General features: G+C 72.7%; 56 protein-coding genes and 1 tRNA gene (2 of these 57 running past the window's edge). 28 read left to right on the forward strand and 29 right to left on the reverse strand.

The window, feature by feature from the left end; all coding sequences use genetic code 11:
- On the reverse strand, positions 1–1365 hold the start of the coding sequence (gene metH, locus RY076_RS16245; RefSeq protein ID WP_413785790.1) for a methionine synthase. Its footprint begins 2433 nt before the window's first position; the window shows 1365 of its 3798 coding nt (coding positions 1–1365); it begins with the start codon at positions 1363–1365; its stop codon lies beyond the left edge, outside the window.
- 181 nt (positions 1366–1546) lie between these two features.
- On the opposite strand from metH, the gene RY076_RS16250 reads away from it, so the two are divergent.
- Positions 1547–2401: a PAC2 family protein gene (locus RY076_RS16250; protein WP_323099932.1), complete on the forward strand. Its 855-nt coding sequence runs from the start codon at positions 1547–1549 to the stop codon at positions 2399–2401.
- Between the two features lie 12 nt (positions 2402–2413).
- Here the strand turns inward: RY076_RS16250 and mshC are convergent, their stop codons facing one another.
- Genes mshC through RY076_RS16270 form a run of 4 tightly spaced genes read right to left on the reverse strand, consistent with a single transcriptional unit; the run spans position 2414 to position 5803 of the window.
- Positions 2414–3670: a cysteine--1-D-myo-inosityl 2-amino-2-deoxy-alpha-D-glucopyranoside ligase gene (gene mshC, locus RY076_RS16255; RefSeq protein WP_323099934.1), complete on the reverse strand. Its 1257-nt coding sequence runs from the start codon at positions 3668–3670 to the stop codon at positions 2414–2416.
- A gap of 52 nt (positions 3671–3722) precedes the next feature.
- The gene (locus tag RY076_RS16260; RefSeq protein ID WP_323099936.1) at positions 3723–4532 is read right to left on the reverse strand and encodes an SCO1664 family protein; all 810 of its coding nucleotides are present in this window, start codon (positions 4530–4532) and stop codon (positions 3723–3725) included.
- Positions 4516–5061 carry a DUF3090 domain-containing protein gene (locus RY076_RS16265; protein ID WP_323099938.1) on the reverse strand — a complete coding sequence of 182 codons (546 nt, stop codon included), beginning with the start codon at positions 5059–5061 and terminating at the stop codon, positions 4516–4518. The genes RY076_RS16260 and RY076_RS16265 overlap by 17 nt, the downstream gene beginning before the upstream one ends.
- A gap of 10 nt (positions 5062–5071) precedes the next feature.
- A complete protein-coding gene (locus RY076_RS16270; RefSeq protein ID WP_323099940.1) occupies positions 5072–5803 on the reverse strand; it encodes an MSMEG_4193 family putative phosphomutase in 732 nt (243 codons plus the stop codon).
- 73 nt (positions 5804–5876) lie between these two features.
- On the opposite strand from RY076_RS16270, the gene RY076_RS16275 reads away from it, so the two are divergent.
- Positions 5877–6878, forward strand: a complete 1002-nt coding sequence (locus RY076_RS16275) for a magnesium and cobalt transport protein CorA (RefSeq protein WP_323099942.1) — start codon at positions 5877–5879, stop codon at positions 6876–6878.
- A 58-nt stretch (positions 6879–6936) separates the two neighbouring features.
- Here RY076_RS16275 and RY076_RS16280 read toward each other — a convergent pair whose 3' ends face one another.
- A complete protein-coding gene (locus RY076_RS16280; RefSeq protein WP_323099944.1) occupies positions 6937–7797 on the reverse strand; it encodes an undecaprenyl-diphosphate phosphatase in 861 nt (286 codons plus the stop codon).
- Positions 7798–7961: 164 nt separating this feature from the next.
- Positions 7962–9032 (reverse strand): LLM class F420-dependent oxidoreductase, encoded by a 1071-nt coding sequence (locus RY076_RS16285; protein WP_323099946.1) that lies wholly within the window; start codon positions 9030–9032, stop codon positions 7962–7964.
- A 111-nt stretch (positions 9033–9143) separates the two neighbouring features.
- Between RY076_RS16285 and RY076_RS16290 the strand changes: the two genes are divergently transcribed.
- The gene (locus RY076_RS16290; protein ID WP_323099947.1) at positions 9144–10079 is read left to right on the forward strand and encodes an aldo/keto reductase; all 936 of its coding nucleotides are present in this window, start codon (positions 9144–9146) and stop codon (positions 10077–10079) included.
- A gap of 64 nt (positions 10080–10143) precedes the next feature.
- Here the strand turns inward: RY076_RS16290 and RY076_RS16295 are convergent, their stop codons facing one another.
- Both RY076_RS16295 and RY076_RS16300 read right to left on the reverse strand, forming a co-directional pair.
- A complete protein-coding gene (locus RY076_RS16295) occupies positions 10144–10659 on the reverse strand; it encodes a hypothetical protein (protein ID WP_323099949.1) in 516 nt (171 codons plus the stop codon).
- Positions 10660–10817: 158 nt separating this feature from the next.
- Complete coding sequence (locus tag RY076_RS16300; RefSeq protein WP_323099951.1) at positions 10818–11621, reverse strand: SCO4651 family lipoprotein; 804 nt, start codon at positions 11619–11621, stop codon at positions 10818–10820.
- A gap of 167 nt (positions 11622–11788) precedes the next feature.
- On the opposite strand from RY076_RS16300, the gene RY076_RS16305 reads away from it, so the two are divergent.
- Positions 11789–11974: a DUF5703 family protein gene (locus tag RY076_RS16305; RefSeq protein WP_323099953.1), complete on the forward strand. Its 186-nt coding sequence runs from the start codon at positions 11789–11791 to the stop codon at positions 11972–11974.
- Positions 11975–11983: 9 nt separating this feature from the next.
- On the opposite strand, the gene RY076_RS16310 is transcribed toward RY076_RS16305, so the two are convergent.
- Positions 11984–13342 (reverse strand): M20/M25/M40 family metallo-hydrolase, encoded by a 1359-nt coding sequence (locus tag RY076_RS16310; protein WP_323099955.1) that lies wholly within the window; start codon positions 13340–13342, stop codon positions 11984–11986.
- Positions 13343–13481: 139 nt separating this feature from the next.
- Between RY076_RS16310 and RY076_RS16315 the strand changes: the two genes are divergently transcribed.
- The 7 genes from RY076_RS16315 to RY076_RS16345 all read left to right on the forward strand — a co-directional run bounded on the left by RY076_RS16315 (position 13482) and on the right by RY076_RS16345 (position 18441).
- Positions 13482–13568: transfer RNA gene (locus tag RY076_RS16315), tRNA-Leu, on the forward strand.
- A gap of 151 nt (positions 13569–13719) precedes the next feature.
- On the forward strand, positions 13720–14322 hold the full coding sequence (locus tag RY076_RS16320) for a MarR family winged helix-turn-helix transcriptional regulator (RefSeq protein ID WP_323099957.1): 603 nt from the start codon (positions 13720–13722) through the stop codon (positions 14320–14322).
- Between the two features lie 4 nt (positions 14323–14326).
- Positions 14327–15136, forward strand: coding sequence for an ABC transporter ATP-binding protein (locus RY076_RS16325; protein ID WP_323099959.1), 810 nt, complete (start codon positions 14327–14329; stop codon positions 15134–15136).
- Positions 15096–15917, forward strand: coding sequence for an ABC transporter permease (locus RY076_RS16330; RefSeq protein ID WP_323099960.1), 822 nt, complete (start codon positions 15096–15098; stop codon positions 15915–15917). Before RY076_RS16325 ends, RY076_RS16330 begins: the two co-directional genes overlap by 41 nt.
- Positions 15918–16022: 105 nt before the next feature.
- A complete protein-coding gene (locus tag RY076_RS16335; protein ID WP_323099961.1) occupies positions 16023–17291 on the forward strand; it encodes an MFS transporter in 1269 nt (422 codons plus the stop codon).
- A 5-nt stretch (positions 17292–17296) separates the two neighbouring features.
- Positions 17297–18067: a HipA family kinase gene (locus RY076_RS16340; RefSeq protein WP_323099962.1), complete on the forward strand. Its 771-nt coding sequence runs from the start codon at positions 17297–17299 to the stop codon at positions 18065–18067.
- The gene (locus tag RY076_RS16345; RefSeq protein ID WP_323099964.1) at positions 18064–18441 is read left to right on the forward strand and encodes a DUF3037 domain-containing protein; all 378 of its coding nucleotides are present in this window, start codon (positions 18064–18066) and stop codon (positions 18439–18441) included. The genes RY076_RS16340 and RY076_RS16345 overlap by 4 nt, the downstream gene beginning before the upstream one ends.
- 18 nt (positions 18442–18459) lie before the next feature.
- Here the strand turns inward: RY076_RS16345 and RY076_RS16350 are convergent, their stop codons facing one another.
- From RY076_RS16350 to RY076_RS16370, 5 genes are all read right to left on the reverse strand, one after another.
- The gene (locus RY076_RS16350) at positions 18460–19278 is read right to left on the reverse strand and encodes a TrmH family RNA methyltransferase (protein ID WP_323099966.1); all 819 of its coding nucleotides are present in this window, start codon (positions 19276–19278) and stop codon (positions 18460–18462) included.
- 14 nt (positions 19279–19292) lie between these two features.
- Entirely contained in the window at positions 19293–20072 is a 780-nt protein-coding gene (locus RY076_RS16355; protein WP_323099968.1) for a sulfite exporter TauE/SafE family protein, read from the reverse strand.
- Positions 20073–20154: 82 nt separating this feature from the next.
- Positions 20155–21393 (reverse strand): SPFH domain-containing protein, encoded by a 1239-nt coding sequence (locus RY076_RS16360; RefSeq protein ID WP_323099969.1) that lies wholly within the window; start codon positions 21391–21393, stop codon positions 20155–20157.
- Positions 21394–21472: 79 nt separating this feature from the next.
- A complete protein-coding gene (locus RY076_RS16365; protein WP_323099971.1) occupies positions 21473–21931 on the reverse strand; it encodes an NfeD family protein in 459 nt (152 codons plus the stop codon).
- Positions 21932–22078: 147 nt separating this feature from the next.
- Positions 22079–22864, reverse strand: coding sequence for an ABC transporter ATP-binding protein (locus tag RY076_RS16370; protein WP_323099972.1), 786 nt, complete (start codon positions 22862–22864; stop codon positions 22079–22081).
- Positions 22865–22952: 88 nt separating this feature from the next.
- On the opposite strand from RY076_RS16370, the gene RY076_RS16375 reads away from it, so the two are divergent.
- On the forward strand, positions 22953–23717 hold the full coding sequence (locus tag RY076_RS16375; protein ID WP_323099973.1) for a hypothetical protein: 765 nt from the start codon (positions 22953–22955) through the stop codon (positions 23715–23717).
- Between the two features lie 11 nt (positions 23718–23728).
- Here RY076_RS16375 and RY076_RS16380 read toward each other — a convergent pair whose 3' ends face one another.
- Positions 23729–24130, reverse strand: a complete 402-nt coding sequence (locus RY076_RS16380; RefSeq protein ID WP_323099974.1) for a pilus assembly protein CpaE — start codon at positions 24128–24130, stop codon at positions 23729–23731.
- Positions 24131–24182: 52 nt separating this feature from the next.
- Here RY076_RS16380 and RY076_RS16385 point away from each other — a divergent pair, with 52 nt between their 5' ends.
- Entirely contained in the window at positions 24183–24914 is a 732-nt protein-coding gene (locus RY076_RS16385; protein WP_323099976.1) for a PIG-L deacetylase family protein, read from the forward strand.
- Positions 24915–24926: 12 nt separating this feature from the next.
- Here RY076_RS16385 and RY076_RS16390 read toward each other — a convergent pair whose 3' ends face one another.
- Positions 24927–25844: a hypothetical protein gene (locus RY076_RS16390; RefSeq protein WP_323099977.1), complete on the reverse strand. Its 918-nt coding sequence runs from the start codon at positions 25842–25844 to the stop codon at positions 24927–24929.
- Entirely contained in the window at positions 25844–27046 is a 1203-nt protein-coding gene (gene glgA / locus RY076_RS16395) for a glycogen synthase (RefSeq protein ID WP_323099979.1), read from the reverse strand. Before glgA ends, RY076_RS16390 begins: the two co-directional genes overlap by 1 nt.
- A gap of 90 nt (positions 27047–27136) precedes the next feature.
- On the opposite strand from glgA, the gene glgC reads away from it, so the two are divergent.
- From glgC to cphA, 6 genes are all read left to right on the forward strand, one after another.
- Positions 27137–28396 carry a glucose-1-phosphate adenylyltransferase gene (gene glgC / locus RY076_RS16400; protein WP_323099980.1) on the forward strand — a complete coding sequence of 420 codons (1260 nt, stop codon included), beginning with the start codon at positions 27137–27139 and terminating at the stop codon, positions 28394–28396.
- A gap of 11 nt (positions 28397–28407) precedes the next feature.
- A complete protein-coding gene (locus RY076_RS16405) occupies positions 28408–28854 on the forward strand; it encodes a GNAT family N-acetyltransferase (protein ID WP_323099981.1) in 447 nt (148 codons plus the stop codon).
- Between the two features lie 110 nt (positions 28855–28964).
- Entirely contained in the window at positions 28965–29819 is an 855-nt protein-coding gene (locus RY076_RS16410) for an LLM class F420-dependent oxidoreductase (RefSeq protein ID WP_323099983.1), read from the forward strand.
- 69 nt (positions 29820–29888) lie between these two features.
- Positions 29889–31142, forward strand: a complete 1254-nt coding sequence (serB, locus tag RY076_RS16415) for a phosphoserine phosphatase SerB (protein WP_323099984.1) — start codon at positions 29889–29891, stop codon at positions 31140–31142.
- Between the two features lie 9 nt (positions 31143–31151).
- Positions 31152–32078: a cyanophycinase gene (locus RY076_RS16420; protein WP_323099985.1), complete on the forward strand. Its 927-nt coding sequence runs from the start codon at positions 31152–31154 to the stop codon at positions 32076–32078.
- A gap of 37 nt (positions 32079–32115) precedes the next feature.
- The gene (gene cphA, locus RY076_RS16425) at positions 32116–35031 is read left to right on the forward strand and encodes a cyanophycin synthetase (RefSeq protein ID WP_323099986.1); all 2916 of its coding nucleotides are present in this window, start codon (positions 32116–32118) and stop codon (positions 35029–35031) included.
- A 140-nt stretch (positions 35032–35171) separates the two neighbouring features.
- Here cphA and RY076_RS16430 read toward each other — a convergent pair whose 3' ends face one another.
- The 3 genes from RY076_RS16430 to fabG form a co-directional block, all read right to left on the reverse strand.
- Positions 35172–37430: a tetratricopeptide repeat protein gene (locus RY076_RS16430; protein ID WP_323099987.1), complete on the reverse strand. Its 2259-nt coding sequence runs from the start codon at positions 37428–37430 to the stop codon at positions 35172–35174.
- Between the two features lie 59 nt (positions 37431–37489).
- Positions 37490–38251 carry an enoyl-ACP reductase FabI gene (gene fabI, locus RY076_RS16435; protein WP_323099988.1) on the reverse strand — a complete coding sequence of 254 codons (762 nt, stop codon included), beginning with the start codon at positions 38249–38251 and terminating at the stop codon, positions 37490–37492.
- A 67-nt stretch (positions 38252–38318) separates the two neighbouring features.
- Positions 38319–39062 (reverse strand): beta-ketoacyl-ACP reductase, encoded by a 744-nt coding sequence (gene fabG / locus RY076_RS16440; protein ID WP_323099990.1) that lies wholly within the window; start codon positions 39060–39062, stop codon positions 38319–38321.
- A gap of 176 nt (positions 39063–39238) precedes the next feature.
- Here fabG and RY076_RS16445 point away from each other — a divergent pair, with 176 nt between their 5' ends.
- The 3 genes from RY076_RS16445 to RY076_RS16455 are packed head-to-tail and all read left to right on the forward strand — an operon-like array spanning position 39239 to position 40403.
- The gene (locus RY076_RS16445) at positions 39239–39532 is read left to right on the forward strand and encodes a DUF3099 domain-containing protein (RefSeq protein WP_323099992.1); all 294 of its coding nucleotides are present in this window, start codon (positions 39239–39241) and stop codon (positions 39530–39532) included.
- A 7-nt stretch (positions 39533–39539) separates the two neighbouring features.
- Positions 39540–39791 (forward strand): hypothetical protein, encoded by a 252-nt coding sequence (locus RY076_RS16450; RefSeq protein ID WP_323099994.1) that lies wholly within the window; start codon positions 39540–39542, stop codon positions 39789–39791.
- Positions 39792–39839: 48 nt separating this feature from the next.
- Complete coding sequence (locus tag RY076_RS16455; RefSeq protein WP_323099996.1) at positions 39840–40403, forward strand: cysteine hydrolase family protein; 564 nt, start codon at positions 39840–39842, stop codon at positions 40401–40403.
- A 57-nt stretch (positions 40404–40460) separates the two neighbouring features.
- Here RY076_RS16455 and moaA read toward each other — a convergent pair whose 3' ends face one another.
- On the reverse strand, positions 40461–41483 hold the full coding sequence (gene moaA / locus RY076_RS16460) for a GTP 3',8-cyclase MoaA (protein ID WP_323099998.1): 1023 nt from the start codon (positions 41481–41483) through the stop codon (positions 40461–40463).
- Positions 41484–41669: 186 nt separating this feature from the next.
- On the opposite strand from moaA, the gene RY076_RS16465 reads away from it, so the two are divergent.
- Both RY076_RS16465 and RY076_RS16470 read left to right on the forward strand, forming a co-directional pair.
- Positions 41670–42752: an ANTAR domain-containing protein gene (locus RY076_RS16465; protein WP_323100000.1), complete on the forward strand. Its 1083-nt coding sequence runs from the start codon at positions 41670–41672 to the stop codon at positions 42750–42752.
- Positions 42753–42804: 52 nt separating this feature from the next.
- On the forward strand, positions 42805–43641 hold the full coding sequence (locus tag RY076_RS16470; protein ID WP_323100001.1) for an SURF1 family cytochrome oxidase biogenesis protein: 837 nt from the start codon (positions 42805–42807) through the stop codon (positions 43639–43641).
- A gap of 46 nt (positions 43642–43687) precedes the next feature.
- Here the strand turns inward: RY076_RS16470 and RY076_RS16475 are convergent, their stop codons facing one another.
- The 7 genes from RY076_RS16475 to RY076_RS16505 form a co-directional block, all read right to left on the reverse strand.
- Positions 43688–45559 (reverse strand): ABC transporter ATP-binding protein, encoded by a 1872-nt coding sequence (locus RY076_RS16475; RefSeq protein WP_323100197.1) that lies wholly within the window; start codon positions 45557–45559, stop codon positions 43688–43690.
- 141 nt (positions 45560–45700) lie between these two features.
- Positions 45701–46504 carry an enoyl-CoA hydratase/isomerase family protein gene (locus RY076_RS16480; protein ID WP_323100003.1) on the reverse strand — a complete coding sequence of 268 codons (804 nt, stop codon included), beginning with the start codon at positions 46502–46504 and terminating at the stop codon, positions 45701–45703.
- Positions 46505–46530: 26 nt separating this feature from the next.
- Positions 46531–46752: a hypothetical protein gene (locus RY076_RS16485; protein WP_323100004.1), complete on the reverse strand. Its 222-nt coding sequence runs from the start codon at positions 46750–46752 to the stop codon at positions 46531–46533.
- A 74-nt stretch (positions 46753–46826) separates the two neighbouring features.
- Positions 46827–47546 (reverse strand): hypothetical protein, encoded by a 720-nt coding sequence (locus RY076_RS16490; RefSeq protein WP_323100006.1) that lies wholly within the window; start codon positions 47544–47546, stop codon positions 46827–46829.
- 35 nt (positions 47547–47581) lie between these two features.
- Complete coding sequence (locus tag RY076_RS16495) at positions 47582–49180, reverse strand: ABC-F family ATP-binding cassette domain-containing protein (RefSeq protein ID WP_323100008.1); 1599 nt, start codon at positions 49178–49180, stop codon at positions 47582–47584.
- Between the two features lie 387 nt (positions 49181–49567).
- On the reverse strand, positions 49568–50686 hold the full coding sequence (locus RY076_RS16500; RefSeq protein WP_323100010.1) for a DNA polymerase III subunit beta family protein: 1119 nt from the start codon (positions 50684–50686) through the stop codon (positions 49568–49570).
- Between the two features lie 34 nt (positions 50687–50720).
- Complete coding sequence (locus RY076_RS16505; RefSeq protein WP_323100012.1) at positions 50721–52208, reverse strand: MFS transporter; 1488 nt, start codon at positions 52206–52208, stop codon at positions 50721–50723.
- Positions 52209–52267: 59 nt separating this feature from the next.
- Between RY076_RS16505 and RY076_RS16510 the strand changes: the two genes are divergently transcribed.
- The 4 genes in view from RY076_RS16510 to RY076_RS16525 are tightly spaced (at most 52 nt apart) and all read left to right on the forward strand, a layout consistent with a single transcriptional unit that may run on beyond the window.
- On the forward strand, positions 52268–52783 hold the full coding sequence (locus RY076_RS16510; protein ID WP_323100014.1) for a winged helix-turn-helix transcriptional regulator: 516 nt from the start codon (positions 52268–52270) through the stop codon (positions 52781–52783).
- Between the two features lie 44 nt (positions 52784–52827).
- Positions 52828–55521 carry an MGH1-like glycoside hydrolase domain-containing protein gene (locus RY076_RS16515; RefSeq protein ID WP_323100016.1) on the forward strand — a complete coding sequence of 898 codons (2694 nt, stop codon included), beginning with the start codon at positions 52828–52830 and terminating at the stop codon, positions 55519–55521.
- A gap of 52 nt (positions 55522–55573) precedes the next feature.
- Positions 55574–56692, forward strand: coding sequence for a lipid II:glycine glycyltransferase FemX (locus RY076_RS16520; RefSeq protein ID WP_323100018.1), 1119 nt, complete (start codon positions 55574–55576; stop codon positions 56690–56692).
- A 6-nt stretch (positions 56693–56698) separates the two neighbouring features.
- Positions 56699–57281: the 5' portion of an alanine racemase gene (locus RY076_RS16525; protein WP_323100019.1), read on the forward strand. 434 nt of this gene lie beyond the right edge of the window; only the first 583 of its 1017 coding nucleotides appear in the window; it begins with the start codon at positions 56699–56701; the stop codon falls past the right edge of the window.

Raw genomic sequence — 57281 nt, forward strand, 5'->3', positions numbered from 1 at the left:
GCCGGCCTCGATGACCTCCCACTTGCTCGAGTCGACCATGACGGGCACCCGGCTGATGTCGGGCTCGCTCGCGACGAGGCGCAGGAAGCGCTCCATCGCCGCGACGCCGTCGATCATGCCCTCGTCCATGTTGACGTCGATGACCTGGGCGCCGTTCTCGACCTGCTGGGCCGCGACCGACAGCGCCGTGTCGTAGTCGCCGTCCTTGATGAGGGTGCGGAAGCGGGCCGACCCGGTGATGTTCGTGCGCTCGCCGACGTTGACGAAGAGGCTGTCGGCGTCGATGGTGAACGGCTCGAGGCCGCTGAGGCGCATGGCCGCCCCGGGGGCGGCGACCTCGCGGCGCGTCTTGCCGTCGACGGCCTTCGCGATCGAGGCGATGTGCTCGGGCGTCGTGCCGCAGCAGCCACCGACGAGGTTGACGAAACCGGCCTCGGCGAACTCCGCGAGGATCCCGGCCGTCTCCTCGGGGGCCTCGTCGTACTCGCCGAAGGCGTTGGGCAGCCCGGCGTTCGGGTAGCAGGACACGAACGTGTCGGCGACCCGCGCAATCTCGGCGATGTACGGACGCATCTCCTTGGCGCCCAGCGCGCAGTTGAGCCCCACTGCGAGCGGGCGCACGTGGCGGACGGAGTTCCAGAACGCCTCGGTCACCTGCCCCGACAGGGTGCGCCCCGACGCGTCGGTGATGGTGCCGGAGACGACGACGGGCCAGCGCCGGCCGCGCTCCTCGAAGAGCTGCTCGACGGCGAAGATCGCCGCCTTCGCGTTGAGGGTGTCGAAGATCGTCTCGACGAAGAGCAGGTCGCTGCCACCGTCGACGAGCCCACGAGCGGCGTCGAGGTAGGCGGTGACGAGGTCGTCGAAGGTGACGTTGCGCGCGCCGGGGTCGTTGACGTCCGGCGAGATCGACGCGGTGCGCGACGTCGGACCGAGCGCGCCGGCCACCCAGCGCGGACGCCCCGGCGTGCGGGCGCTCATGGCGTCGGCCTCGCGTCGGGCGAGCTCGGCCGACGCGTGGTTGATCTCGTAGGCGAGCTCCTCCATGCCGTAGTCGGACAGCGAGATCGCGGTGGCGTTGAAGGTGTTCGTCTCGATGATGTCGGCGCCGGCCTCGAGGTACTCGCGGTGGATGGACGCGATGATCTCGGGGGCCGTGAGCGACAGGAGGTCGTTGTTGCCCTGGACGTCGGTGTGCCAGTCCTTGAACCGCTCGCCCCGGTAGCCCGCCTCGTCGGGGCGGTCGCGCTGGATCGCCGTGCCCATGGCGCCGTCGAGGACCATGATCCGCTCACGGAGCGTCTCGGTGAGGGTCTCGGTGGCGTCGGGCCGCACCTGCGGCGGCTGGGTCGACGGCTGGGTCAATGGGTTTCCTCTCGGCGGCGGCCCGACCTCGGTGCCGGTCGGGTCGCGTGACGTCGGACCGACCGAATTCTACGGACCGCGGCCGACGGGCGCGTCGGCGCCCGGAGTACGGGCACGGCGTCCGCACCACGGCATAGGCTGGCGGTGTGGTCGCAGGTGCGGCCGCGACGAAGGAGGCAAGGTGCTGGAGTTCGAGGACGTGCCGGAGCTCAACGACCCGGTGCTCATCGCGGCCTTCGAGGGCTGGAACGACGCCGGCGAGGCGGCGTCGAGCGCCGTGCGTCACCTCTCGGAGGTGTGGGACGCCGAGCTCGTCGCCGCCTTCGACCCCGAGGACTACTACGACTTCCAGGTCAACCGCCCGCGGGTGGCCCTCGAGGACGGCCGCCGGATCCTCACCTGGCCCACGACCCGCATCCTCATCGCCACCGACACCGGCTTCGACCGTGACGTCGTGCTCGTCCAGGGCATCGAGCCCTCGATGCGCTGGCGGGCCTTCACCATCGAGCTGCTGGAGCTGGCACAGCAGCTCGGCGTCACGACGATCGTCACGCTCGGTGCCCTGCTCGCCGACGTGCCGCACACGCGCCCGATCCCCGTCACCGCCACCGCCGAGGACGAGGCGGCCATGCACCGGTTCGACGTCGAGGCCAGCCGCTACGAGGGCCCGACGGGCATCGTCGGCGTCGTCAGCGCCACGGCCAGCGACACCGGCATCCCGACGGTGTCGGCCTGGGCCGCCGTCCCGCACTACGCGGGGGGTCCGCCCTCCCCCAAGGCGACGCTGAGCCTCGTGCACCGCGTCGAGTCGCTGCTCGGCGTCACGGTGCCGCACGACGAGCTCGAGGAGAGCGCCCGCGCGTGGGAGCGGGGCGTCGACGAGCTCGCGCAGTCCGACGAGGAGGTCGCCGAGTACGTGCAGTCGCTCGAGGAGGCCCAGGACACCGCCGAGCTTCCGGAGGCGAGCGGCGACGCGATCGCCCGCGAGTTCGAGCGCTACCTGCGCGGCCGCGACGACGACCAGCGCGGCCGCTGAGCGGCGTCCGTCCTAGAGACGGACGCCCAGCAACGCGTCGAGCGCGCGCCCGAGCACGCCGGGGGCGCCCGGGTCGTCGCCGCCGCGGGTCAGCGCCTGCGCCGCCCACCGGTCGACGGCCTCGAGGGCCCGCGGGCTGTCGAGGTCGTCGGCGAGAGCCGCCCGGATGTCCTCGACGGTCTGGTCGGCCACCGGACCGCCGTTGCCGGACAACGCCTTGCGCCACGTCTCGAGGCGCTGCTGCGCGTCGACGAGCATCGCGTCGTCGTACATCCAGTCCTCGCGGTGGTGGCGCGACAGCAGCGCCAGCCGGATCGCCATCGGGTCGACGCCCTCGCGGCGCAGCTGCGAGACGAGCACGAGGTTGCCGCGGCTCTTGCTCATCTTCTCGCCGTCGAGGCCGACCATGCCCTGGTGGACGAAGGCGCCGGCGAAGGCCGGGGCGCCGCTCAGCGCGCGAGCGTGCGCGGCGCTCATCTCGTGGTGCGGGAAGATGAGGTCGGTGCCTCCGCCCTGCACGTCGACCGGGACGCCGAGGTGGTCGATGGCGATGCACGCGCACTCGATGTGCCAGCCGGGCCGACCCCACCCGAGGCTGCCGCCGTCCCACTCGGGCTCGCCCTCACGGTGGGCCCGCCACAGCAGGGCGTCGAGCCGGTTGCGCTTGCCGGCGCGGTCGGGGTCGCCGCCGCGCTCCTCGAAGACCTCGAGCATGCCGGCCTCGTCGAGGTGGCTGACCGAGCCGAACCGGGCGTCGCGGGCGACGTCGAAGTAGACGTCCGTGGCGCCCTCGCGGGACGCGTCGGGCGCCGGCACCGTGTAGGCGGCACCGCTCGCGACGAGCCGCTCGACCGGGGCGACGAAGGTCGGGATGCTCTCGACCGCGCCGAGGTACTCGTCGGGCGGGATGACGCCCAGGGTGGTCATGTCCTCACGGAAGAGGGCGATCTCCCGGGTCGCGAGGTCGCGCCAGTCGATGCCGTCGCGCTCGGCGCGCTCCAGCAGCGGGTCGTCGACGTCGGTGATGTTCTGGACGTAGCGCACCGTGTGGCCGCTGTCGCGCAGGACGCGGCCGAGCAGGTCGAAGGTGACGTACGTGGCGGCGTGGCCCAGGTGCGTCGCGTCGTAGGGCGTGATGCCGCAGACGTAGATCGTCGCCTCGGGCCCCGCGGCGGCGGGCACGAGCTGGCCGGTGGCCGTGTCGCGGACCCTCACCTCGGGGGCGTTGCCGGGGACCTGCGGGATGAACGGCGGGGGCCAGCTTCTCACAGCGGAGACTCTATCCGGATCCCCGGACGGGGGTGCGCCCGGCTCGGGTCGCTCAGAGCGGCGGCCAGGGCACCGCGGGCCAGTCGCGGCTCGGGAACGGGTGCGTGCCGCGCGCCAGCAGCCGCTCGACGCGGGTCACGAGGGCCTCGACGTCGACCTCGGGCAGCAGCGCGAGCAGCCGGGCCCGCTCGGCCGGCTCCTCGAGCGCGGCGGACAGGCGTGCCAGCCGCTCCCGGTCACCCGCGGTGAGCGGCTCGCCCGCCCAGCCCCAGAGCACGGTCCGCAGCTTGGGCACCGGCGAGAAGGTGACCCCGTGGTCGATGGCCCACAGGCGCCCCGACGCGTCACGCAGGCAGTGCGACCCCTTGCGGTCGGAGTTGTTGATGACGGCGTCGAGCACGGCCAGGGAGCGCACGTCGTCCGCCCCGGAGTGCACGACGGTCACCGAGGACCCCCCGGGCGTCTCGCCGTCGAACACCGCGTGCCAGCCCGCCGGAGCCCGCCCCTCGGGCACGAGGTCGACGACGGCGTCGTCGGCGACCGGGTCGAAGGGGTCGCCGATCCACAGCTGCACCGAGCCGGGGCCGAGCGGGCCGTCGCGCAGCACCGTCGGCGGCACGACGTGCCAGCCGCCGAGCTCGGACACGACGCTCGCCGCCACCTCCCGGCCGGCCAGCGTGCCGTCGGGGAAGTCCCAGAGCGGTCGCTCGCCGCGCACCGGCTTGTAGACCACGTGCCCGCCGGGAAGCGTCGACACCCGCGCGACGACGGCGACGTTGGAGGACTCGGCCACCCGGCCCAGCACCTCGAGCTCGCCGGTCAGGTCGACCCGGTCGGGGTGCGTGTCAGCGGCGGTAGCCATTGGCCCGCGGGCAGATGTGGCCCGTGGGGTCGAGGGGGCCGCCGCAGAACGGGCACGGCGGCCGGCCCGCGGACACGAGCGCGGTGCTGCGGCGGGCGAAGGCGCGCGCGTCGGCCGGCCCGAGGGTGACCCGCAGCGAGTTGCGACCGAGCGGCACGACCGGCTCGTCGTCCTCGTCGTCGACCTCGTCGGGGTCGTGGTCGTGGCACTCGATGACGATGCGCTGGCGGTCCTCGTCCCACGCGAGGGAGAGGGTCTGCACGTGCCAGTCCTCGTCGAACGGCGTCCGGAGCGGCTCGGTGTCCTCGGAGGCGCCCCCCGGCTGGCCCGGCTCGACCGCAGCCGCGGGGGCCAGCTGGTCGAGGACGTCGTTGATGCGGTCGGCGAGGATCGCGACCTGCTGCTTCTCGAGACCGACGGTGACGACGCGCGGACCGTCGGTCGCCTGGAGGTAGAAGGCCCGCTGTCCCGCCGGTCCGACGGTGCCGGCGACGAACCGGTCGGCGGGGTCGAAGTCCTGGACCGTCATGCGAACGACCCTATCCGACCACGTCCGGCGTTCCCGCGCCCCCGCCGACGACGGCGTCGCCCTCGTCGGCGGCCGGACGCTGCGGCGGGCGAAGGCCGGTGAGGTCGCCGCCGATGTCGTTGACGCGCAGGACGAACGGCTTGCGGCTCGTGTACCGCACCGCGCTGACGGAGGCCGGGTCGACGTTGATGCGCTGGAAGTCGTCGAGGTGGGCGCCGGCGGCGTGCGAGAGGACGGCCTTGATGACGTCGCCGTGCGACACGGCGACCCACACCGCGTCGGCGCCGTGGGTCTCGAGGATCCGGGCGTCGGTCTCACGGACCGCCTGCAGCGCCCGGTCCTGCATCTCGGCCATCGACTCGCCGGCATACTGGGCGGAGTCGGGGAAGCGCGCCTCGCTGGGGCGGTCCTGCACGACCTTCCACAGCTCCTCGCGGGCCAGCTCGGACAAGGGCCGCCCGGTCCACGCCCCGTACCGGCACTCCCCCAGTCCCTCGTGCACGCTGCGCCGGACCCGATCCGGCAGCGGGGCGCACAGCAGGTCGGCCGTCTGGACACAGCGGTCCAGGGGCGAGGACACCACCTCGGCGACGGGCAGGGCCGCCGCGGCGAGCCGGGCCCCGACCGAGGCGGCCTGCGCCTCGCCGGTCTCGTCGAGGAAGACGCCGGGCATCCAGCCGGCGAGCGTGCCGGAGACGTTGGCGCTCGAGCGGCCGTGGCGCACGAAGATCACGGTGGGCACGATCGCCAGCCTAGACGCGGCGACGGGGCCGAGCCTCCAGTCACCTCGCAGCGCGGCGTGGTGACATAGGGGTGTGATCGTGGACAAGGCCATCTACCGCAACGGCCGGCGGCAGGGCTGCGGCGACCTCAGCGACGAGCTCGACGTGCTGCGCCTCACCCAGGACGGGTTCCTCTGGATCGGCCTGAAGGACCCCACCGACGCCGAGTTCGACTTCGTCAACGAGGAGCTGCACCTGCACCCCCTGGCCGTCGAGGACGCCGTCAACGGCCGCCAGCGCGCGAAGATCGAGCAGTACGAGACCTCGACGTTCGTCGTGCTCAAGACGCTGCGGTACATCGAGGCGACGAGCGACATCGAGACGGGCGAGGTCATGCTCTTCATCGGCGACTACTTCGTCGTCACGGTCCGCCACGGCGAGGGCAACCCGCTCGCCGGCGTCCGACAGCGACTCGAGGCCGACGCGGAGCGTCTGGAGTACGGTCCGCTCGCCGTGCTGCACGCCGTCATGGACTCCGTCGTCGACAACTACGTGCTCGTCGACGGCGAGATCAAGAAGGACCTCGACCAGATCGAGGAGGAGGTGCTCGGTTCGGACCAGCAGGGCGACGCCAACACCATCTACCGCCTCAAGCGCGAGGTCCTCGAGTTCCGCCGGGCGAGCAAGCCCCTGGCCGACACCCTCGCCGCCTTCATGGAGCGCGGCCGCGGCCGCTTCCTGAAGACCGAGATCCTGGTGTTCTTCCGCGACGTCGCCGACCACCTGCGCCTCGTCAACGACCATGTCGAGTCCTACGACCGCCTCCTGACGGACGTGCTGTCCGCGCACCTCGCGTCGGTGGGGATCCAGCAGAACGAGGACATGCGCAAGATCTCGGCGTGGGTCGCCATCGCGGCCGTTCCGACGATGATCGCCGGGATCTACGGCATGAACTTCGACAACATCCCCGAGCTGAACGCGAGCATCCACACGAGCACCGGTGAGTTCTACTACGGCTACTTCATCGCGCTCGGCGTCATGGCCGCGTCGTGCCTCGGGCTCTACCGCGCCTTCAAGCGCTCGGGCTGGCTCTAGGGGGGGTCAACCCCCGGAGCCAGCCCGTGGCCGTCGTCAGGTCGTCAGGTGGCGCCGGTCAGGTGGCGCTGATGACGCCCGCGCCGAGCAGCCCGGCCAGCAGGAGGCCGAGCGCCACGCGGTACCAGACGAACGCCATGAGGGTGTTCGTAGCGACGAACCGCAGCAGCCACGCGATCGAGGCCAGCGCGACGACGAAGGCGACGACGAGGCCGACGGCGACCGGTCCGAGACCGAGGGCGGTGAGCCCCTCCTTCTCCTGGACGGCCTGGAAGAGGCCCGCGGCGGTCAGGGCCGGGATGGCGAGGAAGAAGGACAGGCGCGTGGCCGTGACCCGGTTGATGCCGCGCATGATGCCGGCCGAGATCGTCGCACCGGACCGGGAGACGCCGGGGATGAGCGAGAAGCACTGGACGAGGCCGATGACGAGGCCGTCGACCGGGCCCACCGAGTGCTCATCGCGGACGCGTCCGCGCTCCTCGTAACGGGCGTAGACCCGCTCCGCGACGACCATGACGATGCTCCAGAGCACCAGCGCGGCAGCGATGACCCACAGGCTGCGCAGCGTCCCCTCGATGGCGTGCCGGCCGAGGAACCCGACGATGCCGACCGGGATGGAGCCGATGACGACCGCCCACGCGAGGCGGTAGTCGGGGTCGTGCCGCGCCTCGGCGTTCAGCAGGCCCCGGAACCAGACGACGACGAAGCGGACGATGTCACGGAAGAAGTACAGCAGCGTCGCCGCGATGGCGCCGAGCTGGATGACCGCGGTGTAGGCGGTCACGGCCGGGTCGTCGACCGACAGGCCGAGCAGCTTCTCGGTGATCGTCAGGTGAGCCGTGGAGGAGACGGGGAGGTACTCGGTCAGGCCCTCGACGACACCGAGGATCACGGCGTCGAGGTAGCTGAGGTCGGCCATGTCGTGGTCAGCCTTCTGCGCGGGGTTCGGGGACGGTCCAGGTCGGCGGACCGCACGGGTCCGGCCGCTCGGCACCAAGCGTGCACCCTAGCGGGCGTCCCTGCGTGCCGGACGCTCCGAGGACGACGTCCGGGTGAACATCCGATCGCAGGACGGTCACCGGGTCAGGCGTCGGAGGCCTCGAGGCCACCCAGGGTGGCCATCACCTCGACCGTGGCCAGGGCCTGGTCACGGCTCATCCCGCCGCTCGTGGCCACGGCAAGCGTCGTGACGCCGGCGTCGGCGTAGCGCTGCATGCGCCGCGCCACGCGCTGGGGCGAGCCGAGCAGTGCGGTCTCGTCGATGAACTCGAGGGGGACGGCCTCGGCGGCCTCGCGGTGCCGGCCGTCGAGGTAGAGGTCCTGGATGCGCGCGGCGGCGTCCTCGAACCCCATCCGGCAGGCCAGCTGGTTGTAGAAGTTCTGCTCGCGCGAGCCCATCCCGCCGATGTAGAGGGCGCAGTAGGGCCGGACGTAGGCGGCCGCCGCCTCGACGTCGTCGAGCAGGACCACCGGCGTCGTGGCGACGACGTCGAAGCCGGCCATCGGGTCCTCCGGGGTGCCCCGCCCCGCGCCACGTCGGGCGCTGCGGATGGCGTCGAGGTGCTCGCCGGCGTGCTCGGGGCTGAAGAAGATGGCGAGCCACCCGTCGGCGATCTCCCCGGTGAGGGCGAGGTTGCGGGGCCCGACGGCCGCCAGGTAGAGCGGCACGTCGGCCCGCAGCGGTCGGGTGCCGAGCTTGAGGGCCTTGCCCGGACCGTCGGGCAGCGGCAGCGGGTAGTGGCGCCCGGTGTGCTCGACGACGTCGCGGCGCAGGGCGGCCCGGACCACCTCGACGTACTCGCGGGTGCGGGCGAGCGGCTGCGCGAACCGGACGCCGTGCCACCCCTCGCTGACCTGCGGCCCGGAAACACCGAGACCGAGCCGGAAGCGGCCCCCCGACATCGTGTCGAGCGTCGCGGCCGTCATCGCCGTCATGGCCGGGGTGCGCGCCGGGATCTGCATGACCGCCGAGCCGAGGTCGATGCGCTCGGTCAGCGCCCCGATCCACGACAGCATCGTGACGCTGTCGCTGCCGTACGCCTCGGCGACCCACGCGCTGCCGTAGCCGAGGCGGTCGGCCGCCCGGGCCACGGCGACCATGTCCTCGCCGGTGGTTCCGCGTCCCCAGTACCCGAGGTTCACGCCGAGTCTCATGGACGCGAGGCTATCGGGCCGGACGCGACGCCGACCCCAGCGGCGCCTCTGCAGCGTCACGGCGGCAGGTCGCCGCTGCCCACCGGGACGAAACGGATAACGTGTGCCTCCATGCGCAGGCGTCTCGGGTCGTCCGGTCTCACCGTCACTCCCCTGGCGCTCGGCACCATGCTCTGGGGCAACGCCGTCGACCGGCACGACGCCGCCGAGCACCTCCGCACCTTCGTCGAGGCCGGGGGCAACCTCGTCGACACCGCTTTCGGGTACGGCGGCGGCGACGCCGAGACGATCCTCGGCGGCCTCATCGGCGACGTCGTCCCCCGCGACGAGCTCGTCGTCTGCACCAAGGCCGGCATCTCGCGCGCCTCCGGTGAACGACGCGTCGATGTCTCCCGACGCGGACTCATGGCCCAGCTCGACACGTCGCTGCGCCGCCTCGGTACCGACCACGTCGACCTGTGGCTCGTGCACACGTGGTCCGACGACGTCCCGCTCTCGGAGACCCTCTCGGCCCTGGAGTGGGCGGCGGTCTCCGGCCGGGCCCGGTACGTCGGCGTCTCCAACTACTCCGGCTGGCAGTCGGCCCGTGCCTTCAGCCTGATGGAGTCGGCGCGGATCCCGTTGGTGGCCAACGAGGTCCAGTTCTCGCTCGTGCACCGCGAGCCCGAGGCCGAGGTGGTGCCGGCGGCCGTGCAGCTCGGGTTCGGGCTGCTGCCGTGGTCGCCGCTGGGCCGAGGCGTCCTCTCGGGCAAGTACCGCACCGGTATCCCGTCCGGGTCGCGCGCCGCCTCGAGCGACTTCCCGGGCTTCGCCCAGCGCTTCCTCGACGAGCACAGCGCCGGGGTCGTGGAGGCCGTCGCGATGGCGGCCCGGGGCCTGGGCACGTCCGCTGCCGAGGTGGCCCTCGCCTGGGTGCGGGACCGTCCGGCCGTCGCGGCTCCGGTCGTCGGCGCGCGCACGGCGAGCCAGCTGCGCACGGCGCTGGCCAGCCTCGACCTCGTGCTGCCCGCCGAGATCGTCGGCGCGCTCGAGGACGTCTCCGGCTGACCGACGCGCTCGGCCGGGTCAGCGGGCCGAGCGGTACGCGCGACGTCCGGCCCGACGGTGGGCCTCAGGCGCCGGAGAACCCGGGACGCGTCGCGTGCGCCCCGTCGAGTCGCGGATCCTCGTCGTCCTCGTCGTCCTCGTCGTCCTCGTCGTCCTCGTCGTCCTCGTCGTCGTCGAGGTCGTCCTCGTAGTCGTCGTCCTCGTCGTCGTCGTCGAGGTCGTCCTCGTAGTCGTCGTCCTCGTCATCGTCGAGGTCGTCGTCATCGTCGTCGTCATCGTCGAGGTCGTCGTCCTCGTCGTCGTCCTCGTACTCGTCGGAGTCGAGGCCGGCATAGACGCGACCCTCGGACCCGTCCTCGTCCTCGTGGCCGTCGAAGTCGTCGCCGTAGATGGCCAGCGGCGTCGCGACCTCGGTGGCCTCGTAGAGCGCCTCGTCGTAGTCGTCGAACGCCTCGGCGAGGTCCTGTGCGGCGGCGACGACCATGGGGTGGTCGGGGTCGCGGCTCGCGGACGCTGCCTCGTAGTGGCGCTCGAGGGCGGCGACGAGCTGCTCGAGCGCGGAACGCGGGTCGACGGTCATGCCACGACCGTAGTCGACGCGCCCGGGTGTGAGAACCGCTTTGCCGCCCGCGTCGCCCGGCCTCCCCCGGACGTGCGACGACCCCGGTGCGACAGGGTCGCTCCGGGGTCGTCCGTGCCACCGCGCCGGCCGGAGGGCTCAGGCGCGGGCGGCGTATGTCACATCGGCGCCTTGACGGTGTCCTTCGCGGCGGGAGCCGTGATGTCGACCGGCTCGCCGTACTTGCTCATGTGCATGTCGGCCTTGGCGCCGGAGATGTCGAAGGTGACGCGACGCAGGTGGTCCTGGTCGTCGAGCCACGCCGTGTACGTGATCGTCTTGGGCATCTGGCCCTTGGCGGCGGCGTCGGCGCCCTCGATGGCCGAGGTGTCGAGCGTCAGCTCGTACTTGTCCATCGACTGGCCGTCGACGCTGTCCTGCCCGACGTACTTGACGTCGGTGACAGCCTTGTCGAACTGGTCGTACATCTTCGTCGGGTCGGCCTGGTCGAGCGACGACGTCAGCTGCTTGCCCATCGTCGACGTGCTGTCGATGGCCGCCCACTTGCCGGCCTGCAGGCCCGGGAAGCCCTTCATGTAGATCTTCTTGTCGACGAGGATCATGTCGAGCTTCATCTGGCTGCCCATGTCCATGGACACCTTCATGGCCGGGTTGCCCGGGTCGACCTTCGTGTCGCCGACCATCTGGATCTGCTGCCCGGAGGCCTGCATCGTCATCGTGACGTGGGCCGTCGTCGAGGTCGTGGCGCCCTTCTTCAACGCGGCGATGAAGGATGCCTTGTCCTTGTACGGTCCGCCGGCGTCGGCCGGGGCGCTCGTGGTCGTGGTGGTGCCTGCCGAGGCGGGCGCGGTGCTGTTCGCTCCGGTCGCCGTCGGGGTCTCCGTCTTGCCGCACGCGGCGACACCGAGGACGGTCGGGACGAGGATGAGTGCGGCCGCGGTGCGACGCAGGTTCCATTTCATGTGGTTTGACCTCCTGGGCCATCGACGCCGGGCAGGGCCGCGGCGGTTTCCCCTGACTTCCTGCCGGCCCCCGCCGGCGAGTACCGCTCGAGGCTATCGCGGAGCATCGGCGTGCCTCTTCCCGGACAGGTCTCGGTCGGGTCTCGGTGGTGTCACAATGGGCCACGATGACGGAGTACGAGTACCGGGTCCTCACCTTCGACCGCCGCACGTCCAAGTCCGACGCGCGGCAGCAGATCCGCGAGCACGCGGAGTACGGCCGGTGGGAGCTGTCCCGAACGGTCGTCTACGAGGGCGGGATCCGGCGCATCTGGCTGCGTCGACGCATCATGCGCGTCCAGCGGACGGCCTGAGGTCCGGGCTCAGCAGGTGCGCAGGAAGTCGCCGAGCACGCGCGCCCCGAACCGCAGGGAGTCGACCGGCACCCGCTCGTCGATGCCGTGGAACATCGGCGCGAAGTCGAGGTCGGCCGGCAGGCGCAGCGGTGCGAACCCGTAGCCGGTGATGCCGAGCCGCCCCAGCGCCTTGTTGTCGGTGCCACCGGACAGGCAGTAGGGCAGGACGCTCGCGTCGGGGTCCTCGCGCAGCAGCGACTGCTTCATCGCCTCGACGAGGTGGCCGGAGAAGGGCGCCTCGAGCGCGACGTCGCGGTGCACGACCTCGACGTCGACGTGCTCGCCGGCGAGGCTTCGGACCGTGTCCATCAGGTCGTCCTCGTGGCCGGGGAGGAAGCGGCAGTCGAGGGCCGCGGTCGCCGTCTGCGGCACGACGTTGTGCTTGTAGCCGGACTCGAGCATCGTCAGGTTCGCGGTGTCGCGCAGCGTGCCCCGCACGAAGCCCTGGGCCCCGCCCATCGTGGACAGCAGCTCCTCGAGGTCGTCGTCGGCGTACCCGATGCCGGTGAGGGCGCTGAGCCCGTCGAGCAGGTCGCGCACCGAGGCGATGTACTCCCGCGGCCACTCGTGCGCCGCGATCCGGCCGATGGCGCCGGCGAGGTGGACGATGGCGTTGTCGGGGTTGGGGACCGAGCCGTGGCCGGCGCGACCGTGGGCGCGCAGGCGCAGCCACGCGATGCCCTTCTCGGCGGTCTGGAGCAGGTAGGCGCGGCGCTCGCCCTGAGGCGTCGGGACGGTGACGCTGTACCCGCCGACCTCGCTGACGGCCTCGGTGACCCCTTCGAACCACTGCGGGTGGTGGTCGACGAGCCAGTGGCTGCCGTACGTGCCGCCGGCCTCCTCGTCGGCGAAGAACACCACCGTCGTGTCGCGGGCCGGCTTGGTGCCGGTGCGCGCCAGGTGGCGGACGTTGGCGAGGATCATCGCGTCCATGTCCTTCATGTCGACGGCGCCACGACCCCAGATGCAGCCGTCGCGCTCCTCGGCGGCGAACGGGTCGACCTGCCAGTCGGCGGCGTTGGCCGGCACGACGTCGAGGTGGCCGTGGACCGCGAGGCCGGGGCGCGACGGGTCCTCGCCCTCGAGGCGCAGCACGACCGTGGCCCGCCCGGGCTCGCTCTCGAGCAGCTCGGCGTCGAGGCCGACCTCGGCGAGCTGGCCCATGACGTACTCGGCGGCCTTCCGCTCCCCCGGCCCGCTGCCGTCGCCGTAGTTCGTCGAGTCGATGCGGATGAGGTCGGCGCAGATGCGGGCCACCTCGTCCTCGGGCGTCATCGTGGCGGTGCTCGTGGAGGGGCTCTCGGCGCGGTCGGCGGGCTCGCTCATGCGGCCAGCCTAGGTGGTCGAGCGCGGCCCGAGTCCCGCGGATCCGTGTGACGGGTGGGGCGGTTTGGCCTTTTGGCCGGGGCCCCTGTAACGTTCTCCTCGCCGCAAGGGACTCCCCGAGCCCCTTGCTCTTCACCTTGTCGGGGTGGCGGAATGGCAGACGCGCTAGCTTGAGGTGCTAGTGCCCTTAACGGGCGTGGGGGTTCAAGTCCCCCCCTCGACACCACCGGAGACCCCGGGCCCTGCGGCCCGGGGTCTTCTGCGTCTCGGGCACTGCGGACGCCTGCTCGCCGCACGGAACGAGCGCGGTAGAACGCCGATGTCACGAGGCCTTTCGGCCCCTGTTGAAACCTCTGTCAGCGAGTTAATCTCGCCTCGTGAGCGATCCCCTCCACCCGGCCCGCCCCGCCAGCCCAGCCCGAGCCTCCCGGTCCGTCGCCGGCCTCGCCGACGACGTCCACGACGTCGTCGGCCTCTTCCGGCGCAGCTCGCGCCCACTCGTCGGCACCCCGCTTCCCGAGCTCGGGCTGTCGGGCGCCCAGCTCGAGCTCGTCCGGGTCGTGCGCCGCAACCCCGGCATCGGGGTCGCCGAGGCCGCCGCGGTGCTCGGCCTCGCGCCGAACACCGTGTCGACGCTCGTGGGCCAGCTGACCTCGCTCGAGGTGCTCGTGCGCCTGCGCGACGCGTCCGACCGACGCGTCGCCCGCCTCGAGCTGACGCCGTCGGCCGCCGCCGCCCTCGAGAGCTGGCGCGACCGGCGTGCCCAGGCCACCGCTGCCGCCCTCGGCAGCCTCGACGCCGACGAACGGGCCGCCATCGCCCGGGCACTGCCGCTGCTGGCCCGCGTCGCCGCGTCCCTCCCCGACCCCGACGCGTCGGGCGCGACGTCAGCCGCGGCGTCCGCCTCGGCATCCGGCTCGACACCCACCTCGCCGGCGAGCGCGCAACCGGTCCCGGCCACCGCCGAGGAACCCCGGTGACGCCGTGACGGCGGTCGCGGCCCTCGACATCCGGGGCCTCGGCTACAGCTTCGGCCAGCACCGCGCGGTCGACGACCTCACCCTGGCCGTCGAGCCCGGCGAGTGCTTCGGCCTGCTCGGTCCCAACGGCGCCGGCAAGACGACGACGATCCGCCTGCTCAACACGCTGCTGCCGCTCCAGGACGGCGAGGTCGAGGTCTTCGGCCACAGCGTGCGCACCGACGCCATGCGGGTGCGCCGCCTCATCGGCTACGTCCCGCAGCAGCTGTCGATCGAGGGCGCACTGACCGGCCGTGAGAACGTCGAGTGGTTCGCCCGCCTCTTCGACGTGCCTCGCCGCGAGCGCGCGGCACGTGTCGACGAGGTGCTCGACATGGTCGACCTGCGGCCGGACCAGCACCGCCTCGCCTCGACGTACTCCGGCGGCATGGTCCGCCGCCTCGAGCTGGCCCAGGCCCTCGTCAACCAACCGGAGCTGCTCGTGCTCGACGAGCCGACCGTGGGCCTGGACCCGGTGGCCCGCGACAGCGTCTGGCAGCGCGTCGACCAGATGCAGCGCGACCACGGCATGACCGTCGTGCTGACGACGCACTACATGGAGGAGGCGGACGCGCTGTGCGACCGCGTCGCCCTCATGCACCACGGCGCGCTGCGGGCCCTCGGCGCGCCCGACGACCTCAAGGCCGCAGCCGGTGACGGCGCCACCCTCGAGGACGTCTTCCGCCACCACACCGGCGACACGCTCGAGGGTGAGCAGAAGGGAGGGCTGCGCAGTGTCCGGACAGCTCGTCGAACCGCGCGCCGCCTCGGCTGAGCGGGTGCGGCGCACGGGGCTGTGGCTGCTCGTCTCCCGGGTCGGTACGTTCTGCCTCGTCGAGCTGCAGAAGCTGCGCCACGACCGCACCGAGCTGCTGACCCGCGCCATCCAGCCGATCCTGTGGCTCGTCATCTTCGGCACGACCTTCAGCCGCATCCGCGCCATCCCAACCGGCGACGTGCCCTACCTCGACTTCCTCGCGCCGGGCGTCATCGCGCAGTCGGCCCTGTTCATCGCGATCTTCTACGGCATCCAGATCATCTGGGAGCGCGACGCGGGGGTGCTGACCAAGCTGCTCGTCACCCCGACGCCGCGGGCCGCCCTGGTGACCGGCAAGGCGTTCGCTGCCGGGGTGCGCTCGGTGGCGCAGGCCGCCATCGTCGTCGTCGTGGCGGCGCTCATGGGCGTCGGCATGACGTGGAACCCGGTGCGCCTGCTCGGGGTCGTCGTGGTCGTGATGCTCGGCGCCGCGTTCTTCTCCTGCCTGTCCCTGTCGATCGCGGGGGTCGCCCTCAAGCGGGACCGGCTCATGGGCATCGGGCAGGCGATCACGATGCCGCTCTTCTTCGCCTCGAACGCCCTCTACCCCATCGAGCTCATGCCGGACTGGCTCAAGGTCGTCAGCCACGTCAACCCGCTGACCTACGAGGTGTCCGCGCTGCGCGGGCTGCTCATCGGCACGCCGACGAACTACTGGCTCGACTTCGGCGTCCTGGTCGGCAGCGCCGTCGCCGGCATCGCGTGCGCCGCCGCGCTCATCGGCCGCCTCGCCCGCTGATCCACCCCGCGGCCACCGGCTCTTCACCCGTCGCTCGCCGATCCGACAGCCGGACGCGCCGCGTCCGTGCCGCGTCTGCTGGACACCGACCGTACGCTGTCCGCCGTGACCTTCCTGCGTGCGCTCTGGAGCCTGTTGCACGGGCGACGCTTCCGACGACTCTTCGTCAGCCGCGTCACCTCGCAGGGCGCCGACGGCATCTTCCAGGTCGCCCTGGCCAGTCACGTCCTCTTCAACCCAGAGAAGGCGGCCGACGCACGCAGCATCGCCCTCGCGTTCGCGACGGTGCTGCTCCCGTACAGCCTCCTCGGACCGTTCGTCGGCGTGCTGCTCGACCGGTGGGACCGTCGCCGGGTTCTCGTCGTCAGCCAGGCCGTGCGCGCCGCGGCGATGCTCGGCGTCGCCACGATCGTCACGGGTGCCGAGAGCGGTCCGCTCTTCTTCGGGCTCGTCCTGCTCGTCTTCAGCGTCAACCGGTTCATCCTCGCCGGCCTCGGCTCGGCCATCCCGCACGTCGTCGAGCCGGACGACCTCGTCAGCGCCAACTCCGTGGCACCGACGTGCGGCTCGCTCGCCTACCTGCTCGGTGGTGGCATCGGCACGGGCATCCGGGCGGCCGGTGGGTCCGACGTAGTCGTGGTCGTGCTCGGCGCGGCTGCGGTGCTCGTCGCGATGTGGGCCGCCTCCCGCCTGCCGAACGTCGGGCCCGACGACGTCAGCGAGTCCCCCTCGTTCGGTCACATCGCCCGGTCGGTCGTGTCCGGCTTCCTCGAGGCCGTCCGCACGGGCCCGCGCCGCGCCCGCGTCCTGCTCGGGCTGGTGTTCCTGACCCGGCTGCCGTTCGGCTTCCTCCTGCTGCAGACGCTGCTGCTTTTCCGTGGCCCGTTCGAGCAGGGGCACGGCGCGCTCGGATTCACCGTGGCGGCCGGGGCCTCGGCCCTCGGGTTCGCCTCCGCCGCCTTCGTCACCCCGTGGCTCGAGCCGCGCCTCACGGCCCTGCCGTTCGTCGCCCGGGTCCTCGCCGTCGGCGCCGTCGTCTGCGCACTGCTCGGGCCGTTCCTGCAGCCGTGGAGCATCGTCGCCGTCGCGTTTGCGGTCGCGCTGACCTCCCAGTGCGTCAAGATCACCGTCGACTCCCTCATGCAGGCCCACGTGCCCGACCACCTCCTGGGCCGGGCCTTCTCGGCCTACGACGTCGTCTACAACGCCGGCATGGTCGCGGCGGCGGTCCTCGGCGCGGTGCTGCTGCCCGAGTCGGGGCTCGCCTGGTGGCCGCTCATCGCCTTCGCGTGCCTCTACGCCGGGGCGGCGATGTTCGTCGGGCGCGCGTGGTCCGCGGCGGCACGGCTCGACGAGGAGCGGCCACTAGGCTGACGCCCGTGCTCCCCCAGCTCACCGCGACCCGCTACGTCACGCCGCTCAAGGAAGGCGGGTCGCTGCCGGGGATCGTCGAGGCCGACGACGACGGCACCTACGTGCTGAAGTTCCGCGGTGCCGGCCAGGGGCTCAAGGTTCTCGTCGCCGAGGTGGTCGTCGCCGGCCTCGCACGCCTCGTCGACGTACCCGTCCCCGACCTCGCCGTCCTGACCCTCGACCCGCGGATCGCGCGGTACGAGGCCGACGAGGAGGTCCAGGACCTGCTCACCGCGTCGGTCGGCACCAACCTCGGCGTCGACTTCCTGCCCGGCTCGCTCGGCTACGACGGGTCGCTCCCGCCGGGCGCCGACCTCGCCGAGCGCATCCTCTGGCTCGACGCCCTGACCGCCAACGTCGACCGCACGTGGTCCAACCCCAACCTGCTGGTCTGGCACGGCCGCACGTGGGCCATCGACCACGGCGCCGCCCTCTACTTCCACCACTCGTGGCCGGGACGCGCGCCCGACCCCGACCGCTTCGCGGCCCAGCCGTTCGACGCGTCGCGCCACGTGCTGCGCGAGGTCGCCGGTGACGTCGACGCCCGCCACGACGAGCTCGCCGCCCGTGTCACCCCCGACGCAGTGGCGTCGGTGCTCGCCGACGTGCCGGACGAGTGGCTCGAGGACACCCCGTTCCTCACCGGCCCGGCGCAGGTGCGTGACGCCTACGCGCGGATGCTCACGGCCCGCCTCGCCAACCCGGGCGCCTGGCTACCGGCGGAGGCGGCCGCGTGAACGCCTACCAGTACGTCCTGCTGCGCCTCGTGCCCCGCGTCGACCGCGAGGAGTTCATCAACGTCGGCGTCGTGCTCTACAGCCAGGACGCCGACTTCCTCGACGCCGCGTGGCAGGTCGACGAGGCGCGCGCCGCCGCGCTGTGCCCGACGTGCGACCTCGACGGCGTGCGCGCCATGCTCGAGCAGGTGCGCGCGGTGTGCCGGGGCGAGTCCGGCCGGGGTCGTCCCGTCCTCGACAAGCTCGGCCAGCGCTTCGGCTGGATCATCGCCCCGCGCTCGACCGTGGTGCAGCCCGGCCCCGTCCACGGCGGGCTGTGCCACGACCCCGCGGTCGAGCTCGACAGGCTCATGACGCGTCTCGTGCGCGCCTGAGCCGCAGCGGGTTCCGCGTCAGGCCGTGGGTCGCGGCCGCAACGCCCACATCGCCACGGCGCTCGCCGCCGCGACGTTGAGCGAGTCGACGCCGCCGGCCATCGGGATGCGCAGCGTGAGGTCCGCGTCGGCCACGGTGCGGTGCGACAGCCCGTCGCCCTCGGTGCCGACGACGAGGGCGAGCCGTGCGGGCGGCTCGGTCTCGAGGTCGTCGAGCGAGACGGAGTCGTCGGACAGCGCCATGGCCGCGACCGTCAGGCCCGCCTCGTGCAGCAGCCCGATCCCCTGCGGCCACTGCTCGATGCGGGTCCACGGCACCTGGAAGACCGTGCCCATCGAGACGCGGATCGACCTGCGGTACAAGGGGTCCGCGCAGCGCGGGGTGACGAGCACCGCGTCGACCCCGAGTGCGGCGGCGCTGCGGAAGATCGCCCCGACGTTGGTGTGGTCCACGACGTCCTCGAGGACGATGACGCGCCGGGCCTCGGCGATGAGCGACTCGACGGACGGCAGTGCCGGGCGCTGCATGGCGGCCAGCGCCCCACGGTGCAGGTGGAACCCGGTGAGCTGCTCGATGACGTCGTGCTCGGCGAAGTACACCGGGACGCCCTCGGCCTCGGCGTCGGCCACGATGTCGGCGAGGTCGTCGAGCCACCGCCGCGCCATGAGGTAGGACCTCGGCCGGTGCCCGGCCCGCAGCGCCCGCCGGATCACCTTCTGGCTCTCGGCGATGTAGAGGCCCTTCTCGGGCTCGTGCCGGCGTCGCAGCACGACGTCGGTGAGGGACACGTAGTCGGCCAGGCGCGGGTCGGCAGGGTCGGAGATCTCGATCGGCACGGGAGCAGGCTAGGTCACGTGAACCAGAGGAGCCGAACCACGGCCACCACGCCGATCACGACGATCACGGCCCGCAGTGCGTTCGGTGGGATGCGCCGGCCGATGCGCGCCCCGATGATGCCGCCGACGAAGGAGCCGGCCGCGATGAGCAGCACGATGAGCCAGTCGATGTGCTCGCGCGCGAAGAGGACGAAGACGACGGCCGCGACGAGGTTGACGATGAGGGCCAGCACGTTCTTGTAGCCGTTGAGCCGCTGGAGCGGCTCGCTGCTGAGCACGCTGAACAGCCCCATGAGCAGGACGCCCTGGGCGGCCCCGAAGTAGCCGCCGTACATGCCGGCCACGAAGACGCCGACCGCCATCGCCGGAGCGTGCCAGCGCGGGTCCCGCCCGCCGACGATGCCCTCCTCGGCAGCGGCCCGGCGCCGCTGCAGGGCCGGGCCGGCGAGGACGAGCGCGACGGCGATGACGATGAGCACCGGGACGATGGCCTTAAAGGCCTCGGGAGGCAGCACGAGCAGCAGCCCAGCGCCGGCGATCGACCCCAGGAAGGACAGCGGCATGAGGCGCCGGAGCGTCGGTCCCGCCCCGTGCAGCTCGTGCCGATAGCCCCAGGACCCGGTGATGCCGCCGGCGACGAGGCCGATGTTGTTCGACACGTTGGCCACGAGCGGGTTGACGCCGAAGAACAGCAGCGTCGGGAACGTCAGCAGCGTGCCCGACCCGACGATCGTGTTGATGATGCCGGCACCGGTCCCGGCCAACGCGACGATGACGGCAGACCAGAACGACACCCGGCCACCCTAGCGAGGGTGACCGGGTGTCGGCCGTCGCGTCCACGAGGGACGCGACGCAGGACGCGGACGCGCGGACGCGTCAGTGCTGGGCGGGCGGCTCCTGGCCGGGCTGCTCCGGCACGTCGCCCGAGGCCTGGGGCGGAGCGGCGGGCGGCGTCTGCGACGGAGCCGCTGAAGGAGCCTGTGCCGGAGCCTGTGTCGGAGCCTGTGTCGGAGCCTGTGACGGCGCGGCCGGCGCGGCCGGCGGCGGCGGGACGTCGCTCGCGGGGTGGATCGGCGGCTGCTGACGCGCGACCGGTGCGGCGTGCTCGGTCGACTCGGCGCTCGCCTGCGCGGCCTGGCCGCGGGCCTCCGCGAGAGCCTTGGCCGGGTCCTCGAGGACGGTCGCGAGGAAGGCGTCGTCCACCTCGGGCTCGACCCAGCCCTCATCGTCGCCCCCCTCGGGACCCGCGTTGCCGCCGAGGGCGTTCGAGATGCCCTTGAGCGCGTCGGTGACCTCCGACGGGATGATCCACATCTTGTTCGCGTCGCCGCGGGCGATCTGGGGCAGGACCTGCAGGTACTGGTAGGCCAGGAGGCGCTGGGTCGGCTTGCCGCGGTGGATGGCCGCGAAGACCTGCTGGATGGCGCGGGCCTGGCCCTGCGCCTCGAGGATGCGGGCCTGGGCCGAGCCCTCGGCGCGCAGGATCTGGCTCTGCTTCTCACCCTCGGCGGTGAGGATCGCCGACTGCTTGACGCCCTCGGCGGTCAGGATCGCTGCGCGGCGGTCGCGCTCGGCGCGCATCTGCTTCTCCATCGAGTCCTGCACCGAGTGCGGCGGGTCGATGGCCTTGAGCTCGACGCGGTTGACGCGGATGCCCCACTTGCCGGTGGCCTCGTCGAGGACGCCGCGCAGCTGGCCGTTGATCTGGTCGCGGCTCGTGAGCGTCTGCTCGAGGTCGAGCGAGCCGATGACGTTGCGCAGCGTGGTGACCGTGAGCTGCTCGATGCCCTGGATGAAGTTGGCGATCTCGTAGACCGCGGCCTTGGCGTCGATGACCGAGTAGTAGATGACGGTGTCGATGCTGACGACGAGGTTGTCCGACGTGATGACCGGCTGCGGGGGGAACGACACGACCTGCTCACGGAGGTCGATGTTGGCGCGCACCTTGTCGACGAACGGCACGAGGAAGTGGATGCCGGCGGTGAGCGTCTTGTTGTAGCTGCCGACGCGCTCGACGATCTGCGCGGTCTGCTGAGGCACGATCCGGACCGTGCGCAGCACGATGACGGCTGCCACGACCACGATGAGGATCGGGATGATGTATACCGGGTCCACGACCTTCTCCTTGTCTGGCCACGCGCCCCCGAGGACGCGTGGTCGGTCGCCCGGACCGGTCGGCCCGGGCGTCGAACGCTCAGCCGCCGACGATGTGCGCGCGGCTGACGATGACGGTGGCGCCGTCGATGGAGTCGACGACGACCTCTTCACCCGGCTCGATGCTGTCCCCGAGCGTGCGTGCCGACCACTCCTCGCCCGCGAGCTTGACCCGGCCACCGGCCGGGGTCACGTGGTCGAGGACGACGGCGGAGCGGCCGACGTTGGCGGCGGCGCCCATGATCTGTGTCGGGGCGCGGGAGTTGAGGCGGTTCTTGAGCCAGGGGCGCACGATGGCGAGCAGCGCGACGGCCACGAGGGCCGCGACAATGGCCTGGACGGCCGGCGGCGCACCGAGGGCCGCGGCGACCGAGCCGCCGACCGCGCCACCGGCGAGCATGAGGAACGTGAAGTCGACGGTGGCCGTCTCGATGGCGACGAGCACGAGCGCCACCCCCAGCCAGACCATCCACGCGTAGCCCTCGGACACGCCGTCCACCCCGTCTCGTCGAGCCGGCACCGTGAGGTCACCGACGTCTCGTGCGTCACTCCTGTGACGTTCACAAGTCTGCCTCAGTTCCCTCCGGGTACGAACGTCCGCGCCCGGTCGCGACCGGAGCGTTACCGGGCGAGCGCGGCAGGGCCCTCAGGCGCGCGCGCGAGCCGACCAGCGGTCGCCGTGCTGCTCGAGGACGAGCGGCAGCCCGAACGTCTCGGAGAGGTTCTCCTCGGTGAGCGTCAGCTGGATCGGGCCGGCGGCCACGACCCGGCCGTCGCGGAGCATGAGCACGTCGGTGAACGACGGCGGGATCTCCTCGACGTGGTGGGTCACGAGCACGAGCGCGGGTGCCTCGGTGTCGGCGGCGAGGTCGCCGAGGCGGCGTACGAGGTCCTCACGACCGCCGAGGTCGAGACCGGCGGCCGGCTCGTCGAGGAGCATCAGCTCGGGGTCGGTCATGAGCGCGCGCGCGATCTGCACGCGCTTGCGCTCGCCCTCGCTCAGGGTGCCGTAGCGCCGGTCGGCCAGGTGGTCGGCGCCGAGCGCCTTGAGCAGCTCCATGGCCCGCACGTAGTCGACGGTGTCGTAGGTCTCGCGCCAGCGGCCGATGATGCCGTACGACGCGGTGACGACGACGTTGCCGACGAGCTCGTCGCCGGGGATCCGCTCTGCCATCGAGGCGCTCGCCAGGCCGATGCGGGGCCGCAGCTCGAAGACGTCGACCGCGCCGAGCACCTCGCCGAGCACGCCGGCGACGCCGACGGTCGGGTGCATCCGCGCGGCGGCGATCTGCAGGAGCGTCGTCTTGCCGGCGCCGTTGGGGCCGAGCACGACCCAGCGCTCACCCTCCTCGACCTCCCACGAGACGTCGTCGAGCAGCGTCGTGGGTCCACGTCGGACGCTGACACCGGCGAGGGCGAGGACGTCGCTCATGGCTCGACCCTATGGCACGGGCCCGCGTCGCCCGGACGCACCACCCTGGCCGCATCGGGGCGGTCTGGGGCCGCCCTACGATGACGGGGTGTCCGAGCTGCCCGCGTCCGTGCGCCTCGCGCTCTGGGTCACGGCCTCGTGGCGCGGCGACGTCACGACGACCGAGGCACTGCAGCGCTCCTTCCCCGACCTCGACCACGTGGCCGGCGACCTGCGCAGGATCGACGTGTGGCACGACCTCGGCGAGCGCGCCCTCTTCGTCGCCCTCCCCCGACCGGGCGACCTCAGCCGGATGCCGAAGGGATCCCCCGCCGCGGCCGCGCACGCCGCGGAGTCGGGCGAGTGCGTCTTCGTGGCCGGCATCGGTGGGGTCCTCGTGCCCACGCTCTCGGAGTTCGGCCCGGACGGCGACATCGGCTACCGCGCGGACTGGACCGCGTACGAGGCCGACCCGATCCCACGGCACCGGCTCGAGATGCTCGACCTGCGCGAGATCGAGCGCAGTCTCCTCCAGTCGTTGCGGGCGCACACCGACCGCTTCGAGGCCGTAGGCGGCCACCCGTGGGGGCCCGAGGCCAGGGCGGAGGCGGAGTCCGACCTCGACGCGTCGATGTGGGGCGTCCCGGACGGCACGCCCGGCCGGGCGCTGCGTCTCATGTCGCTCGCCTCGAGCGTGTCGCGGCTCGCGCACCGGACGGCCGGGCTGACCGGGCTCGGCAGCTCGGGCGTCGACGCCGGCACGACGACGACCCGGGAGCTGCTCCTGCGCGACCTCGCCGCCGACGCCGACACGGCGCTCGCCGACGCGACGAACGTGGCCGTCATGTCCGTCGCCGGGTGGCGGCCCGCCTGAGGCGAGAGTCCTCAGCCGGCCAGATGTTCGAGCAACGCTCTGGCGTAGGCGCGTTCGGCGTCGATGTCGACGTGACGCTCCTGCCCGCCCGACGCGTCGCGGACGACGACGGCGAAGCCGCCCTCGAGGCGCTCGAGCGCGACGAAGGCCTCGCCGAGCAGGTCGCGCAGCTGCTCCTCGCGGGGCAGCCACACCACCTTGTCCTGCTCGACGCTGTCGAGGGCCCACTCGGTCGTGCCGTTGAAGCCGATGACGTCGCCGGTGGCGAAGTGGTGGACGTCGACGGTGAGGTCGCTGATGACGAAGACCTCCTCCTCCATGCCGTCGACCGGGACGACGAAGCGGTCGCCCGAGCGCGGTTCCCAGGACAGCCCGGCCACCGAGAGCCGGCGTGCGAGGTCGAGGGTGAGCATGCCCCATCCTCACATCCCCCGCGGGCGCCGCCAAGGTCCCTAGATTGGGCTCATGACGACGCCGCCCGAGCTGACCCCCCTCGACGAGTCCGCCTTCGACACCGTGCTCTGCGTCGTGGCCCACCCGGACGACCTCGAGTACGGCACGGCCGCAGCGGTCGACAAGTGGGTGCGGGCCGGCAAGACCGTGACGTACCTGCTCGTGACGCGCGGCGAGGCCGGCATCGACACGATGCCCCCGGACGAGGCCGGGCCGCTGCGCGAGCGCGAGGAGCGCGACGGCGCCGCCCACGTCGGGGTCGAGGTCGTCGAGTTCCTCGACGGCTTCACCGACGGCGCGGTCGAGTACGGTCTGCCGCTGCGCCGGGCCATCGCCCGAGAGATCCGCATCCGGCGCCCCGACCTCGTCGTCGCCCAGACCTACGCCGACCGCTTCCCCGGCGGCTGGAGCAACCAGGCCGACCACCGCGCCGTCGGCCTCGCCACGCTCGACGCCAAGGCCGACGCCGGCAACCGGTGGATCTTCCGCGAGCTGGTGCAGGAGGGCCACGAGCCCTGGAGTGCCAAGCAGGTGCTCGTCATCGGCGACCCCGAGCCGACCCACTGGGTCGACGTGTCGGGTCACTTCGAGGCGGCCGTGGCCTCGCTCTCGGCACACGACGAGTACTTGTCGGCCCTCGGACGCGACTACCCGGCCCCGCGCGACCTGCTCGGCATGATCCTCGGCGGCCCCTCCGAGCACCTCGGCGTCGAGCACGCCGTGGTGGGCCGCCTCTTCGGCTGACCCGACCCGGCGTCACCGGGGCACGACACGCTCCAGGAGCGCTCGTGCCGAAGCAGCACGCCGGTCCGCCGACGCGTCGGAGGAGGCGAGGGCACCCAGCCTGAGCGTGCCGGCGCGAGCCACCACGAACCGCGTTGCCTCGTAAGGCAGCCCGGCCAGGATGCCGGTCGCCAGGTCGACCGCGGTGCGTGGTCCGCCGGCGTGGCCGGACACCACGAGGTCGAGAGCGAGCAGGGCGCTGTCGGTCCACACGGCGCCCCGGGAAGCCGAGGCCCAGCCGACCAGCCGGACGTCGTCACCGCGGCCGACGAGGTTCTCGCAGCAGGGGTCGAGGTGCACGAGCCGGTCGCCGGCGGACCACCGGCGCCACCCGTCCGACATCGCCACGAGCGCCGGCAGCATCGCGCGGTCTGCATCGTCGAGCCGGTGGGCAGCCCCGGACGCCAAGGTCGCCCACGCGTCGAGGTCGTGGAGGTGGTCCTCTGCGACGGGCAGCCCGGCCGGCGCGACGTGGCCTGACGTCACCTCGAAGACGTCCCGAGCGGCGGCGATCCCCTGCGACCGCCACGGCGGTCCGAGGTCGTCGTGCGGGAGGGCCTCGCGAGCGAGGGCGACCCAGTCGTCGCGCCGGGCATGGGCCATCAGGCGCGCGTGCGGCACCGACTCCGGTAGCCGGCGCAGCACGTCGACCTCGCGCTCGAGCCGGTCGGCCGGTCGCGGATCCATCGACGCCGCAACGGCTTCGGCGTGGACGCGTCGGCCGTCGTCGAGGTCGAGGAGGGCGGCCACCGGGCCAGGCGCTGTGCCGGCGGCTTCCGCGCGAACGTCCTCGTGGGCCACGACGCCCGCGCCCAGCGACCGCTCGATGGCGCGGACGAGGGTGCGCGGCACGTCGGCCCAGCCGGGCCGTGTGGTGGAACCCGGGGGCATCAGCGCCCGAGCACCTGCCGGTACACCTCGAGCGTGCGGTCGCCGATGGAGGCCCACGAGAAGGACTCGACGGCACGCACGCGCCCGGCCCGCCCACGCGCACGGGCCCGCTCGACGTCGGACACGGCGTCGGTGAGCGTCGCCGCGAGGTCGGCGACGAAGCGGTCGGGGTCGACCGGTGTGCCGGTGCCGTCCTGCACCTGGTCGATCGGCACGAGCCAGCCGGTCTCGCCGTCGACGACGACCTCCGGGATGCCACCGGTCGCCGTGGCGACGACGGCCAGCTCGCACGCCATGGCCTCGAGGTTGACGATGCCGAGCGGCTCGTACACCGACGGGCACACGAACACCGTGCCGTGGCTGAGGAGCGCGACGACCTCGGCGCGCGGCAGCATCTCGGCGATCCAGACGACTCCTTGCCGCCTGGCCTTGAGGTCGTTCATGAGCCCCTCGACCTCGGCCAGGATCTCCGGGGTGTCGGGCGCGCCGGCGCAGAGGACGAGCTGGACCTCCGGCGGCAGCTCGGCGCAGGCACGCAGCAGGTACGGCAGGCCCTTCTGCCGGGTGATGCGGCCGACGAACACGACCGAGGGCCGGTCGGGGTCGACACCGTGGCGCTGGACCGTCGCACGCGCCGCGTCGGAGCGGTCGGGCGTCCACTGCTGGGCGTCGATCCCGTTGTGCACCACGTGGACCCGCGCCGGGTCGAGCGACGGGTAGCTCTTGAGGATGTCCGCGCGCATGCCTGCACTGACGGCGACGACGCCGGCGGCGGCCTCGTACGCCGTGCGCTCGGCCCACGAGGACACGCGGTAGCCGCCACCGAGCTGCTCCGCCTTCCAGGGACGCATCGGCTCGAGGGAGTGCGCGGTGACGACGTGCGGCATGCCGCCGAGGAGCGAGGCGAGGTGGCCGCCCATGTTGGCGTACCACGTGTGCGAGTGGACGATGTCGGCCCCGACGCAGTCGCCGGCCATGCCGAGGTCGACGCCGAGCGTCTGCAGGGCCGCGTTCGCCGACGCCAGCTCGGGCAGGTCGGGATAGGCGGTCGTGCCGGGCTCGTCGCGCGGGGCGCCGAAGCAGCGGACCTGCACGTCGAGGTCGCCGCGGGCCCGCAGCGCCCGGACGAGCTCGGCGACGTGGACGCCGGCTCCCCCGTAGATCGCCGGCGGGTACTCCTTGCTGAGGATGTCGACGCGCACGTTCGCAGAGTAGTCCCGCCTCTCGGGACGGCAAGGGTTTGTTCGTGGCACAACCTGCCGGGTCCCCGGCCGCTGGCCTACTGTGGCGGCATGGCCCGACGAAGCCCTGCCGCAGGTCCGAAAGTGCTCGCGATCGTGCTCGCCGGAGGTGAGGGCAAGCGATTGATGCCGTTGACGGCGGACCGGGCCAAACCAGCCGTGCCGTTCGCCGGCATCTACCGCCTCATCGACCTCGCCCTGTCCAACGTCGTCAACTCCGGCTACCTGCAGGTCGTCGTCCTGACCCAGTACAAGTCGCACAGCCTCGACGCCCACGTGACGAAGACGTGGCGCATGTCGACGCTCCTCGGCAACTACGTCACGACGGTCCCCGCCCAGCAGCGCGTCGGCAAGAACTGGTACCTCGGCAGCGCGGACGCTATCTACCAGAGCCTCAACCTCATGCACGACGAGCGGCCCGACATCGTCGTCGTCGTCGGCGCCGACCACGTGTACCGCATGGACTTCAGCGAGATGGTCGAGCAGCACATCGAGTCGGGCGCCGCGTGCACCGTCGCCGCCATCCGCCAGCCGATCTCGCTCGCCGACCAGTTCGGTGTCATCGAGGTCGACGACGCCGACCCGAAGAAGATCGCCGCCTTCCTCGAGAAGCCGAAGGACCCGAAGGGCCTGCCCGACAACGAGCACGAGGTGCTCGCCTCGATGGGCAACTACGTCTTCACCGCCTCGGCGCTCGAAGAGGCCGTCACGGCCGACCACGACAACGACGCGAGCAACCACGACATGGGCGGCGACATCGTGCCCTACTTCGTCGGGCGCGGCGAGGCCGGCGTCTACGACTTCAAGGACAACGACGTCCCCGGCTCGACCGACCGCGACCGCGGCTACTGGCGCGACGTCGGCACCATCGAGTCGTACTACGACGCCCACATGGACCTCGTCTCGATCCACCCGGTCTTCAACCTCTACAACTACGAGTGGCCGATCTACACCCAGCACACGCCCTACCCGCCGGCGAAGTTCGTCCACGGCAGCGGCGACCGCATCGGCGAGGCGCTCAACTCGGCCGTCTCCCCCGGCGTCGTCGTCTCGGGCGCGCACGTCTACGCGTCGGTGCTCTCGCCGCTCGTGCACGTGCACTCCTACGCGAGCATCCAGGGCTCGGTCATCCTCGACGGCGTCGAGGTCGGGCGGCACGCGCAGATCCGCCGGGCCATCATCGACAAGAACGTCGTCATACCGGAGGGCTGCCAGATCGGCATCGACCACGAGCACGACCGCGCCCGAGGCTTCCACGTCACCGAGACCGGCATCGTCGTCGTCGGCAAGGGGCAGGTCGTCACCCGTTGACGGTCCGGATCGTGCTGGCCTCCCCCGCTCACCTCCTCGAGGTGGGCGGGCTGCGCTGGGACGACGCCACCGGGGCGGGCGCCGAGACCGGCACGACCCGGCAGGCCTTCGCCGAGTGGTTCCGCGACTGGTCCGAGGCGCACTCGGCAAGCCACCACGGCCTCGTCGGGGTCGACGCCGTGGACGGCGCGGTCCTCGCCTTCGGCTTCCTCGCCGTGACTCCCCGCGTACCGACGGCCGAACGGCATCGGCGGACCTGCGCCGACGTGCAGTCGGTGTGGGTGGCGCCGGACCGCCGTGGGGACGGCGTCGGGGGCCGGCTCGTCACGGCCCTGCTCGACCTCGCCCACGAGCTCGGCGTCGAGCACGTGACCGTCCACTCGAGCCCCCGCGCGGTGGCGCTCTACGAGCGCGTCGGGTTCGTCCACGACCGCGAGCTGCTCAACCACGTGCTCTGAGGCCCTGAGGTGCCCGGTGCGAGGATGGGGCCGCGCCCGCGGGCACCTGCCTGCCCTCGCCACCAGCCGGTCGCCACCCATCGCCACCCGTCGTCGTCCACGGAGGACCCATGAGCGCCCAGCCCGACGTGAGCACGCCCCGCAGCGCCGCCGACCCGCGCCCGGCACGCGTCGGCATCCAGATCCCGCCGCAGCACGCGACGTGGGAGCAGATCCGCCGCACAGCAGCGACGCTCGAGGAGATGGGCGTCGACATCCTCCTCAGCTGGGACCACTTCTTCCCGCTCAGCGGCGACCGAGGCGGAATGCACTTCGAGTGCTGGACGATGCTCGGCGCCTGGGCGGTCTCGACCGAGCGCGTCGAGATCGGCGCCCTCGTCACGTGCAACAGCTACCGCAACCCGAACCTGCTGGCCGACATGGCGCGGACCGTCGACCACATGAGCGACGGTCGTCTCGTGCTCGGCATCGGGTCGGGCTGGGCCCAGCTCGACTACGACGAGTACGGCTACGAGTTCGGCTCGGCCGGAAGCCGACTCGACGACCTCGCTCGCGACCTGCCGGTCATCCGGGACCGCTGGACCCGCCTCAACCCGCCGCCCACCCGCGACATCCCGATCCTCATCGGGGGCGGTGGTGAGAAGAAGACGCTGCGCATCGTGGCCGAGCACGCCGACATCTGGCACGGCTTCGGCGACGCCGACGCGATCGCCCACAAGCACCGTGTGCTCGACGCGTGGTGCGCGCGGCGTGGGCGCGACCCGCTCGAGATCGAGCGCTCGGCCGGCGTCGCGTTCGTTCCCGGGCGCAACCCCGACCAACGGGCCGACTACGCCGGCAACGCGGCGCGGCTCCATGCCGTCGGCACGCGCCTGTTCACCGCGAGCGTGGCGGCCGCCGACCCCGACCTCGGACGCGTCCGCGACCTGCTGCAGTGGCGTGACGAGGTCAACGCGGACCGGTGAGCCCGCAGGTGCGGGCCGCATGCCGGAAGGCGCCGACCCGCCGGCGGCACCGCTCGTTAGCCTGACGACGTGACCGACGCGAGCATCCCCGATGCCATCCCCCCGACCGGCGCCACCCTCAGCGTGACGGTGACCGGCCAGGACCGCCCCGGTGTCACCGGTGGGCTGCTCAGCGCCCTCTCCGGCGTCGGTGCCGAGCTGCTCGACATCCAGCAGGTCGCGGTGCAGGGCCACCTGACCCTGACGATCCTGCTGCGCGCGGGCGACCACGCGGACCCGCTGCGCGACGCCGCGGCCGTCGCGGCGCACCGTCTCGGGCTGACGCTCTCGGTCGTCGAGGGCTCCGGCGACAACCCCCGCTCCCGCCAGGGCCGCGCGGCCGTCGTCGTCCTCGGTGCCCCGCTGCGCGCCGAGGACGTGTCGCTCGTGACGACCCACATCGCCGCGCACGGCGCGAACATCGACCGCATCCGACGCCTGTCGCGCTACCCGGTGACGACCGTCGAGTTCGACATCTCCGGCGCCGATGTGCCCTCGCTGCGCACCGAGCTGACCCTCGTGGCTGCGAGCGAGGGCATCGACGTCGCCGTCGCACCCGGTGGCCTGGCCCGTCGCGGGCGGCGCCTCGTGGTCCTCGACGTCGACTCGACGCTCATCCAGCAGGAGGTCATCGAGCTGCTCGCCTCGCACTGCGGCCGTGAGGCCGAGGTGGCCGAGGTGACGGCCCGCGCCATGGCGGGCGAGCTGGACTTCGAGGAGTCGCTGCGGGCCCGGGTCGCCACGCTCGCGGGCCTGCCCGAGTCGGTCCTCGGCGAGGTGCGCGACTCGGTCGTGCTGACGCCGGGGGCGCGCACGCTCGTGCGCACCCTCAAGCGGCTCGGCTTCACCGTCGGGCTCGTCAGCGGCGGGTTCATCGAGATCGTCGGCGCGCTCGCCGACGAGCTGGGCATCGACCACGCCCGGGCCAACCGCCTCGAGATCGAGGACGGGGTCCTCACGGGGCGCGTCGTCGGCGAGGTCGTCGACCGCGCCGGCAAGGCGCGCGCGCTGCGCGAGTTCGCCGAGGCCGAAGGCCTGCCGCTGAGCCGCACCGTGGCCATCGGCGACGGCGCCAACGACCTCGACATGCTCGACATCGCGGGGCTCGGCGTCGCCTTCAACGCCAAACCCCTTGTGCGCGAACAGGCCCAGACCTCGGTCAACGTGCCCTACCTCGACTCCGTCCTCTACCTGCTCGGCATCTCGCGCGAGGAGATCGAGGACGCCGACCTCTCCGACGGCACGCCGACCCAGGCTCCGCCGGTGCCGCACGGCGGTCACTAGGCTGGGCCGATGCAGAGCATCCCGCCGCCCGACCCTGCCTCGCCTTCGGGGGGCGGCACACGCCGGACGCTGCTGGTCATCGGCGGCGCCGAGGACCGCCTCGGCCGTTCGGTGGTGCTCAAGCGTTTCGTCCGCCTCGCCGGTGGGCGTTCGTCGCGGATCGTCGTCATCCCCACGGCGTCGTCGTACGCCGACGAGGTGTCCGAGTCCTACCGCGACGCCTTCACCCGGCTGCGCGGCGGCGACGTGTCCGTCGTGCACCCGCAGACGCGTCGCGATGCCGGCTCGCCCGACATGGTGGCCGCGCTCGACGCTGCCACCGGTGTCTTCCTCACCGGCGGCAGCCAGGTCAAGCTCGCCCAGAACGTCGTCGGCACCCCCGTCGGCGACGCCGTCGTGCGCGCCTACGAGCGGGGCGCCGTCGTGGCGGGGACGTCGGCGGGCGCCTCGATCCTCAGCCGCTTCATGATCTCCCTCGGCGACGAAGGGCTCACGCCGCGTCAGCGCGCGAGCCAGATCTCGGCCGGCCTCGGGCTCGTCGAGGACGCCATCATCGACCAGCACTTCGACCAGCGCGGCCGGTACGGACGCCTCATGTCGATGGTGGCCGCCTCCCCCAACCTGCTCGGCATCGGCATCGACGAGAACACCGCCGCCGAGATCCGCGACGGGCGCCGGCTCACCGTGCTCGGGGCGGGCTCCATCTTCGTCGTCGACGCCCGCAACGCCATCACCGACGCGCCCGACGCCCGACGCGGGGCGCCCCTGCTCGTGTCGGGTGCGGTGGTGCACTCGCTGCCGACCGGCAGTACGTTCGACCTCGAGCACGTCGAGCTGACGGCGTTCGTCGAGCGGCACCCCGACATCGAGGGTGCCGTCGTGCCGGCCAAGGACCGCGCGGCACGCTCGACCCACGGCAGCTCCACCGTCCGCTGAGATCCCCGACTCTCCCCCGACCCCCAGGAGGAATGCGATGGCCGTCGAGGTCCCGACCCCCACCGGACCCGCCCGTCCCGACCTGACGATCCTCGAGACGCGGATCTACCGCGGGCCCAACGTCTGGTCCTACCAGCAGGCCGTCCATCTCGTCGTCGACCTCGGCAGCCTCGAGGAGTACCCGACGGTGTCCCTGCCGGGCTTCACCGAGCAGCTCATCGAGGCCGTGCCGGGCCTGGACAACCACTCGTGCTCGCGCGGCCGCAAGGGCGGTTTCATCGAGCGGCTCCACGAGGGCACCTGGCTCGGGCACGTCGCCGAGCACGTCGCGCTCCAGCTCCAGACGCTCGCGGGGCACGACTCCCGCCGGGGCAAGACCCGCGGCGTCAAGGGCCACCCGGGCCGCTACGACGTCGTCTACGCGTACACCGACGAGACCGTCGGTGTCGCCGCAGGCCGCCTCGCCGTCCGCCTCATCAACCACCTCGTGCAGGCCGAGGAGGGTTTCGACTTCGACACCGCCTTCCACGACTTCCTCCGGCAGGCCGAGCGCGTCGCCTTCGGGCCGAGCACCTCGGCCATCCTCGAGGAGGCGGCCTCGCGCGACATCCCGTTCATCCGACTCAACACCGGCTCGCTCGTCCAGCTCGGCCAGGGCGTGCACGCGCAGCGGATCCGCGCCACCATGACGTCGAAGACGGGCGCGCTCGCCGTCGACATCGCCGGCGACAAGGACCTCACGACCAAGCTGCTCGGCTCGGCCGGCCTGCCCGTGCCGAAGCAGGAGGCGGTCCGCACCCTGCGCGGCACGGTCGAGGCCGCCCGCCGCATCGGGTTCCCCGTCGTCGTCAAGCCGCTCGACGGCAACCACGGGCGCGGCGTGTGCCTCAACCTGATGAGCGACGAGGAGGTCGAGAAGGCCTACGAGATCGCCAAGGCCGAGTCTCGTCGCGGCACGATCATCGTCGAGTCGTTCGTCACCGGCCGCGACTACCGCTGCCTCATCGTCGGTGGCCGCATGCAGGCCATCGCCGAGCGCGTGCCGGCACACGTCGTCGGCGACGGCACGCACACGGTCGCCGAGCTCGTCGACACGACCAACGCCGACCCCCGCCGCGGCGTCGGTCACGAGAAGGTCCTGACGAAGATCCGCGTCGACGACAACGCGCTCGACGTCCTTGCGTCCCAAGGCCACTCGCTCGACTCCGTCCCGCCGGAGGGTGAGTTGGTCAAGCTCGCCCTCACCGGCAACATGTCGACCGGCGGCATCTCCATCGACCGCACCTTCGACGCGCACCCCGACAACGTCGAGATCGCCGAGGAGGCCGCGCGCATCGTCGGCCTGGACGTCGCCGGCATCGACTTCATCTGCCCGGACATCACCTACCCGGTGCGCGAGACCGGCGGCGCGATCTGCGAGGTCAACGCTGCGCCGGGCTTCCGGATGCACACCCACCCGACCGTCGGCGAGCCGCAGTTCATCGCCAAGCCGGTCGTCGACCTCCTCTTCCCGCCGGGCACGCCCTCGCGCGTGCCGATCGTCGCCGTCACCGGCACGAACGGCAAGACGACGACCTCGCGGATGATCGCCCACATCTTCAAGGGCCTGGGCCGCAAGGTCGGCATGACCTCGACCGACGGCGTCGTCATCGACGAGCGCCTCGTCATCAAGGCCGACGCGTCCGGCCCCCGGTCGGCGCGGATGGTGCTGCAGAACCCGCGCGTCGACTTCGCCGTCATGGAGGTCGCCCGGGGCGGCATCCTGCGCGAAGGCCTGGGCTACGACCGCAACGACATCGCGGTCGTCACCAACATCGCCCCCGACCACCTCGGCATGAAGGGCATCGACACCCTGCGTCAGCTCGCCGACGTCAAGGCGGTCATCGTCGAGGCCGTGCCGCGCGACGGGTTCGCCGTGCTCAACGCCGACGACCCGCACGTGCGCAACATGCGCCGCCGGTGCTCGGGCGGCATCGTCTGGTTCACGATGTCCGAGCCCGGCAGCGAAGTGCGCGAGCTCGTCGACGACCACTGCCGCCGGGGCGGTCGGGCCATCGTGCTCGAGCCGAGCGAGCGCGGCGAGATGATCGTCATCAAGCACGGACGCCGCAGCATGCAGCTCGCGTGGACCCACCTGCTGCCCTCGACGTTCGGGGGTGCGGCCCGCTTCAACGTCGCCAACGCCCTCGCCGCGGCCGGTGCGGCCTTCGCGGCCGGCGCCCCGCTGCACGACATCCGCCAGGGCCTGCGCACCTTCGCCACGACCTACTACCTGTCCCCCGGACGCCTCAACCTCGTGCAGGTGGGCAACGCCGACGTGTTCGTGGACTACTGCCACAACGCGGCGGGGATGAAGGAGCTCGGCACGTTCGTCGACCGGTACGCCGAGCAGAAGCGCGGTCAGGCCGACCTGTCCCGGGTCTCGCGCATCGGCATGATCGGTGCTGCGGGCGACCGACGGGACGACGACATCCGCGAGCTCGGCGAGGTCGCCGCGCACCACTTCGACGTCCTCGTCGTCCGTGAGGACGCCCGGCTGCGCGGCCGCCGCCCCGGCGAGGCCGCCCAGCTCGTCGCCGAGGGGGCGCGCAAGGCCATCGCCGACGGCGCGCGGTGCCGCCAGGTCGAGATCGTCCTCGACGAGCTCGAGGCCACCCGGCACGTGCTCGGGCGCACCAACCCCGGCGACGTCGTCGTCATGTGCGTCGACAACCACGCCCGGGTCGTCGCCGAGCTCGAGGAGCGCACCAAGTCGGCCCAGGCCGGCGCCCGTCTCGGTGCCCCGGGAGCGGCCACGAGCGACCCCGACCTCGACCCGAGCACGCTGACCGAGACCGCGGAGGCCGAGGGCACCGAGGCCGAGGAGGAGGCGCTCGGCGCGATCCCCGGCGAGGCGACGGGCGAGGCGTCCACCGGCAGCACCGTCGACCAGGCCGACGACACCGCCGTCTGACCGACCCCGCTCCGCTGGAACCGCGCCACGGCGCGGTTCCAGCCGGGGTGCGCCAACTCAGCCCGGGCGCAGTTCGCAGGCCCCGGGCGTCCCCGACGGACGCGCCAACTCAGCCCCGGCGGAGGTGCTGGACCGCAGTGTCAGGCGTCCGGGGAGGTGGCGTCCCGCTCGGAGGACTCGAGGTCGTCGGCGTAGGCGCGCAGGGCGCGGCGGTAGGACTGCGCGTCGACGTCGGTCGTCGCGTCGAGCGTCGCCCGCACGAGGTCGGCGACGGCCTCACGCTCCCGGCCCAGGTCGGTCCGCACGAGCGCGCGGAACAGCAGGGCCGCCGTGCTGTGCGGACGCGTCTCGAGGACGTCGGCCAGGACCGCGTCGGCCTCCTCCGGCCGTCCCACGACGCGCAGGCTCGAGGCCAGCTGCAGCTGCGCGCGGTGCCGGTGCGGTTCGGGCAGCCCACCCCGGATCGCCTTCTCGTACAGCGGGATCGCGCCGTGCTCGTCGCCAGCAGAGTCCATGGTTCCGGCGAGCTCGAACTCGAGACGGGCATCGCCGGGGTGCTCGTCCAGCAGGGTCCGTGCCGACGCGATGCGGGTGTCGGCGTCGTCGGACTCCCAGAGGGCGGCGATCTCGGTCTCCAGCTCGTGCTCGCCACGGGCGGCCACGACCTTGCGGCGGATCGCGCGGGCGTCGTCGACGGTGCCGCCGTGCTCGCGCAGCCAGGCATCCACCTCGGACCGCTCGGCGTGGCACATGAGCGCGACGACGTCGCCGGCGTTGGCCTGCGCCACGAGCTGCTCGAGGGCGCCCAGCTCGGTGTCGTGCGAGGGCACGTCGAGCACGCCGACGCGCGCCAGGCCGTCCCGGAAGAGGCCGAGCAGGTTCTCCGGCTCACGGCCCCGGAGGTAGCGCCGGGCGATCTTGAGCACGACGTCGTCGGCGCCGCGGCCGGCGATCTCGCCCATCGCCTCGATGGCGTCGTCGGTGCGGTCGCCCGCACAGCCGAGGCCGACGCGGACCGCTCCGCCGGGAGCGACAAGCCCGTGCGCCACCTCGAGCAGCGCCTCGAGGCCGGCCTCGTTGTGCGCCATGTCCATGATGACCGTGGCCCGGCCGCCCTTCTCGAGCGGCACCGAGTACGTGTTCATCCGGCCCCAGTTGTGCTCGGGGTCGGGCGCGAAGGTGCGCAGGCCCTCCACGACCGCCGACCGCGGCACGCCGAGCCCGAGGGCCGCGGCCGCACCGGCCAACGCGTTGGCGATGTTGTTGCGCGACAGGCCGCTCAGCGTCATCGGCACGTCGGTGACCTTGACGAGGCGGTCCGGGTCGCCGTTCGGCGACAGGACGACGATCTCACCCCCGAGCACCGTGATGCCGCGCCCTCCGGCGTTGACCGCCTCCCACAGGGCCGGCGAGTCGGGGTCGAGGCTGAAGGCCCACGGCTTGGCGCGGCTGCCACGGCGCATCGCCCAGACGCGCGGGTCGTCGCCGTTGAGGACACACCACCCCTCCGGCTTGGTCACGGTGGTGACGATGGCCTTGACCTCGGCCAGCTGGTCGAGGGTGTCGATGCCCTGCAGCCCCAGGTGGTCGGCGCTGACGTTCGTGACGACGCTGACGTCGTTGGTCGTCACGCCCATGCCGCGCAGCAGCATGCCACCGCGTGCCGTCTCGAGGATGCCCATCTGCAGACCGGGCGTCTCGAGCACGCCGCGTGCCCCGGCCGGGCCGGAGAAGTCGCCGGCCTCCTTGGTCTCGCCCATGACGACGACGCCGTCCGTCGAGCTCCACGCCGTCGTGAGGCCCGCGGTCATGCACATGTGCGCCATGAGACGCGTCGTCGTCGTCTTGCCGTTGGTGCCGGTGACCGAGGCCACGGGAACGCTGGGCGTGATGACGCTCGGGCCGGGTCCGTCGGCCGCGGCGAGGATCGCCTCAGCGGCGGCGCCGATCACCTCGTCCGGGCGCCGCGACGCGTCGAGCAGCTGCCCGAGCACGGCGGCGATCTGCTCCCCCGCCACCTGGCCCCGCGTGCGGTGCGCCCACGGGAAGGCGAGCACGGCGTCCTCGACGGCACCGCCGGCGCGGACCCGGACACCGAGGCGACCGACGCCGATCTCCGCGCCGACGCGTCGGGTCACCGTGCGGATGACCCGCATGACGAACCGCTGGCGCAGCGCCGTGCCGCGCTTGCCGGGCCGCGCCGACCGCAGCCCCAGCCTCGACGCGAGCGCCTCGGCCTGGGGGCGTTTGAGCCCGAGGTAGCCGGGCAGGTGGAGGCTGACCTTGATCGCGGGTCGCGCGAAGTAGAGGTTCGGTCCGTCGAGGACACGCACCTCCTCGACGTGCACGCCCTTGGCGCTATCGGTGGCGGTCGCGGCAGGGGTCGCGGCGTCAGGCATGGCAGGACTCTAGCGACGGGCGCAGCGGGTCGCTCGGGTGCCGGGCCGGTCTCGGCTCGTCACTGCCCCATCGCGTGGACGCCGCCGTCGACGTGGACGATCTCGCCCGTCGTGGCCGGGAACCAGTCCGAGAGCAGGGCCGCGCACGCCTTGGCCGCGGGCACGGCGTCGTTGACGTCCCAGCCGAGGGGGGCGCGCTCGTCCCAGACCCGCTCGAACTGTTCGAAACCGGGGATCGACTTGGCAGCCGTCGTGCGGATCGGGCCGGCGGCCACGAGGTTGCAGCGCACGTTCTTCGGGCCGAGGTCGCGGGCCAGGTAGCGGTTCGTCGACTCGAACGCGGCCTTGGCCACGCCCATCCAGTCGTAGACCGGCCAGGCGAACTTGGCGTCGAAGGTGAGCCCGACGACGCTGCCGCCGTCGGCCATGAGCGGCAGGGACGCGGCGGCGAGCGACTTGAGGCTGTAGGCCGAGATCTGCAGGGCCGTCGACACGTCCTCCCACGTGCCCTCCATGAAGTTGAAGGCGCCCTGGGGCGCGAAGCCGATGGAGTGCAGGACGCCGTCGAGGCCGTCGACGTGCTCGCGAAGACGGTCGGCGAGGGTGTCGAGGTGGTCCTGCTCGGCGACGTCGAGCTCGATGACCGGCGGCGTCTCGGGCAGGCGTCGGGCGATCGTCTGGGTGATCTTCATCGTCCGGCCGAAGGAGGTGAGCACGACCTGCGCACCCTCCTCCTGGGCGATCTTCGCGACGTGGAACGCGATCGAGCTGTCCATGAGGACGCCGGTGACGAGCAGCTTCTTGCCTTCGAGGATTCCCATGCCTGCGACTTTCTGTGGTTTCGGGGAGGAGGTTCAGAGCCCGGACGGGCGTCGTGTCAGCGACCGCTCAGTGGCCCATGCCGAGGCCGCCGTCGACGGGAATGACGGCGCCGGAGATGTAGCCCGCGTCCTCGCTCGCGACGAAGCGCACGACGGACGCGACCTCCTCGGGCGTCGCGAAGCGCCCGGCGGGGATGCCGGCGAGGTAGGCCTTCTTCTGGTCCTCGGGCAGCACGGCCGTCATCTCGGTCTCGATGAAGCCGGGGGCGACGACGTTGGCCGTGATGCCGCGGCCGCCGAGCTCGCGGGTGATCGAACGGGCGAGGCCGACGAGGCCCGACTTCGACGCGGCGTAGTTGGTCTGGCCCGGCGAGCCGTAGAGGCCGACGACGCTGCTGATGAGGACGATGCGGCCCTTGCGCTTGCGGATCATGCCCGTGGCGGCACGACGCGCACACCGGAAGGCGCCGGCCAGGTTGGTGTCGATGACGGAGTCGAACTCCTCGTCGCTCATCCGCATGAGCAGGGTGTCGCGGGTGATGCCCGCGTTGGCGACGAGCACCTCTACCGGACCCCCGAGGATCTCCTCGGCCGCGGTGAACGCCCGGTCGACCGACGCGGTCTCGGTGACCTCGCAGACGACGCCGCGCAGCCCCTCCGGCGGCTCGCCGGAGCGGTAGGTGATGACGACGTTGTCGCCCGCCTCGACGAAGGCCCGCGCGATCGACAGGCCGATGCCGCGGTTGCCCCCGGTCACGAGCACGTTGCGCGGGTTGCCCGTGGGGGTCTCGGGCGATGCGGTCGATGCCACTGGTCGTCTCCTCCGTCCGCCCGGCCGTGGGCGGGGTCGTCGTGCTCGCGAGGTGGCGCGTCGGCCGGCCTCGGGAGCTCCATCGGTGCTGTCTGGTGCTGCCCCGAAACCTAACGGACTACCCAAGGGTAGACAGCACTGTGTGCGTCGGCCGGACGGCGACCTAGAGTGGATGGGTGGCACGTAGCAACGACCGACCGGTGGTCCACACCGTCACCTCCGCGGCGACGTCGACGACCGACGACCAGGACGCGCGCATGAAGCGCTACCTCATCATGATGGGGATCCGCGTCGCGTGCTTCGGGCTCGTCTTCGTCACGTCGGGCTGGGTGCGGTGGGCCGCCGTCGCCGGTGCGGTCGTCATCCCGTACTTCGCGGTCGTCATCGCCAACGCGGTGAGCCCGCGGGCGCCCGGCTCGATCCAGTCCGTGACACCCCAGCCCGACGACACGCACCGCCTCGAGCGCTGAGCCGCCGGTGAGCGTCCTCCCCTCGCGCGGCCCCGCCGAGCCCGCCGGCACGCCCGAGCACGTCTGCAGCGCCAAGGGCTGCCGGGCCACGGCACGGCACGCGGTCGTGTGGAACAACCCGAAGCTGCACGCCGCCGACCGCCGCAAGGTCTGGCTGGCCTGCGAGGACCACCGCACCTCGCTCGCCGACTTCGTCGCGCTGCGTGGGTTCCTCATCGAGGTCGTCCCCGTCGAGGCCCTCACCGACGCCGACGGCTGACGCGTCGCGCCCTCCCGACGGACCGACGACGCCGGTAGCGTTCCCGTCATGAGCGAGGTCCTCGTGCTGATCGACATCCAGCGTGACTACTTCCCGGGCGGCCGCATGCCCCTCGTCGGTCCCGACGACGCAGCAGGTCAGGCCGCGTCCCTGCTCTCTGCCTTCCGGGAGCGGGGGCTGCCGGTCATCCACGTGCGCCACGAGAGCCTCGAGCCGGATGCCGGCTTCCTCGTGTCGGGAACACCGGGGGCCGAGCTCGACCCGCGGGTCACGCCCCGTCCCGGTGAGACCGTGATCGTCAAGCACCACCCGAACGCCTTCCTCGAGACCGGTCTGCAGTCCGAGATCGAGGCCCACACCGGTGCGAGGCTCGTCGTCGCCGGGATGATGACGAGCATGTGCGTCGACGCCACGGTCCGGGCAGCGTCGGACCTCGGCCACGTGGTCACGGTGGTGGCGGACGCGTGCGCGGCGCCCGACCTCGAGTTCGCCGGCACCCACGTGGAGGGGCGGGCCGTGCACGCCGCCTTCATCTGCGCCCTCGGTGACGCCTACGCCGACGTGCGCATGACGGCGGACGTCCTGTCGGCCCATCCTGACGGACGTGGGTGAAACCCGGTCTGCAGGCCGGCCCAGCGCGACGGACCCGGCCCGCCGAGGTGGGATGACCTAGCCGCCGATGGCCGACATCGGCCGCTCCGGCTGCACGAAGCCCGGTTCGCCGATGCCGTGGCCGCGCCGCTTGCGCCACATCTCGCCGCGCATGAGCCCGAGCAGCTCGTCGTCGGACGCGCCGTCACGCATCGGGCCGCGCAGGTCGGTCTCGGTGGTCGAGAAGAGGCAGTTGCGCACCTGGCCGTCGGCGGTGAGCCGCGTGCGGTCGCAGGCGGCGCAGAACGGCGCCGAGACACTGGCGATGATGCCGACGGTCTCGGGCCCGCCGTCGACGAGGAAGCGCTCGGCCGGCGCGCTGCCGCGGTCGGCGGCCGGCAGCGGGGTCAGCTGCCAGCGCTGCGAGAGCCGGGCGCGGATCTCGTCGGCCGTGACCATGTCGCGGCGGTCCCACGCGTGCTGGGCGTCGAGGGGCATCTGCTCGATGAAGCGCAGCTCATAGCCGCGCTCGAGGCACCACGCGAGGACGTCGGCAACCGAGTCGTCGTTGACGCCGCGCATCGCGACCGCGTTGACCTTGACCGGGGTCAGCCCGGCGTCGGCCGCCGCCTTGAGGCCCGCCTCGACGTCGGCAAGCCGGTCGCGGCGGGTCAGGTGGGTGAACGTCTCGGAGTCGATGGTGTCGAGGCTGACGTTGACGCGGTCGAGGCCGGCCTCCTTGAGCCCCAAGGCAACCCGCTCGAGGCCGACGCCGTTGGTGGTCATGGCGATGCGCGGCCGCGGCTCGAGCGCGGCGATGCCCGCGACGAGGTCGACGAGCGAGCGACGCAGCAGTGGCTCACCGCCGGTCAGGCGCACCTGGGTGACGCCGTCGCGGACGAAGAGCCCGATCAGGCGCAGCATCTCCTCGTCGGTGAGCATCTCGGCCCGCGGCATCCACGGCAGGCCCTCGGCCGGCATGCAGTACGTGCACCGCAGGTTGCAGCGGTCGGTGACCGATACGCGCAGGTCGCGCGCCACCCGGCCGAACTGGTCGGCCAGGCCTGCCGGTCGAACGCTCGGGTCGGGAAGGACGGTCATGCCACCCACTCTAGGCCGCAGGGGCGACGAGCCGGATCAGGTGACCGCGCCGATGCTGCACGACACCGGCACGACGCTGCGGACGCACGCCGCGGCCGGTCCCTCGACGGTGACATCTGCCGGACCCGAGGCAGCGCACAGGCATAGAGTCCAGGCAGGGCAGTGTCGTGGAGGAGGCGGGATCCGATGGCTGAGCACGCACCCGACGACGAGAGCGTGTGGGCCGCTGAGAAGCGCGACTTCGTCGCGGACCACCGAGACGATCTGGCCGCCGAGCGAGACGAGGTCGCCGATGCGCGCGACCTGACGGCCGACGCCCGCGAGTCCGCGCTCGACGAACGGGAACGCCTTCTCGACCTGCGCGCATCGCGCCTCGCGTTCGCGCCCGACGCCACCGAGCGAGCCGAACGGGCTGGAGCAAGCCATGCCCGCGAACAGGCACGGCAGGGCCGCGAGCAGGCCCATGAGGACCGGGACGAAGCCGCCGATGCCCGCGACGAGGCAGCAGGCCTCCGCCAGGAGGCGAGACCGACGACACGGCTGGCAGCGACGTTCGCCGCCATCGCCGAGAACCTCTACGGCGCCGACTCCTACGACGCCGTGCTCCACCGCATCGCCCAGGCCGCGGTCGACACCGTCGCCGGGTGCGAGATGGCCAGCGTCACCCTCTTCGAGAAGGGCGCCTACCGGACCGCCGCGTCGACGGCCGCGAACGCATCGGCGGTCGACCGTGCCCAGTACGTCGCCGGTGAGGGCCCGTGCCTTGACGCCGTGGAGGCCCCCGTCGTCTACGCGCGGGCCTTTCCCGACCCCCGCTGGCCGACCCTGGGCTCGCGTCCGGTCGAGCTGGGCGCGTGTGCCGCGGCCTCGTACCGCCTTGCGTCCGCGGGGTCACCACGCGTCGGGGACCCCACCCGTACAGGCACGACCGGGTCGCTGAACACCTACGGCAGCACACCCGACGCGTTCAGCGCCGAGGCGCAGCAGATCGGGCTCATCCTGGCGGCACACGCCTCCATGGCGGCGGCCGTCGTCCGCGAGCGGAGCCACCTGCACGACCAGACGCAGCAGCTGAGCGAGGCCCTGGTCTCACGGGACGTCATCGGCCAGGCCAAGGGCATCCTCATGGAACGCCTCAAGCTCACCCCCGAGCAGGCCTTCGACGCCCTGCGGCACTCGTCCAAACGGCTCAACGAGAAGCTCCGCACGGTGGCCAGCACCCTGGCCGAGACCGGTGAGTTCGACGCGGGCAAGATCCCCCGGACCTGACGGCGGCCGACCGGTCTCCGTGGCCCTCAGCGGGTCCGGGTACCGTCGAGGCGTGCTCAGACTGTGGTTGACCCGGCGCTGGCTGGTCGGGACCCTCCTCGGGGTCCTCTTCGGCGTCGCGTGCTTCTACCTCGGGCTCTGGCAGTGGCACCGGCACGAGGACAAGCAGACCAAGGCCGACGCCATCGCCCAGCACTACGACGCGAGGCCGGTCCCGCTGGAGCAGGCCCTCGCGGCCGGCCCCCTCTCCCCCGAACGGCAGTGGACCCGCGTCACCCTGACGGGCACCTACACCCAGGGCACCGACCTGCTCGTGCGCAACCGGACGCTCGACCAGACGGTCGGCTTCGAGGTGCTGACGCCGTTCACGACGGGAGGCCGCACCGTCCTGCTCGACCGTGGCTGGGTGCCCAACGCCGAGAACGCCGAGACGACGCCCCCGGCCGACGCCGCACCGGGCGGCGAGGTCACCGTGACAGGCTGGCTGCGGACCGACGAACCGAGCCTGGGCCGCGACCTCCCGCGCCCGCAGCTGGCCAGCATCGACCTGCCCGACGCCCGGGCCCAGGTGCCCGGGCTCTCGCCGCTCGACCTGTACGTCGTCGTCGGCGCCCAGCAGCCGGCGCCAGCCTCGGGCTCGCACCCCGTGCGCCCGCTGCCGCGCCCGGACCAGGACCTCGGCCCGCACCAGGCCTACGCCTACCAGTGGTGGCTCTTCATGCCCGGCGGCGTCGTCTTCGTCTGGTGGGCCATGCGCCGCGAGCTGCTGCTCGAGCAGGAGGAGGCGCCCGACGGCGAGGCGGCCGGGTCGCGCCCCGTGGCACCTCCGCGTCCGGCTCGGCCCGCCAAGCCCAAGAAGGTCCGGATCTGGGACGAGGAGGACGCGTAGGCGTCCCCACCTCGGACGACGCCTCGCACGCCTCCGCGGACGGCGTTCAGCCGGCGCGCTCGACGGCCTTCTCGTCGAACTGCGTGGCGTGCAGGTCCGCGTAGAGCCCGCCACGCGCGAGCAGCTCGGCGTGGCGCCCGGTCTCGACGACGCGGCCGTGGTCGAGGACGACGATGAGGTCGGCCTGGCGGATCGTCGAGAGGCGGTGCGCGATGACGATGGAGGTGCGCCCCTCGAGGGCGGCGTCGAGGGCGCGCTGCACCGCCACCTCGGACTCGGAGTCGAGGTGGGCCGTGGCCTCGTCGAGGACGACGACGTCAGGCGCCTTGAGCAGCAGTCGGGCGATGGCGAACCGCTGCTTCTCGCCGCCGCTGAGCCGGTGGCCGCGGTCGCCGACGACGGTGTCGAGGCCCTCGGGCAGCTCCTCGACGAGCTCGCTGATCTGCGCAGCGCGCAGCGCGGCGGCGACCTGCTCGTCGGTGGCGTCGGGGCGGGCGTACAGCAGGTTGGCGCGGATCGTGTCGTGGAAGAGGTGCGCCTCCTGCGTCACGACGCCGACGCGGTCGCGCAGCGAGTCCATCGTCACGTCGCGCAGGTCGACGCCGCCGATGCGGACGGCGCCGCCGCTCGGGTCGTAGAGGCGCGCGACGAGCGAGGTCAGGGTGGTCTTGCCCGCGCCGGACGGGCCGACGAGCGCCACGAGCGAACCGGCGGGCACGTCGACGTCGATGTCGTGGAGCACGACGCCGCTGCCCCGGCGGTCGCCCGAGGCGACGGACTCGAGGGAGGCGAGGGAGATCTCGTCGGCGGACGGGTAGCGGAACGAGACGTCCTCGAGCGTGACCCCGAGCGGCCCGGCCGGCAGGGCCACCGCGCCGGGGCGCTCCTTGACGAGGGGCTCGAGGTCGAGCACCTCGAAGACGCGCTCGAAGGAGATGAGCGCGGTCATGATGTCGACGCGGACGTTGGACAGCGACGTGAGCGGGCCGTAGAGGCGTGCGAGCAGGGCCGCGAGGGCGAGCAGCGTGCCGACCGACAGGGTGCCGTTCACGGCCATGACGCCGCCGAAGCCGTAGACCATCGCCGTCGCGAGCGCCGCCACGAAGGTGAGCCCTGCCATGAAGAGCGTGCGGTTGACGGCGATCTCGATGCCGATGTCACGGACGCGGCCGGCACGGTCGGCATACTCGGCCTCCTCCCGCACGGGCGAGCCGAAGAGCTTGACGAGCAGCGCACCGGCGACGTTGAAGCGCTCGGTCATCCGCGTGCCCATGTCGGCGTTGAGGGTCATCTGCCGGTGCGCGAGGGCCGCGAGCCGCCGCCCCATGAGCCGGGCCGGGATGAGGAAGAGCGGGACGAGCAGCAGCGAGCCGAGGGTGAGCTGCCACGAGAGGGCGAACATCGCCCCGACGACGAGGACGACCGACACGACGTTGCTGACGACGTTCGACAGCACCGAGGTGAAGGCCTGCTGCGCGCCGACCACGTCGTTGTTGAGGCGCGAGACGAGCGAGCCGGTCTGGGCGCGGGTGAAGAACGCGATGGGCTGACGCAGCACGTGGCCGAAGACCTCGACGCGCAGGTCGTTGATCAGCCCCTCACCGATGCGCGCGGAGTACCAGCGCGACACGATCGTGAAGAGCACGTCGACGACCGCGATGACCGCCACGAGCAGGGAGAGCTTCACGACGACGCCGGAGTCCTTGGGCACCACACCGTCGTCGACGATCGCCTTGAGCAGCAACGGGACCGCGACGACGAGCAGCGAGTCGAGCACGACGACGACGAGGAACGCCGCGATGTCGGAACGGAACGGGCGGGCGTAGCCGAGGACTCGACGACGCGTGCCGGGCGCCAGCCGGCGTTCGGCCACCGACGAGTCGCGCGACATCGACCGCATCGCCATCCACGGCTGCATGCCCACGGGCTGTTTCCTCCTGGTCCACGGTCAGCCGTCCGTCCGGCTGCTCCTCCATCATCCAACCGCGGACCACCGACGCCGATTCCCGGCCGGCCCCACGGCCGACCTCGCAGACGACCTCGCAGGCGACGCGGTGGGTCAGGACGCGTCGGGGCGCAGGCGGCCGAGCATCCCGAGCAGCAGGCCCGTCTGGGCTTCGCGCTCGGCGTGCAGCTGGGCCTCGGCGTCGTTGGTGACGGCGGCGCGCAGCAGCGGCTTCAGGGCGCGCAGGGCCTCGTCGGGAGCCTCGAGCAGGGCCGCGACGAGCGAGGCGGTGGCGTCGTCGAGGTCGGCCGCGGGCGCCATGGAGGTGAGCAGGCCCATGGCGTGCGCCTCCGGAGCCGAGACGGGGCGGCCGGTGGCGCACAGCTCGAGGGCGCGGGCGTACCCGACGAGGTGGACGAGCGGACCGGTGCCGCCGAGGTCGGGCACGAGACCGAGGCTCGTCTCACGCATCGCGAACCACGCGTCGAGGGCCGCGAGGCGCAGGTCGGCGGCGAGGGCGAGCTGGAACCCGGCCCCGATGGCGTAGCCGTGCACCTGCGCCACGACGACGGCCGGGCACTGCGCCCAGGCTGTGAAGCCCTCCTGGTAGCGCGCGATGCCCGCCTGGATGTCCGCCGGTCCGCCCTCGGCCAGGGAGAAGACGCTCTCCTCGCCCGGCACACCCTCGGGCGTGAACATCGCGGTGTCGATGCCCGCGGAGAAGGCCGGTCCCTCACCGCGCAGGACCACGACGCGGACGTCGTCGGGCACCGACCGGGCCTGCTCGGCGAGCGCAGCCCAGAGCGACGGCGTCTGGGCGTTGCGCTTGTCCGGGTGGTCGAGCACGAGGGTGCGCACGGGCCCCGCGGTCTCGACGCGCAGGTGCGGGTGCGGCCGGTCGGTCTGCGTCGACGTCATGGCCCGCAGGCTACCGGCGGGTCACCTCAGGCGGCGACGGGCGTGACGGGCGCGACGGGCGCCGTGGCCGACCGGACCGGCAGGACGGCGCGGAGCACGCCCCAGCCGGTGACCGACGCCGGCTGCACGACCTCGACCCGGAAGACGCGCGCGCAGTCCAGGCACGACCACGCGGCGGTCGGGTCCGGGAACGGCGTGACGTCCTCGCCCGCGCAGAACGGGCACGTGAGGGTGTGGTCGGTGGGCATGCCGTTCAGAGTGGCAGGACGGCTCCGCAGATACAATAACCATCCATTATGTGATCCACAGGCAGCAGTTATGGTTAGCCGCCACCGCTCCCGAGCGCGCCCACCGCCCGGGCGACGACGAGGAGCGAGGTGAGCAGGGCCGCCGTCGCCTCGAGGCCCATCAGCGCCTTGGCCCGGGTGGACAGCGGCATCGTGTCGGTCGGGCTGAACGCGCTCGAGTTCGTCAGCGACACGTAGAGGTAGTCGACGAACTCCGGACGCCAGTTGCTCCGTTCCGCCGACGTCGCCGCGACCTCGACGACGGTGTCACGGTTCTCGTCCTGGGAGAAGCGCCAGTCGGCCGGTGGCAGCCGTTCGCGTGAGAGCGTGTGCCGGGCCACCGGACCGCCGCGGTCGACCTCCCAGAACAGCAGGCCGAAGCCGATGACATTCGTCAGCCAGACCTGCAGGCCGGCCAGCAGCAGCGGCATACCGCCGGGCTGTGCCGAGGTCAGGGTGCGTACGAGCATCCCGAGGGCGACGAGGTTGGCGGCGATGACGACGCACGCGAGGGCGATGGACACGCCTCGCGACCAGCGGGTCTGGCGGACCAGACGCGTCGGGTTCGTCACGAGCAGCGCGACGAGCAGCGCCAGCTCGACCGCGGGGATGGCCAGGCGCGGCCCGACGAGCAGGCTCTCGGGCAGCGCCGCGTAGGCAGCGATCGCTACGAGGATGGCGAGCGTCGGCCACAGCCGGTGCTCGCCGGTGCTGCTGCGGACCTCGTGGTGTCGCCGCCGCATGCCGCGTGCCATGCCGCCAAGGTAGCGGCCGGAGATCGGAAAACCTCTCAGGCGAGCGAGATGAGGTCGCGGTAGTCCGGGCCCCAGAGGTCCTCGACGCCGTCGGGCAGCAGGAGGATGCGCTCGGGCTCGAGGGCCTCCACGGCTCCTTCGTCGTGCGTCACGAGGACGACGGCGCCCTCGTAGGTCTTGAGCGCGCCGAGGATCTCCTCGCGCGAGGCCGGGTCGAGGTTGTTCGTCGGCTCGTCGAGGAGCAGGACGTTGGCGGACGACACGACGAGCATCGCCAGCGACAGGCGCGTCTTCTCACCACCGGAGAGCACACCCGCCGGCTTGAGCGCGTCGTCGCCGGAGAAGAGGAACGAGCCGAGCACCTTGCGCACCTCGGTCTCGCCGAGGTCGGGCGCCGACGACTTCATGTTCTCCAGGACGGTCCGCCCGACGTCGAGGTTCTCGTGCTCCTGGGCGTAGTAGCCGAGGCGCAGCCCGTGGCCGGGCTCGACCTCGCCGGTGTCGGGGGCATCGACGCCGGCGAGCATCCGCAGCAGCGTCGTCTTGCCCGCGCCGTTGAGGCCGAGCACGACGACCCGGCTGCCCCGGTCGATGGCGAGGTCGACGTCGGTGAACACCTCGAGCGAGCCGTACGAGCGGGACAGGCCCGACGCGCGCAGCGGCGTGCGACCGCACGCCGCGGGCTTGGGGAAGCGCAGCTTGGCCACCTTGTCCTGCACGCGCTCGCCCTCGACGCCGGCGAGGAGGCGCTCGGCCCGCTTGGCCATGTTCTGCGCGGCGACCGCCTTGGTGGCCTTGGCCCGCATCTTGTCGGCCTGGGCCAGCAGCGCGCCGGCCTTCTTCTGGGCGTTCTGCAGCTCGCGGCGGCGGCGCTTCTCGTCGGTCTCGCGCGACTGGAGGTAGGTCTTCCAGCCGACGTTGTAGACATCGAGCGCCGAGCGGTTGGCGTCGAGGTGGTAGACCTTGTTGACGACGGCGTCGAGCATCTCGGCGTCGTGGCTGATGATGATGAGCCCGCCCTTGTAGGCGCGCAGGTACTCGCGCAGCCAGACGATCGAGTCGGCGTCGAGGTGGTTGGTCGGCTCGTCGAGCAGCAGGGTCTCGTTGCCGGAGAAGAGGATCCGCGAGAGCTCGACGCGGCGCCGCTGACCTCCGGAGAGCGTGCGGAGCGGCTGCGAGAGGATGCGCTCCTCGAGCCCGAGGGCGCTGGCGATCGAGGCGGCCTCGGACTCGGAGGCGTACCCGCCCTGGGCCTCGAACTCGACCTCGAGCCGCGCGTACTTGCGCATGGCCTTGTCGCGGACCTTCTCGTCGTCGCTGCCCATCCGCACCTCGGCCGCGGCGCGGTCGCGGACGATGGTGTCGAGGCCGCGAGCCGACAGGATGCGGTCGCGAGCGAGGATCTCGAGGTCGCCGGTGCGGGGGTCCTGCGGCAGGTAGCCGACGGCGCCGGTGCGGGTCACGGTGCCGGCGGCGGGCATGCCCTCGCCCGCGAGGACCTTGGTCAGGGTGGTCTTGCCGGCGCCGTTGCGGCCGACGAGGCCGATGCGGTCGCCGGAGTCGACGCGGAAGCTGGCGTCCTCCAGCAGCAGGCGCGCGCCAGCACGCAGCTCGATCCCGGTGGCGACGATCACGGCATTCCTCCTCGGTGTGCCGCACTTCGTCAGCGGCCGGACAACCCCACCATTCTAGGAGCCCGCCGGACGTGCCCTCGACGCCTTATCCCGCCGCCCGCGTCGACGGCGCGTCCTCCGACGCAAGCGGCTGTGCTGCAGCCGAGTGGCAGGCGCCGCAGGCGCACGTGGTCGACGCGTGCATCGTGCCGACGTTCCGACGCGCGCCGGGCGCCCACAGCGGTTCGGGACGCCCGCCCGGCGAGCTCCACGTCGGCAGGAGCGTCGGTTCGGGGTCGGGGTCCGTCGCGCCGGCCCGACAGCACCGGCACGGCGTGTAGCCGCCGTTGCCGCCCTCGTGCCACGCCGACTGGTGGCCACAGGTGCGGCAGAGGTGCGCGAGGAGGCTCACGGGACGGCCACCGGCATGAGCACCGAGAAGCCGGCGCCGCCGCCGCGGATCGCGAGCGGGCGCGTCGGCCCGTCGAGCACGAGGGTGGGGGTCGGACCCGCCGCGGCGAGCGCCTCGTGGAGGAACTCGGGGTCGACGAACACGTCGGCCTCGGCGTCGGGCACGACGTCGACGCCGTCGACGCGCAGGGCGAGCCCGACGCGGTCGGCCTCGACGGGCAGGCGGCCCGCGAGTCCTGCGGCGAGGGCCGACACCGCCGACACCGTGGTGCCGATCGGCTCGACGATGCCGCGGTGGTCGGGAAAGGTCCCCGACACCGCCTCCGCCTCGACCACGTGGGCCGCTCCCCCGGCGTCGGGGTCCTCGACCCGCGCGGCGAGCGCCCCCGCGCCCACGTCGAGCAGGACGGGCCGCGACCCGTCGTACCCGGCTGCGGCGGTGGCGCCGCACCGTTCGGCGATCGCGTCGGCCCACGTGACCGGGGCGACGACGGAGGCGAGGACGGCGGACGCCGCACCCGCGGCGGTGCCGGACACATCGGCACGCGGGACCTCTGCCACGGCCATCCGGTACCGGTCGGTGGCGACGAGGCGCACCGCGTCTGCGGTCACCTCGACGAGGACACCGGTCAGCACCGTGAGGTCGCGGCCGTCGGGGGCGCCCGCCACGGGCACGCCTGGGGCGACGGCGAACCGGACCGCCCGCACCGCGTCCGCGAGGTCAAGGGCCCGGACGCGGACGCGGCACCCGTCGCCGTCGCCGAGCAGCCCCAGGGTGCGGGCGATCTCGACCCGCGCGTCGCGCAACCCGTCGACGAGACGCTGCTCGTGGGCCGCGACGACGTCGCGGGCGGCCTGCACCTCGCCCCGCGCGTCCTGCTCGAGGACGACCGACACGTCGGCGAGGGGCATCCCGACGCGTCGCAGCGACGCGACGAGCCGGGCGGCACGCAGCTGGCCGGCGGCGTAGCGGCGGTAGCCGGTCAAGGCGTCGACGTCGGCGGGCACGAGGACGCCTTCTCGGTCGTAGAAGCGCAGGGCGCTCGCGGACAGGCCGCTGGCGCGGGCCACCTCCCCGATGGTGAGGAGGCGGTCGGGATCGGTCGGGACGGGCATGGGCGTCAGCCTGACCCCTCGACCGGGTCGAAGGTCAAGCCTTCGCGCCGGCAGCCTTGCGTCCGACTGCCTCGGCACGTCGGTCGAGGAGCATCGTCAGCGCGACGACGAGCGCCCCGGCGAGCGAGAAGCCGGCGGTGACCCATGCCGCGACGTTCCACCCCGCGACGAGGCCGGTGGGCCCGGATCCGGCGGCGCCGGCAGTGCCGGCGTGCGCCGCGACGACGACGGACACGACGGTGACCCCGAGGGACGAGCCGAGGTAGCGGGCCGTGTTGTTGGCCCCGCTGCCCATGCCGCCGCGCCCGGCCGGGACGCTGGCGACCGCCTCGCGCCCGAGGGCCGCGTTGAGGACGCCGCTGCCGACGCCCGCGACGAGCAGGCCCGGCACGAAGCGTCCCCACGAGGCGCCCGGTGCGAGACCCGACAGGGCGAGCTGGCCCGCGGCGACGACGACGAGGGCGCCGGCCAGCTGGGCCCGCCCCGACCACCGCGCGGGGAGACGACGCGCCAGCAGGGCGAAGACGACGCTGGTGCCGGACCACGCGAGGAAGAGGACGGCGGCGGTCGTCGGCGCGAGTCCCAGGGCGAGGGCGAGGAAGCCGGGCAGGAACGACAGCAGGCCGATGATGCCGGCGCCGGTGGCGAGCGCCGCCGCCGTGGCGGCGACGAAGCGTCCGTCGCGGGCGAGCGCCGGGTCGACCATCGGGAAGGGGACGCGCCACTCGGTGACCGCGAAGGCACCCGCGGCGACGACGGCGACGGCCAGCAGGAGCAGGACGGTGGGGCGGCCCCACCCGGTGCGTCCCTCGACGAGGGCGGCGAGGAACGCGGTCGTGGACAGGCCGAGCAGGAGCGCCCCGGGCACGTCGAGCGGTCGGCGCTCGTGCGAGCGGCTCTCCACGAGCACGCGCTGGGAGAGCGCCGCGAGGACGAGGGTTGCGGCGGCGAGGAGCCAGTGCACCGCACGCCAGGACGCCCACCGGTCGAGGCTGCTGGCGAGGAGCGGGCCGAGGGCGATGCCGGCGCCGACGCTGGCGCCCCAGACGCCGCTGGCGGCCGCGCGCGCCGGACCGGGCTCGAACCAGTGCGCGACGAGGCCGAGGCTCGCGGCGACGACCGCCGCCGCGCCGATGCCCTGGCCGACCCGAGCGAGGACGAACACGAAGGTGCCTCCGGCCAGGGCCGCCACGACGCTCGAGGCGGCGAGCACGACGAGGCCGGCGACGAGGACACGCCGGCGGCCCCGGTCGTCGGCGAGGGTGCCGGCCGTGAGCAGAGCGGCGCCGAGACCGATGCCCATGGAGCTGAGGATCCATGTGCGCCCGGCGAGGTCGGCGCCGAGACTGGCGGCGACCGAGCCCACGGTGGCGAGCGGTGCCGTGAACGCGACGAGCGCGAGGACCGTGCCGACCGCGGCGACGGCGAGCGCGCGTCGTGGCTGGTCGGCGGTGGAGGACGCGTGGGGCGGTGGCGCCGGTGTCGGGGCCTGCGGCGGTGCAACGGTGCGGTCGTGCGACATGACGTCCTCCATGGTCCGGCAGTTGGTCTGTTGAACAGACCACGGCGTACATTCATTCCGTGGCACTCGGCACGGACTACTCCGGACAGGACTGCTCGCTCGCGAAGGCACTCGAGATCGTCGGCGAGCGGTGGTCGCTGCTCATCGTGCGCGACGCCTTCCTCGGGGTGAGCCGTTTCAGCGACTTCCGGCGCCGGATGGACGTCTCGAAGGCCGTGCTGACGCAGCGGCTCGGCGCTCTCGTCGGCGCCGGCGTCCTCGAGCGACGCCCGCAGGGCGGTCACGACGCGTACGTCCTCACGGCCTCCGGCGAGGCCCTGTGGCCCGCGGTCCACGCCCTGATCTCCTGGGGCGATGCGACGACCTCGACGGACGGCCCGCGCCGCCTCTTCCGCCACGTGACGTGCGACGCCGACCTCGACGCGTCGGGCCGGTGCCCCGCGTGCGGGTCGACACCCCCGGCTCGCGACCTGGAGACGCGACCAGGCCCAGGAGCGAGCACCGACCCGCCGACGAACCCGCTCTCGGCCCGCCTCCGCGCACCACACCGGCTCCTGACGCCGCTGCGCGACTGAGGGGCCGTAACGCCGTTTTCACACGGATGCCCCACCATGGGTCCGTGAACAGCCCGATCCCCCCGGGTGAGCCGCTCAGCCCGGAGCACGCACGGCTCGCCTCCTCCCCCGGACACGACGCCCCGTGGCGTCTCTGGGGCCCGTACCTGTCCGGCCGCCAGTGGGGCACGGTCCGCGAGGACTACTCCTCGGGCGGCAACGCCTGGTCGGAGTTCCCGTTCGACCAGGCGGTCTCGCGCGCCTACCGCTGGGGCGAGGACGGCCTCGGTGGAGTCAGCGACCGCTTCGGCTTCCTCAACGTCGCCGTCGCGCTGTGGAACGGCAAGGACCCGATCCTCAAGGAGCGGCTCTTCGGGCTGACGAACGAGGAGGGCAACCACGGCGAGGACGCCAAGGAGTACTGGTGGGCCCTCGACGGCACCCCGACGCACTCGTGGATGCAGTGGCTCTACCGCTACCCGCAGGCTGAGTTCCCGTACGAGCAGCTGCGCCGCGAGAACCGCGAACGCACCCGCGACGAGCGTGAGTTCGAGCTCGGCGACACCGGCGTCCTCGACGAGAACCGCTTCTTCGACGTGACGACGACCTACGCCAAGGCCGGGCCCGACGACCTCTGCCTCCGCATCACCGCGACCAACCACGGGCCCGACGCCGCACCGCTGCACCTCCTGCCGACGATCTGGCTGCGCAACACGTGGGCGTGGGGCACCGACGACCGGGTCACCGAGCTGCACGAGATTCGGCCGAACGGGCGGCCGCCGCGCGGGTTCCGGGCCGCCGAGGTGACCCACGGCTTCCTCGGCCGCTACGTCCTCGCCGCCTCGGGTTCGCCGACAACACTCTTCTGCGACAACGAGACCAACGCCAAGCACCTCTTCGGCGAGCAGGCCCACGCCAACCACTCGCTCTACCCCAAGGACGCGATCAACCAGCGCGTCGTGCACGGTCGCACCCGGGCGGTCAACCCCGGCCGCTACGGCAGCAAGTGCTCGTTCTGGTACCGCTGGGAGTCGGTGGCCCCCGGTGAGACGGTGACCGTCGACCTGCGCCTCGCGACCGGCGACCCCGGGCTGCACTGGTTCGGCGAGGGATTCGACGAAGTCCTCGCCACGCGCTCCGCCGAGGCGGACGAGTTCTACGGCCATGTCATCGACGCGTCCCTGCACGAGTCCGACCGGCACGTGGCCCGACGCGCCTACGCCGGACTGCTCTGGGGCAAGCAGCTCTACCGCTACGACGTGCGCCAGTGGCTCGAGGGCGACCCGGTGGGCCCGCGCACGCCGGAGTCGCGCAAGAAGGGCCGCAACGAGCACTGGAAGCACCTCGCGCTCGCCGACGTCATCTCGATGCCGGACGAGTGGGAGTACCCGTGGTTCGCGGCGTGGGACCTCGCCTTCCACTGCCTGCCCCTGGCCCACGTCGACCCCGAGTTCGCCAAGGAGCAGCTGCTCCTCATGTGCCGCGAGTGGGCCATGGCCCCCAACGGCCAGCTGCCCGCGTACGAGTGGGAGTTCGGCGACGTCAACCCGCCCGTCCACGCCTGGGCGGCCTGGCACGTCTACCGCATCGACGGCTACCGCGACCGAGAGTTCCTCGTCCGCGTGTTCACCAAGCTGCTGCTCAACTTCTCGTGGTGGGTCAACCGCAAGGACGCCAACGGCTCCAACCTCTTCGAGGGCGGCTTCCTCGGGATGGACAACATCGGCCTGTTCAACCGGTCGGCCCCGCTGCCGCCCGGCTTCCGCCTCGAGCAGTCCGACGCGACGAGCTGGATGGCCTTCTACTGCCAGCAGATGCTGAAGATCGCCCTCGAGCTCTCCCGCACCGACAAGGCGTGGGACGACGTCGCGACGAAGTTCCTCGAGCACTTCCTGTCGATCGCCCAGGCGATGCGCCACTTCGGCTCGAGCGACAAGAGTCTCTGGCACGAGGAGGACGGGTTCTACTACGACGTCCTCGTCCAGCCCGACGGCCGCGCGCCGCACATGCGGGTGCGCTCGATGGTCGGGCTGCTGCCGATCCTCGGCGCCACCGAGATCCCGTCGTGGGTCATCGAGGAGTGCCCCGACGTCACGAGCCGGTTCCAGTGGCTCCAGGAGCGACGTCCCGAGCTCGTCAAGCCGATGCTGGCCCGCGAGGACGGCAAGATGCTGCTCACCCTCGTGCCACCGAAGCGGCTGCGGCGCATCCTCGAGCGGATGTTCGACACCGAGGAGTTCCTCTCCCCGTACGGGATCCGCTCGCTGTCGGCCGCGCAGCGCCAGGCCGTGACCGCACGCGTCGGCAACGAGACGGTGTCGATCGAGTACGAGCCCGGCGAGTCGCGCACCGGCATGTTCGGCGGCAACTCGAACTGGCGCGGGCCGGTGTGGTTCCCCACCAACGTGCTCCTCGCCGACAAGCTGCGCACCTACGGCCGCTACTTCGGCGACGACTTCACCATCGAGGTCCCGACGGGGTCGGGCAACTGGTGCACCCTCGACGAGGCGGCGGACGTCATCGACGGCGGGCTGACCGACCTCTTCCGGCCCGTCGACGGCCGGCGTCCCGCCGACGGCAAGCGCATCGAGTCCAGCCCCGATCCGCTCTGGGCGGCGCACCCGACCTTCTCCGAGTACTTCGACGGCGACACCGGCGAGGGCCTCGGCGCCACTCACCAGACGGGGTGGACGGCTCTCGTCGCCCACCTGCTCAACCCGCGGCTGCCCCCGGACCCGCGGACGATGGGCTGGGCCTGACGCGTCCGGCGGGGTCGGGCGCGGCGGCCACGCTCCGGTAGCGTGAGCCCCCGTGACCGCCCCCATCACCGCCCGTGACATCACCGCAGCCGAGCACTTCGCGTGGCTGCGTACCCAGCCCTCCGCGAGCTTCCTGCAGACGCCGGCGTGGGGAGAGGTCAAGCGCGACTGGAGGCACGGCTCGGTCGGCTTCTTCGAGGGCGAGCAGATGGTCGGTGCGGCCCTCGTGCTCTACCGCTCGCTGCCCCGCATCGGGCGCTCGCTCGCCTACGTGCCGGAGGGTCCGGTCATCGACTGGTCGTCCCCGCGGCTCGTCGAGCTGCTCCGGGCGCTGCGCGACCACCTCAAGGCCAAGAAGGCGTTCGCCCTCCGCCTGGGGCCGCCCGTGCCGACGCACCGCTGGCACCCCGACACGATCAAGGCCGCCATCGCCGACGACGACGTGCGCCGCTACGACCAGGCCACCCCCGACGTCGTCGAGCCGGTCGGCGCCGCCGTCGTCGCCGAGCTCGAACGCCTCGGCTTCACGCACCTGTCCCCCGAGGACGGCTTCGCCGCAGGCCAGCCCGAGTACGTGTTCCAGGTGCCGCTCGCCGGACGCAACGAGGCCGACGTGCTCGCGAGCATGAACCAGCTGTGGCGGCGCAACATCAAGAAGACCGCGAAGAACGGCGTCACGGTGCGCGTCGGCGACGCGTCCGACCTCGGCACGTTCCACCGCGTCTACGTCGAGACCGCCGAGCGCGACCGGTTCACGCCGCGCGGCCGTGAGTACTTCGAGCACATGTACGCCGTCATGTCGGCCGAGGACCCGGATCGGATCCGCGTCTACCTCGCCGAGCACGAGGGCGACGTGCTCGCCGCGACGATCTGGATCCGCGTCGGCGAGCACGCCTGGTACTCCTACGGCGCGTCCACGGCCGCCAAACGCGAGCTGCAGGGCTCGACGGCCATCCAGTGGCAGATGATCCGCGACTCCCTCGCCGCCGGCGCCACCGTCTACGACCTGCGCGGCATCACCAACACCGTCGCCGCCGACAACCCGCACATCGGCCTGATCCGGTTCAAGGTCGGCACCGGTGGCGAGGCCGTGCGCCTCGCCGGCGAGTGGGACCTTCCGCTGAACCCCTTGCTGTACAAGCTCTTCGACCTCTACATGAAGCGGCGGTGACCCCTCGTGTCCTTCGTGCTGCACGTCGACGGTGAGCGCTGGCGCGCGGCCCACGACCGGTTCCTCGCCGACCGCCCGGGCCTCGTCCCCGTGGTCAAGGGCAACGGGTACGGCTTCGGCCGCGACCTGCTCTGCGCCGAGGCCGCGCGCCTCGGCGTGCCGATGGTCGCGATCGGCACGTACGCCGAGCTGCCCGAGACGCTCGGCTGGTTCGGGGGCGACGTCCTCGTCATGGAGCCGTTCCGGACCACCATCCACTCCGGCCTGCCCGACCTCGCCCACGGTCGTGCCGTGCACACGGTGACGACCCGCGAGGACCTCGCCGCCCTGCGCGCCGCCAACCCGACGGCCCGGGTCGTCGTCGAGGGGCTCACGTCGATGAACCGCTTCGGCACCCCGATGACCGAGGTCGCCGCCCTGGTCGGGGAGGCCGACGCCGTGGGCGTCACGCTGCACCTGCCGCTCGGCACCGGCCACGTCGAGGAGATCAGCCGGTTCGTCGCCGCCGTGCCGGGCGAGCTGACCTGGTACGTCTCGCACGTCAGCGCCGCCGAGCTCGCCGAGCTGCACCGGCGCCACCCAGGCCTCG

Origin of the sequence: Intrasporangium zincisolvens, from assembly GCF_034724055.1 — a bacterium.
GTDB lineage: Bacteria > Actinomycetota > Actinomycetes > Actinomycetales > Dermatophilaceae > Monashia > Monashia zincisolvens.

Excerpts from the sequence above, each read along its gene's own strand:
- RY076_RS16260 (WP_323099936.1), bottom strand. The coding sequence starts at position 4,532 with ATGGCTACCGCCGCTGACACGCACCCCGACCGGGTCGACCTGACCGGC.
- RY076_RS16265 (WP_323099938.1), bottom strand. The coding sequence starts at position 5,061 with ATGACGGTCCAGGACTTCGACCCCGCCGACCGGTTCGTCGCCGGCACC.
- RY076_RS16280 (WP_323099944.1), bottom strand. The coding sequence starts at position 7,797 with ATGGCCGACCTCAGCTACCTCGACGCCGTGATCCTCGGTGTCGTCGAG.
- RY076_RS16285 (WP_323099946.1), bottom strand. The coding sequence starts at position 9,032 with ATGAGACTCGGCGTGAACCTCGGGTACTGGGGACGCGGAACCACCGGC.
- RY076_RS16290 (WP_323099947.1), top strand. The coding sequence starts at position 9,144 with ATGCGCAGGCGTCTCGGGTCGTCCGGTCTCACCGTCACTCCCCTGGCG.
- RY076_RS16295 (WP_323099949.1), bottom strand. The coding sequence starts at position 10,659 with ATGACCGTCGACCCGCGTTCCGCGCTCGAGCAGCTCGTCGCCGCCCTC.
- RY076_RS16300 (WP_323099951.1), bottom strand. The coding sequence starts at position 11,621 with ATGAAATGGAACCTGCGTCGCACCGCGGCCGCACTCATCCTCGTCCCG.
- RY076_RS16305 (WP_323099953.1), top strand. The coding sequence starts at position 11,789 with ATGACGGAGTACGAGTACCGGGTCCTCACCTTCGACCGCCGCACGTCC.
- RY076_RS16310 (WP_323099955.1), bottom strand. The coding sequence starts at position 13,342 with ATGAGCGAGCCCGCCGACCGCGCCGAGAGCCCCTCCACGAGCACCGCC.
- RY076_RS16370 (WP_323099972.1), bottom strand. The coding sequence starts at position 22,864 with ATGAGCGACGTCCTCGCCCTCGCCGGTGTCAGCGTCCGACGTGGACCC.
- RY076_RS16380 (WP_323099974.1), bottom strand. The coding sequence starts at position 24,130 with ATGCTCACCCTCGACCTCGCACGCCGGCTCTCGGTGGCCGGGCTGTCC.
- RY076_RS16385 (WP_323099976.1), top strand. The coding sequence starts at position 24,183 with ATGACGACGCCGCCCGAGCTGACCCCCCTCGACGAGTCCGCCTTCGAC.
- RY076_RS16390 (WP_323099977.1), bottom strand. The coding sequence starts at position 25,844 with ATGCCCCCGGGTTCCACCACACGGCCCGGCTGGGCCGACGTGCCGCGC.
- glgC (WP_323099980.1), top strand. The coding sequence starts at position 27,137 with ATGGCCCGACGAAGCCCTGCCGCAGGTCCGAAAGTGCTCGCGATCGTG.
- RY076_RS16410 (WP_323099983.1), top strand. The coding sequence starts at position 28,965 with ATGAGCGCCCAGCCCGACGTGAGCACGCCCCGCAGCGCCGCCGACCCG.
- RY076_RS16420 (WP_323099985.1), top strand. The coding sequence starts at position 31,152 with ATGCAGAGCATCCCGCCGCCCGACCCTGCCTCGCCTTCGGGGGGCGGC.
- cphA (WP_323099986.1), top strand. The coding sequence starts at position 32,116 with ATGGCCGTCGAGGTCCCGACCCCCACCGGACCCGCCCGTCCCGACCTG.
- RY076_RS16430 (WP_323099987.1), bottom strand. The coding sequence starts at position 37,430 with ATGCCTGACGCCGCGACCCCTGCCGCGACCGCCACCGATAGCGCCAAG.
- fabI (WP_323099988.1), bottom strand. The coding sequence starts at position 38,251 with ATGGGAATCCTCGAAGGCAAGAAGCTGCTCGTCACCGGCGTCCTCATG.
- RY076_RS16455 (WP_323099996.1), top strand. The coding sequence starts at position 39,840 with ATGAGCGAGGTCCTCGTGCTGATCGACATCCAGCGTGACTACTTCCCG.
- moaA (WP_323099998.1), bottom strand. The coding sequence starts at position 41,483 with ATGACCGTCCTTCCCGACCCGAGCGTTCGACCGGCAGGCCTGGCCGAC.
- RY076_RS16465 (WP_323100000.1), top strand. The coding sequence starts at position 41,670 with ATGGCTGAGCACGCACCCGACGACGAGAGCGTGTGGGCCGCTGAGAAG.
- RY076_RS16475 (WP_323100197.1), bottom strand. The coding sequence starts at position 45,559 with ATGCAGCCGTGGATGGCGATGCGGTCGATGTCGCGCGACTCGTCGGTG.
- RY076_RS16480 (WP_323100003.1), bottom strand. The coding sequence starts at position 46,504 with ATGACGTCGACGCAGACCGACCGGCCGCACCCGCACCTGCGCGTCGAG.
- RY076_RS16485 (WP_323100004.1), bottom strand. The coding sequence starts at position 46,752 with ATGCCCACCGACCACACCCTCACGTGCCCGTTCTGCGCGGGCGAGGAC.
- RY076_RS16490 (WP_323100006.1), bottom strand. The coding sequence starts at position 47,546 with ATGGCACGCGGCATGCGGCGGCGACACCACGAGGTCCGCAGCAGCACC.
- RY076_RS16500 (WP_323100010.1), bottom strand. The coding sequence starts at position 50,686 with ATGCCCGTCCCGACCGATCCCGACCGCCTCCTCACCATCGGGGAGGTG.
- RY076_RS16505 (WP_323100012.1), bottom strand. The coding sequence starts at position 52,208 with ATGTCGCACGACCGCACCGTTGCACCGCCGCAGGCCCCGACACCGGCG.